Source organism: Nonomuraea sp. MTCD27 (assembly GCF_041950495.1).
GTDB lineage: Bacteria > Actinomycetota > Actinomycetes > Streptosporangiales > Streptosporangiaceae > Nonomuraea.
In genome coordinates this window covers 1-54,957 of the sequence record NZ_JBGNUW010000035.1, presented here as the reverse complement: position 1 = coordinate 54,957, position 54,957 = coordinate 1, and the positions used below count along the sequence as shown (strand labels likewise).

The window sequence follows — 54,957 nt, the reverse complement described above, 5'->3', positions numbered from 1 at the left end:
GAGCCGCCGACGCTCAAGCTGAAGGGCAAGAAGGGACAGCAGCGGCTCGATTCGGTGCTGCACGAGGCCGGCGTGTACGGCAGCCTGCTGGAGGCCGCTGAGCTGGCCGCCGCGTACGGCGGCGTCTACCTCAGGGTGGGCTGGGACACGACGATGGCTGACCATCCGGTCGTGGATGCGCTGCCGCCGGACGCCGCCGTGCCCGAGTTCCACAACGGCCGGCTCAAGGCGGTCACGTTCTGGCGGGTCGTGTACGAGGACGACCGGTCGGGCGAGGTGTGGCGGCACCTGGAGAAGCACGAGAAGGGCCGCGTCTACCACGGCTTGTACCTGGGCGATGAGGACCACCTGGGCAAGCAGATGCCGTTGGAGGATCACCCGGCGACCGAGGAGTTCGCGCCGCTGGTGGACGAGGACGGCGGGTTCGACAGCGGGTACGAGCGTGGCCTGCTGGTCGAGTACATCCCGAACATGAGGCCGCACCGCCTGATCCGGGGCACGGCGATCGGCCGCTCGGATTATGCGGGCGTTGAGCCGTTGATGGACTCGCTGGATGAGACCTGGACGAGCTGGATGCGGGACCTGCGGCTCGGTAAGGCCAGAATCATCGTGCCGGAGGTGTACCTGACAACGGCTGGCCGCGGGCAGGCCGCGTCGTGGGACCCAGACCGGGAAATTTACAGCCCGCTGGGCGGCATGCTGCCGTCTCCCCAGAACCCCGGCAGCATGATCACCCTGTCGCAGTTCTCCATCCGAGTGCAGGAGCACGCGGAGACGTCAAAGCACCTGGTGGAGCAGATCGTGCGCGGCGCCGGGTACTCCGTGCAGAGCTTCGGTGAAGCTGGCGACGGGCAGGCCCGTACCGCCACTGAGATCCACATGCAGAAGCACCGGTCGTACAGTACGCGGGGCCGGAAGATCGGCTACTGGACACCGCGCTTGGCCGGGTTGTCGGAGGCGATGCTGGCCGTCGATCACGCGGTGTTCGGCACGAAGGTTGTCGCTGAGCGCGCGGTGGTTGAGTGGCCGGACGGCGTCATGCCGGACCCGGAGTCGATGGGCCGCACCCTGGACATGCTGAACAGGGCGCAAGCCGTCAGCCTCGACACGAAGATCAGGTGGGTACACCCCGACTGGGATGACGTCCAAGTCGAAGCCGAGAAGAAGCGGCTGCGTGACGAGCTGGGGCTGAACGTGCCGGATCCGGCGACGCTGGGCGAGACGTGGATTCCTGACGCGACCGGCGAGGACTGATGGCGATCACTCCAGCCGCCGCGATCGAGGAGGGTCTGGAGCAGGCGCGGAAGGTCGCCGCCATGTACGCCGACGCTGAGATAGCCCTGCTGGAACGCATCGCCGCGCGTGTCGGCAAGGACCTCGACAACGACGACGGCGACGACTGGGCGGACAAGCGGCTCGCCGAGGTGGCCCAGCTCCGCAAGGAAGCGGAGTCGATCGTCCGTCGTCTGGAGTCGGCCGCGAAGGCTGCTGCGCAGGCGGCGGTGCTGGACACGTGGGCGGAAGGCATGGACGCCGCGGTGCGCGGTGCCGTGCTGCAGGTCCACGACCGAAAGGTCCGCAAGCGGCTGGAGCGGGTGCTGCAGGACGCGAAGAACCTCGGCGCGAGTCGGGGTATCGACGCAGGCCAGGGCGTTGCCGAGCTGGCCGCGCAGAGCATCCGCATGGTCACGTCGGTGCATGAGGGGGCGCTGCGCGCGGTGGAAGGCATCTACCGCAACGTCATCGCCGAGACGGCCAGCCGAGCGCTGATCGGCGCGGAGACCCGGCGGGAGGCCGCGCAGCGAGCGCTCGACCGATTCACGGCGGAAGGCATCAAGGGGTTCACCGACTCGGCCGATCCGCCTCGGACCTGGAGCATGGCCAGCTACACCGAGATGGCCATGCGGACGGCTGTCGCGCGAGCGGCGGTGGACGGGCACCTGTCCACGTTGCGCGATGCCGGAATCAACCTGGTCAGCGTGTCGCGGCTGCCGTACACGTGCGACCGGTGCTCCCGCTGGGAGGGCGAGGTGCTTGCCCTGTCCGGGGCGGCGGGGACGCGCGTGGAAGAGAACCCGGCCACGGGCGTGCAGGTGTTCGTGCAGGTCGCCGGGACTGTCGCGGACGCCCGGCTGGCGGGGCTGCTACACCCGAACTGCGGACACTCGCTCAACGCCTACCTGCCGGGCGTGTCGAGGCCGGCGCCCGTCGTGCAGTCGAAGACCAGCTACGAGGACTCGCAGCGGCAGCGCTACCTGGAGCGGAAGATCCGGGAGAACAAGCGCCGCGCGGCGGTCGCGCTCGACGACGACGCCCGCGCGAAGGCGAACGCCAAGACGGCCGGCTACCAGCAGCAGCTCAAGGGCCTGACGAAGGAGACAGGGCTGCGGCGCAAGAACGACCGGGAGAAGGCCGATGCTCCGCCCGCGGACCTGGGGAAGCTGACCGACAAGCAACTCGCCGACCTGGCTAGCAAGTTCGTTCACGACGAGCAGGCGTTGGCCCGGCTTGAGCAGGAGACGAAGCGTCGCGACGAGACCGCGGCCAAGGCCGAAGAAACCAGCTCGGGCGCATAGACGCGCCTTCCACGGGCCCGCCGGGCGCGGGCCCTTCCCATGTTCCGACGACACGCTCCAGGAGGGCGATCTCGTCATGCCTGAAAACACTGTGCCGACCACCGATGGAACCGGCGAAGGCCAGCCGCAGCAGGAGGAGCAGAACCCTCCGGCTGGGGCCGAGGTCACGCCGCCCGAGCCGGCGGCCGACGACACCGCCGTCAACCCCGACGCCAAGCGCGTGGACCAGCTCCCCCCGTGGGCGCAGAAGCTCATCAAGGACACCCGCACGGAGGCGGCCGACTGGCGGTCCAAGCTGAAGGACGCGCAGAAGGCCGCCGACGAGGCGACCGCCAAGCAGGGGCCGTCTCCCGAGGAGATCACCGAGAAGGTCAAGACGGACTTCGCCCAGCAGATCGCTAAGGCCTTGGGCCTGGTGTCTGAGGAGGAGAAGCCGATCGACCCGCAGAAGGTGATCGAGACGCTGACGGCCGAGCGGGACACCACGGCTAAGGAGCGCGACTCGGAGAGGGAACGGCACCGCCGCGCCCTGATCGAGCTTGCGGTCCACCGCGCCAGCCAGAAGGTCGGCGCAGACCCGGACGCCCTGCTCGACAGCAGGTCGTTCTTGAAGGCGGTCCGGGACATGGACCCGGACGCCGACGACTTCTCCACCAGCCTGGCCGAGACCATCCAGACGGCGGTGGAGAACAACCCCAAGTTCAAGGCGGCCACCCAGGCGGGGCCGCCCGCGCGCTCGGGAGGCGAGTTCACCGGCGGGCCTGGTGGGCGACCCGTGAATTCCGAGCCCTCCATCGACGAGTTCCGCGCCAGGCGTAAGAAGCGCGCCTCGTCCTAGCTGCTGATTGCGGAACCGCAATTAGCTTCCTGAAGAGGTGAAAGGCCCGAATGGCTAACACTTTTCTGACCCCCAGCATCATCGCCAAGGCGGCGCTGGCCACGCTCTACGAGACCTGTGTCATGGCGCAGCTCGTTCACCGCGACTATGAGCAGGAGTTCGTGTCCCGCGTGGGCGACACGATCTCAGTGCGGAAGCCCGCAGTGTTCCAGGCGAACGAGTTCGACCGGGCGCAGGGCATCCAGATCCAGAACGCGTCCGAGGGCAGCGTGCCGATCACGCTGAACCACTTCGCCGACGTGTCCTTTGCCGTGACGGCGGAGGAGCTCACGTTGGAGATCGAGGACTTCGGCACGCAGCTCCTCAACCCGGCGATGGAGGCGATCTCTCAGAAGATCGACCGGGACATCCTGAGCCTGCGCAACGACATCGTGCAGCGTGTGGGCGTGACCGACGCGACGGTGCCGGGCGTCCCCGGCAAGGTGATCCACGAGTACTCCGACCCGAAGACGGCAATCGACGCCAGGCGCGTGCTGAACCAGAGAAACGTCCCGGCTGCGGACCGGTACCTGGTCGTCGGCCCGGAGATCGAGGCGCTCTGGCTGTCGGACCCGCTGTTCCACCAGGCGGACACAAGGGGCGACACGGACGGTCTCCGCGAGGCTTCGCTTGGTAGGCGCGTGTTCGGTCACGATGCCTTCCAGACGCAGAACATCGTGGCCCCGCCGACCACGCCCCCGCCCGCGACCGGTGCGCCCAACACCGAGATCGGTGTGGCCTTCCACAAGACGGCCTTTGCCTTGGTCACCAGGCCCCTGGTCCTCCCGCAGGGCGCAGCTAACGCGGCCGTGGAGAGCTACAAGGGCTTCGGCGTCAGGGTGGTCATGGACTACGACATCAAGGCCAAGCAGGACGTGGTCTCAGTGGACTGCCTCTACGGCGTCAAGACTCTCGACCCCAACCGCGCCGTGCTGATCCACGGAGTCGCGGCGTGACCTGGGCCCGTTTCGGCGACGTCATCATCCCGCTCTCGTCGGTCAGCATCATGAGGATCCAGACCGCTCCCGACAGCAAGTGGTGCGTCGAGGTGAGCTTCTACCAGGGCACCTACCTGTCCAGCGTTCAGACGCCCGCCTTCGCGACGAAGCCCGAGGCCGAGCGCGTGGCCGAGCGGATCGCGCACGGCACGTACTGGGAGGGCGTGTGACGTTCGTCTACCGCAACTCCAACACCGGGCAGGTGGTCCCGCTCGAACAGCGAGACCCCTGCCTGGACATGTTGGACAACTGGCAGATCATCGGCGGGCCCGACCGCGCCGACGCGCCCGGCCCGGCTTCGGCCGGGCTGGCCCGCCCGTCCGAGCACGACAACAAGGCCGCGTGGGTCGAGTACGCGGTCGCCTGCGGCATGTCCGAGAGCGACGCCAAGTCGCTGTCGAAGGCCGCTCTTATCGAGGAATTCGGGGAGGGCGACGATGGCGAGGACTGATCTGGCCGTCCGGCCCATGCCGCGCATCGGCGTGGCGCTCGGCGTCGGCCTGGTCGTGGCCAACGTGGACGGCAACGCCTTCGACCACACCGACCGGCGCATGCTGCTGATCAAGAACAGCAACGGCGCGCCCGCGACGGTGACCGTGCAGATCCCGGCGACGGTCGAGGGCCAGGAGGTGGAGGACCTGCCGGTCACCATCCCGGCCAACGACAGCGTGCTGCTGCCGCCGTTCAGCGCGGTGTACCGGCAGGAGAACGGCAAGGTGTACATCGACTACGCGGCCCCGGCCGGCCTCACGGTCGGCGTGCTCGAACAGCCGGTGTAGCCATGGCGTACGCAACCGCTGCCGACTTCACGGCATACAGCGGCCAAGCCGCGCCCGACGACATCGACCGGCGGTTGGAGCGTGCGTCTGATCGCATCGACGAGATGCTGTTCGCCTCGATCTACCCGACCAACGACGCCGGCATGCCGACGCGGCCGGAGGACGTCGAGGCGATGAAGCGGGCGACGTGTGCGCAAGTCGCGTACACGATCGCCGTGGGCGATGAGTTCGGCGTGGCGGCAGCCTTCAAGTCCGTCAGCATCGGTTCGGTCCGGCTGGACCGCGGCGGCTCTGGAGATGCGCCGCCCGCCCGGTACTCCCCGGACGCGTCGTCGATCCTGCAGCGGGCGGGGCTGCTGCCAGGCTACATCCTCGACGGGAGCGTGTGGTGATGCTGCCCGAGTGGCTGCTGCGTCACAGGGCGATCATCGAACCGTTCCAGGGGGACGGGGCGTACGGCCCGGTGTTCGGGCCGCCTGTCGAGTCCCGCTGCCTTGTTGACGACGAGCGGCGCCTAGTGCGTGATGCGCAGGGCGCCGAGACCGTCTCCGACACCACCGTGTTCTTCCCCCCGGGCACCACCTGCCCGGAGGGCAGCAGGGTCACCGTCAACGGGCGGCAGACCACCGTCATCACGTCTTTCTCCCGCGACGGCGGCGGATTGCCGACGCCGGATCATGTTGAGGTGGTATGCCGCTGATGGCGAAGCGCACGTGGGATCCAAAGATCAGTGGCGAGGAGATCACCGCTGAGGTTCGGCGTGCGGCTGCGCGCGGCCTGCGTCTCGCGACCGAGCATGTGCTGTCGGTGTCCAACCAGCGGGTGCCGCACGACGTGGGGGACCTGGAGCGGTCTGGCGCGACTGTCGTTGACCGGGAGGACCTGGTCGGCGTCATCTCGTACGACACCCCGTACGCGCGGATTCAGCACGAGAACCTCGACTACCAGCACAAGCCCGGCCGCACGGCGAAGTTCCTGGAGCTCGCGCTTCAGGAAGAGGCCGAGACGGTCAAGCTGATGCTCGCCCGGCAACTCCAGCAGGTCTTCAAATGAGCTGGACGCGTGACCTTCTGACCGGGTTCGCGGTCCTGTTGAGCGAGGCTGGCGTGGCCACGTGGAACCCGCACGGCATCTACACCGACAGCCAGACAGCGCTCACGATCGGCGGTCTACCGGCCAAGCCGGACACCGCGATTGCGCTCGCCGTGTACGGCGTGGGCCAAGCTGGCGACGACGTTGAGCAGCCGGACTCCAGCGTGCAGATGCAGGCCCGGTTCCGCGCCAAGACGGACCCTCGGGTCGTGGACGACCTCGCGGACGGCGTGTTCGACGCGATCCACGGCCTGGCCAATTACACGCTTTCAACGGGCGTGCTCGTGCTGCTCGCGCGCCGCACGCTGATCGCCCCGCTCGGCCGCGACTCCAGCGGCCGATGGGAGCGGGCCGACTCCTTCGACCTGATGGTTCACCGGCCGTCGCCGCATCGCGACGGGTGACCTCATCTTCTCTCTGCCGATTGCGCTACCGCAATCGGCGCTTTGACGTGCCCATTTATAGGAGTGATCATGGCGCTGCGAAGCCTGCTCGCTAAGGACTGGAAGCTCGACGTCGGGACCGGTTCCGACCCGGAGAACCCGACCTGGCTCCCCGTGCGGGGCCTCACCAGCTTCCAGGAGACGACCGACGACAACACCGAGGAGGACTCGGACTTCGACGACGAGGAGGGCTGGGGCAGCTCGGTCGTGACCGGCCGGACCTGGCAGATCGAGGCCGAGGGCCGCCGCAAGCGGACCGACGCCGCGGTGTTCACCGCCGACCCGGGCCAGGAGGCGATCCGGCGGGCGGCCCGCAAGGTCGGCTTCGAGGCAAACATCAAGGTCAGGTGGTACCGCCGGGACGGCGCCCCCGACGCCTACGAGGGCGTCTGCACCGTGAGCGAGTTCGTCAAGGGCGGCAGCGTGACCGACCTGGAGCCGTTCTCGTTCACCCTGCTGGGCCAGGGCGCCCCGGTCGAGATCGAGAACCCGGTGGCCACCCCGTGACCGAATTCCAGGACCTCGACGAGTTCTTCGACGACACCCTGCGGCTGCCCGTGGGCGGAAAGACCTACGTCATTCCCGCCCCCGACGCCGAGGTCGGCCTACTGTGCCAGCGGCTCATGCACGCCAGCCTCCAGGCCGAGCAGGGCGAGACGGTGGACGACCCCAAGCTCAACGAGCTGGCCGAGGTCGTCCTGTCCGACGACGAGGAGCGCGACCTGTACCAGCGCATCCTCGGGCCGGTCTGGGACGAGCTGCGCGCCGACAAGGTGAAGTGGCCCCGCATCCAGCACGTCGGCGCGACCGCGCTGGTGTGGGTCGCAGCCGGTAAGGAAGCCGCCGCGAAGATCTGGGCCTCGGGTGGCGCGGGGGAAGCCCCGGCCCCGAACCGGGCGACCCGCCGAGCGACAGCGGCGGCGGCGACCTCGACCCGATCTCGGGGCTCCGCGACTACTACGAACCGGACGACGGCCTCTCGGTCTCGAAAGGCCGCACCGTCTCGTGGCACGACATCCTGACGCGCTGGGCGCTCGTCGAGCCGGACCTGCACGAGGTGTACGGCCTTGACCTCGGCGAACCTGGCGTGCTGCGCGCCCGCTCGTGGCGGTGGCTGCGGACGCGGGTGCACGGGCTGCTGACGTGTGACTCGCGGCTGGCCCGCGCGCTGGACCCCGGCGAGGGGCGGCATTGAGGCAGCGCGTCCTCGCGCAGCTTCCGGCCGCTGGCTTCACCCCGTTCGAGACCCACAGGAGGTGAAACCGTGGCGCTGAACGTTGGCGAACTCTTCGCGACCATTGACGTGAAGGACCGGGGCACGAGCAAGGTCAACCGGTTCATGGCCTTCATGCGTGACGCCGCGAAGAAGCTCGACATCGACGTGGGCAAGCTCGCCAAGTCGGCCGGCTCGATGGGTGCCAAGGCCACTGCTACGGCGCTCCAGATGTCCTCGATGGCGGCCACAATGGCGGCGACTGCGCAGGGCGCGGTCGGTCTGGTCGCGGCCCTGGCCCCAGCAGCGGGCATCGTCGCTGCTCTGCCGGGCGCAATCGCGCTCGGGCAGGCGGCGCTGGCTACGCTCAAGATCGCCCTGGCTGGCGTAGGAGACGCCTTCTCCGCAGCGCTGGGGGATGACCCGAAGAAGTTCGAGGAGAGCCTGCAGGGGCTCTCACCTGCGGCGCAGGCCGCCGCGCGCGAGCTGCACTCCGTCAAGCCCGCGATCGACGGGCTTCGGTCCGCCGTCCAGGACGCCTTCTTCGCGCCGCTGGCCGGGCAGATCCAGGCCGTCGCGGACGCTGTGGTTGGGCCGCTCCGGTCCGGCATGCAGGGCGTGGCCAGGGAGTTCGGTCTGGCGGGTGGCGAGGTGGCGCGGTTCGCCTCCTCGTCAGCGACGGTGTCAGCGACAACGAGCATCTTTGGCTCGCTGCGTTCGGCGGTCGCTGCCCTGCAGCCCGCGATCCAACCCGTGCTGGCCGGCTTCCGCGACATCGCCGTGGTGGGTGCGTCCTTCTCGGCCGGGCTGACCCCCGGTATCGCTTCGGCGGCCCAGAAGTTCGGAGAGTTCCTATCCACCGCAGCTAACAGCGGTAGCGCACTTAGCTGGATGCAGGGCGCGCTGGACGTCTTCAAGCAGCTCGGCCAGGTCGGCGGTGACGTGATCGGCATCGTCAAGTCGATCTTCTCGGCGATGTCCTCCGGCGGGTCCGGGGCGCTGGGAGTGGTCGGCCAGCTCCTTGATCAGCTCAACGCGTTCTTGGTGAGCGCGCAGGGCCAGCAGGCGCTCGTCGCGATCTTCACGGCGTTGTCGCAGGTCGGCAGCGCCTTGATGCCGATCTTTCGGGCGCTTGGAGGCGCGCTGGCGCAGATCGCGCCGCACATCGGCGCAATCGCGACCGCGCTGGGTCCCGGGCTGGCTGCCGCGGTCTCGGCGCTCGGGCCGGCTCTGGCCGCCCTGGGTCCTGGGTTGACCATGGTCGCGAGCATGCTCGCACAGGCGTTCGCATCACCCGAGCTGCAGTCCGGGCTGCTCATGCTCGGGCAGGGGCTCTCCGCGGCCTTGGCTGCGGTCGCCCCGCTGCTACCTGTGGTAGCGCAACTAGCGGGCATCCTGGGCCAGGTCCTCGGTATTGCGCTGAGTAATCTCTCGGCTGCGCTCGGTCCTGTTATTGCCGCCTTGTCGAGCGCCCTACAGCCCGCCCTGGCGTCCATCTCGTCTGCCTTCGCCCAGCTCGGGCCCGCCATGCAGCCCATTTATGCAGCTTTCGGGCAGATAGCGGGCGCAATCGTGCAATCCGTGCTGCCGCCGATCCTGCAATTGATCCCTTCGTTGCTGAATGGGCTAGTTCCTGCCTTTGTCGAACTGATCAATGCTGTCAATCCGCTTATTCCGCTTTTGACCGATTTGCTGGTTATGGCGATCAAGGACATCCTGCCTGCGGTCGTCCCCGTCATCCCGATCGTGACTCAACTCGGCGTCGCCTTCGTGCAGATGGGCGCCAAGGTGGCCCAGATCGTCGCGCAGATCAAGCCCGCCATCGAGGCCGGCGTCGCGATCTTCCGCTGGATGTACAACATCCTCGTCGGCAATTCGATCATCCCGGACATGGTCAACGCCATCGGCACGTGGATCGGCACGAAGTTGATCGGCTGGTTCTCCGCGCTGCCCGGCAAGATCAAAAACGCGGTGTCGTCCATAGGCCCGACCATGGCGGGCATCGCCCAGGACGTCGTGTCAGGCTTCTGGAACAAGCTCCAGTCGCTGGCCAGCGGCCTGTACAACAACGTCCGGAACTTCTTTTCCAACATCGTCAAGAGCGCCAAGGACGCCCTCGGCATCAAGTCACCGTCGAGAGTGTTTGCCCAGATCGGCGCCTTCATGATGCAGGGCATGTCGCTCGGCGTGGATAGATCCCGTGGGGTCGTCATGTCCTCCTTGAAGAAGGTGGCCACGCTCGCGACACGGACGGCGATGCCCGACATGTCGGTGCCTGGTGTGACCGTCCCGGATGGGATGGGCGGCGGACGCGCCTTGTCGCGGACGGTGGTCAACGTGACGAACCACTACCCGCAGGCCGAACCCACGAGCGTAAGCGTGAACCGCAGCCTGCAGTACGTCGGCGCGATGGGAGTGATCTGAGGTGCCGAGCTACTCACTCGACGGCGTGCCGCTGGACCACCCGGCCGGCTGCTGGCGAACCAAGAAGGGGACACAGCGCAGGCCCTTGCCCGGCGCGCGGGCCGTGAAGGTCAGCGTGCCGGGCCGGCACGGGGACATCCCAGTCGTCGGGCTCGACCTGGAGGCCACGACGTTCGGCCTGACGCTCAAGGTCACGTCGGCCACCCCTTCGGGGGCGGACGGCGGCTACGAGCAGATGGAAAGGAACCTGGAGGCGTTGAGCGCGCTCCTCGGCACGCGGCATCGGCTGATGAAGCTGCGGTACCAGGCCGGCTCGCTCGTCCGCATCGCCGACGTGACAATCACCGCCACCAGCGAACCAGAAGTCAACACCGGCGCCGCGACCGCCCGCATCACAGCCGTGGTCGAGGTGCCAGGCGTGCTCTGGCGGGACGAAGCCGAATCCACCTGGGCAGGCGCACCCAACGAGCTCGCCCAGGCCGTAACCCCGCTCGCGGGCGCGACCGGGCCGATCGTGGACGCGCTGCTGCGCTTCACCGGCCCAGCCGTGCAGCCGTCCATCGGGGACGTCGCCACGGGCGGCTGGGTGCTCCGTCCGGGCGGTCTCCTGGCGGGGGAAAGACTGCTGATCGACTGCGGCCGGATGCAGGCCGCAGTCGTCACCTCCGACACCTGGGACCTGACTGCAGGGGATGACGTGACCGGGGAGATTGACGCGATTGGTCCTGGCTCGCAGTTCAGGTGGTTGCACCTGACGCCGTCCGTCGCCGTCGCTGATCCGTTCTCCCGCGCGGTGCTGGTCTCTACCTCGGCGACGAGCACGGACGCCTCCTCCAAGGTGGAGATCAGGGCCCGCCGCGCCTACCTCTGACCGGCCCGCGCGCGGCTCTGCTCGACGGCGGCCACCAGCGGTTGCACGAGCAGATCGACGTCATCGGCGTCGAGCTCCGGCGGCCACACGGCCGGGATCATGATGCGACCGCGCGGAGTGCCATGGAGATCGATGAGGGGAATGTGAAGGGAGGCGATCAAGATTCACCGCGACATCCTTCACAGAGCTCGTCGTCTCCGATCGGCAACGCCTCGAGCGCGACTTGCATGCTTGCGGGATCCCGTATCAGGCCAGGATGCTTTGTGAGGTAGATTATCTCACGATTGGTTAAGGTGCGAAAATTAAGTACGCCGTTAAATTTGATCACTAGCATAGAGCCAACGAGACCGCATGCTGTATCTGTGTTGTCGAGGGCGGCGATCAGCTTGCTTGCTGCCTCTGCATGTACAACGTTATTGTTCGCCTGCTGTTGCTGTAAGGGGAGTTGGGCGGCTACGCGCATTGCGTCGCTAAGCTCTTGTGCGCTTTGACTCCGAGTCCAGATTCGAAAGCGCTGGAAGAATGACCCTTTCAAGGGTGGAAAATATTCGGCCTCCCCATATTCCTCTGCTAGGTCGATCATTGCTTGCTGGATTGCTAAAGGGTCACCGTCTTTGACGTACAATATCATTGGGGTGGGCATGGGGATATCGATAGCCCGAGGAAGCGAGATTTCTCTTAGTGCCTGTAAAAACTGACCCTCAATAGAGTTTTCCGGTACTGGTGTCGGTGTTGGCCTGGATGTGTCTACCGGATGGCGCGATGCTTTCTGATCACTGCGATCTAGCGCGCCGACTAGATACAGCAATACAGATACCCGTATGTGTATTTCGCGTAGTATCTCGTTTAAGCGGACGTGGTTGTTCTTGGCGTACTTGATGCCGTACTCCGCCAGCTCGCGGACGCCTTCATCGAGTGCCCGTATATGAGTAAAGGCATCTTTCTCGGGGGCACGTGAAAGGTGTAGCTCGATGTAGTCGAATTCTTCAGGTAGTGGCTCCAGGTAACGACCAATGTAGGGATCGAGGTTGTTCAGAAGCTGTCGGACGCTGGCGAGCAACTGGTGAGATGATTCCATGGTTAATCCCTGCTTGTGAAGTCTGCTGCGCATCAGGCGAAGCGCAGGAGACTCGTTGGCTGATGTATAGCTAAGCCAAATCCTTTGTTTTGGGCCGACGTAATTCCGCATTATGGCTAGGGAGTAATTCTGTGTCGATGTGCCCTGCTGTTACTTAGCGTACGCGGAGATGGCCTCCCTCGTGAGAACTAGACCGATAGGGGCCGGGTTTAGGTGAACACGGCTGAATTAGTGGCGGGCGAGGGGGCCGGTGTTCGATCTTCGGTTAGTTGTCTACGCCCCATTCGGAGATCGGCTCGGTGTTCTTCCACATCCGCTGTCGGTCGAGGCCGGCTGGCCGCTCAACGACGTGCCGTCGCTGAAGCTCAGCTACACCACCATGGCGACCGGTGCAGCCCTGCTCGACCAGCCATGTGAGATCGCTGTCGAGTGGAGCACGGACGGCTCCGTTTGGACCGAGGCGCTGAACTCGCGGTTCTTGCGCATCAAGCGCCGCGGTGACGGCTCCGACCGTACTGGGCTGGCCAGGTTCGAGCTGCCCGGCTTCGTGTGGATGCTCCGCAAGATCGTGCTCCATCCCGGCGTGACGCCGCTGGTGGACGGCAAGAGGCCGTTCCTCAGCTCGACGGCGGGGGCGATCCTGCAGACGTTCATCGCCGAGACCAAGGCCCCAGGACGCGAAGCCGTACCCGGCCTGGACTGGGACTTCTCCCCGACGAGTGACAGCGCAGGCCACGCCTGGGACAAGGTCATCAACATCTACTACCAGCCCGGCATGGACGCGCTGACAGCGCTGCAGAATCTGGCCGAGCAGGGCGTGTGCGACTTCCGCATGTCCGGCCGCACCCTCCAGGTGTTCAACCCCGACACGCTGAACGATGACCTGGCGACCGGCGCCGCCCCGGTGGACCTGCGGTATGGCCGCGACATCGCAGAGGCTCCGGACGACGGGACCTTGGAGGACCTGGCGTCATCGGTGCTGCTCGTCGGAGACAACGGACTGATCAAGACGTTCACCAACCCCGCCGCGGCGCAGCCATGGGGGCGGTGGGAGCAATACGTCGGCGCGGGCGGCGTCTCCGACGAGGGGACTGCGACGATCCTCGCGCAGTCCGCGCTCGAGCGCGCCGGCGCCGAGCGGGTGCAGCGGACGCGGGGCATCGTCTTGTACGGCGCACGCTGGTTGCCGCTGAAGGATTACCAGCCCGGTGACCGGGTGCTCGCGCCCGCGGACGGCGGGGCGCTGGAGCCGCTGCGGGTCCGGCAGGTGACGTTGGCGCGTACCTCGACAGGCGTGCTCGGCGGGTCGCTGGTGCTGCATGACCGGTTCCTTGAGCGGGACATCCGGCTGGCCAGGCGAACGGCCGGGATTGTCGGTGGTTCGGCGGCTGATGGAGGGTCAGGGGCGCAACCGAGCCCGGAAGCGCCCGAGCCGCGCACGCCGGCGGCTCCGGCCGGGCTGATCGTGAATCCGCTCCCATACATCGACGAGCATGGCCTGCCGCACGGGCAGGTGACGGTCTCGTGGGGCGCGGTCACCTCCGACGTCGGCGGGGTCGCGCTGACTGTGGGCGGCTACGAGCTGTTCATGCGGATCAACGAGACCGGCGCGCCGTGGTTCTTCGTCACCTCGACCCCGGCTGGCGACACCACGGCGACGTACTCGCCGCTCGTCATCGGCGGGTCGTACGTCTTCAAGGTCCGGGCGGTCAACCTCGGCAAGGTCGGGCCGTTCTCGCCCGACGTGGCGGTGACGATCCCTGACGACGACGAAGCGCCGCCGGTGCCGACCGTCCCGCAGCTCTCCACGCGTCTCGGCGTCGTCCGGGTCACGTGGAACGGGCTGGGCGTCGGTGCGGCGCCGATGCCGCCGGACTTCCTGCACGTCCGCGTGTGGATGCAGGACCCGCTCGCGCCTGGGTGGTCGGAGGTCGGCGTGCTGGGCGAGGCCGGGGCGATCCTCGTCCCGGGCCTGCCGTACGGTGCGGACCGGCAGTTCCGGTTCACGTCCATCGACAGGTCCGGCAACGAGTCTGCCCCGTCCGCATCGGCGACGATCGCCGCGGTGCAGCTCGTTCAGGGCGACGCCGCGAACGAGTCGATCACGACGGGCGCGTTGGCCGCGAACGCGGTCACCGCCGACAAGCTGGCGGCCGGGTCGGTCGAGGCCGAGCACATCACGGCGGGCGCGGTGGTGGCCGACGCTCTCGCCGCGGTGCTCACGTTGTCCACGCGGGTCGTCGCGGGCAGCGCGTCCGGGGCGCGAGTCGAGCTCAACAGCTCGGGCCTGGTGGCCTTCAACGGCTCCGGGCAGCAGACCGCCAGCATCTCGGCGGCAACCGGCGCCGTGTCCATCGTGGGCCAGCTCGCATCAGGAGTGACCGGTGCGCGGATCGTGGTCAACCCCGCAGGCGCGGCGGCACCGGAGATCCGGTTCATCCCCGGCAGCGGGACCAACCAGTCGCGCATCTACAGCGACGGCTCCCGCTTCACCGGGGAGGCGACGCTGGTCATGGAGTCGGGCACCAACCAGGCGAGCACCGCGATGTGCCGCCTCACCCACGCGGCCGGCTTCTGGCAGGCAGCGATCCTGAACCCGTCGAACGGTGAGCAGCGCGGCGGCGCGGTGTCGGCGGTCGAGGGGCAGGCGTCGATCGGGTGGCTGCATCCGACGCAGCAGGACCAACTCCTCGTGTTCGACCAGTCCGGGACGTTCCACCGGGGCACGTGGCTGTACGCCAACGACTCCGGCTTGATCATGCTGTCGGTGTCGGTGTCCAGGGGCGCCACCTACTACCAGGTGGCTCTCGGCTTCTCCTTCCCGACCGTGCCGAAGGTCACGTTCACGGCCGAGCAGACCACGACCATGCAACTCTTCAGCCGCACCAATAGCGACCTGTTCTTCTTCGATCCGTCCGCCGGGACTTCGCCGCCGGCGCGGACGTTCCACATCTGGGCCTGGAGGTGACGCGGTGCCGGACGAATGGCAGGTCACGGAGGTGACCGACACGGCTGACGAGTCCGGGCGGATCGAGGCGTGGGAGATCACGCTGACCCGGGCCGCCGATGGCGTCACGGTCGGGGTGTTCCTGCCGAAGGTGGCGATCGAGTCCACCGCCGTGGCGTGCGGGCTGGCCTCGACGGATGAGGCGATCGACGTGCTGATGCACCGCGCCGTCCATCCCATCTACGAGCCGAACCTGCCCGAGACGAGTCCATGGCACGTCAGCGCCGAGCAGGCACGCGCCGACGTGCTGGAGCGGGTCGAGCGGTGCAAGCGCGACCACGCGATCGTCGCGACAGCCGTACCGAAGGCTCGTACGTCGGCCGCGCGGAAGGCGGCCGACGTGCTCGACTCGCTGAGGTCGCACGTGCGGATCGATCCGGTGAAGGCCGCGACCGTGCGACTGGAGCAGCAGCGGGCGCTCCTGCAAGCGGGCGCCTGATGGAGGACCTGGTGGTGGAGCCTCTACGGATCATCGCCGTCCTGCGCCGCCGCATGGAGGAACTGCTGTACGAGAACGCCGTGCTGTCGGCGGCGGTGGACCAGCAGCGCGACGAGATAAACGAATTGAGGGGGGCCAGCGGTGCAGGTGATCATCCCAGGTGAGCCCGCGAAGTTCGCGCTACGGCTGGTAGCTCACGCGCCGAACGGCGATCGGCTGGGGGTGTTGCCGCAGCACAGCGGGTTCGAGCTGGGGACCCCACTGAACGACGTGCCCAGTCTCAAAGTGACCTATCCGACCGGCGGGCTGAACGCGGCCCTCATCGCGGGGCACTGCGAGGTTGCGGTGGAGTACGCGGCGGACGGCGGCGCGTGGGAGGAGCCGCCGAACGCGCGGTTCTTGAGGATCAAGCGGGGCGGGGACAGCACGGACCGGGCCGCGGCCAGGTCGTACGACTGTCCCGGCTGGGCGTGGCAGTTGCGGAAGGTCGTGCTGTACCCGAATAGCGCGATGGTGGACGGCAAGCGGCCGTTCAACGCCGTCAGCCCTGGGGCAATCCTGGCGACGTTCATCCAGGAGGGGAAGGCGCGGGGCGCGCTGCCCGCCCTGGCATTCGACTTCTCCACCAGCCACGACAGCGGGGGCGCCCCGTGGTCGAAGACGCTGACGTTGGCGATTGAGCCTGGCAAGGACCTGCTCGCGGTCCTGATCAACCTGGGCGAGCAGGGCGTCATCGACTGGCGGATGCAGGGCCGCGAGCTGCAGGTGTTCAACCCGGACACGGTGCTGGGCGCTGACCGGGCGTCTGGTGCGTCGCCGGTTGACCTGCGGCTTGGCCGCGACATCACCGAGGCCCCGGACACGGGCACGCTGGCGGACGCGGCGTCGGCCATCCTGATCGGCGGCGAGTCCGGCCTGTCGGTGGAGGTGACCAACCCGTCCGCGACCGCGCCGTGGGGCCGCTGGGAGACTTACCAGTCGCAGGGCGGGGTGTCTGACAGCGGTACCGCGACGCTGCTGGGCCGGAACGCGTTGGAACGGGTCGCGCGTGAGCGGGTGCAGGTCACTCGTGGCCTGATGTTCGACGCGGCGCGGTGGTTGCCGTTCGAGCACTATCAGCCGGGGGACTACCTGCTCGCGCCGGGTGACGGCGGGGCGATGCAATCGCTTCGGCTGCGGCAGATCACTCTGTCGGTGGAATCGGACGGTCAGATCGGCGGCAACGTCGTCCTCAACGATCGTTTTCTGGAGCGCGAGATCCGGCTGGCCCGCCAGTCTCAGGGCATCCTCGACGGCGGGGTGTCGTCGGGTGGTTCGGGCAGCGACCCGGCCCCGGACAGTGACGGCCGGGTACCGGCCGCCCCGCAGGGGCTGATCGTGGAGGCGTTGGCGTACCTGGACCAGCACGGCTACGCCCAGGGCCAGGCCACGGTCACGTGGGGTGCGGTGAACGCCGACGTCAACGGGGTCGCGCTGGACCCGGACGGGTACGAGGTGTACGCCCGCCGCAACGAGGCTGGCCAGTTCTGGCTCCTGGTGGGGCAGACCGCGTCCGGCGACCTGCAGACGACGGTGTCGCCGCTGGTGGTCGGCTGGGAGTACGCGTTCAAAGTGCGGGCGTTGAACAACGGCGTCAAGGGCGTGTTCTCCGACCAGTTCGTGGTGTTGATCCCGGACGACGCGACGCCGCCGCCGGTGCCTTCGACGCCTGTGGTGGCGTCGCGGCTGGGCGTGATCCATGTGGAGTGGAACGGGCTCGGCAGCGCCGGTGAGGCGATGCCGATCGACCTTGACCGCGTCCACGTGTGGATGAAGGACCCGCTTAATCCGGCCGATCAGGGCATGCGGGTGGGGTACCTGACGGGGGCTGGAACGGAGGTGATCCCGGGTCAGCCGTACAACGCTGATCGGGAAATCTGGCTGACCAGTATTGACCGGTCGGGCAACGAGTCGGCGGCCTCCACTCACGTCACAGTGGCGACGAAGCCGCTGGTGGACACGGACCTGATCGGCAACATCATCGACGGTGCCGCGCACATCATCGACGGCACGATTCCCGGCGATGCGAAGATCACCGCTGACTCCATCACCGGCCGCCTGATCCGGGCACTGGCGATCGAGGCCGACAAGATCGCCGCCAACGCCATCACGGCGGACAAGATCGCAGCGGGGTCGATTCAGGCCGGGCACGTCAGCGCCAACGCGATCACGGCTGACAAGATCGCAGCGAATGCGATCACTGCAGCGAAGATCGCCGCCGACGCGATCACTGGTAAGACGATCACCGGCAGCGTGCTCCGCACCGCGGCGACGGGGCAGCGCATCGTCATTGACCCGACGACGCTGGACATCCGGTTCTACCCGGACGGCACCAGCAACTACAGCCGGTTGTGGACCTCGGATGACGACTTCGCCGGCGAGGCCACGTTCCGCATCACCAGCGGTACCAACGGCGGGCAGACGGCGCGGACGTTCTTCACGCTGGCAGCCGGGTGGACGAAGCTGGAGGTGCTGACCCCGTCTGCCGCCTCCGCTAACGGCGGATTCCTGGAGAGCGCCGAGGACTACTCGCGGATCGGCTACGACAACGACACATCGGACAACCAGTACATGTGGTTCGACGGGTCGGGCCGGACGACGCACTACGGCAAGTGGTGGGACAGCGCGTTCGCCGTGAGCACGTGGGGCGTCCACTCCGGTAGCCGGATCGCCAGCTCTGGATGGTCCGGCATCGTGATCAACTACGGGCCGACTATGCAGGGCAACATGGGCCCGGTCGCGGTGCTGCGCGACGGCGCTATGACGTCGAACCCGAGCCTGGATCCGAACTTCTACTGGTGCATCGAGGCCAGCACCCAGACCTCGTTCACCATCTCCTGGGGCGAGGGTGGCGGCGTGCGCTCCGGCAAGGCGATCTATTGGTGGTCATTCCGACACGACGGGGAAGCATGATGGCAGAAGTCTGGAGCGTGTGGGACGCCGAGCTGGGCTACAGCCCCATACATTTCGTCAAGCAGGACGTGGCCCGTCGCAACCCGATGGGGGCCGAACCGTTGTGGGGCGTGGCCACGGTCCGGCCGGACGGCGGCCGGGTCCTGCACACCTTCCCCCACTCGACGCTGGAGTGGCGCGCGGCCGAGTACGGCATCGACCCAGAGGACCTCGACACGATCCTCGACGTGATCCTGCACGAGCCGTACCTGCCGAACGAGGATGACCCGCTGGTGCAGCTTGACCCGGCCGCCTCGAAGCTGCTCGACGAGATACGGGGGTTGCCGACGTGCTGGACGCCCGGCGTACCGGACGCCGAGCGGCTGCAGGCGCACCTCGCCAGAATCGACGCGGTCAAGCGGCACCGCGTCCAGTTCGACAACGCACCCGCTGCCGACCGTCAGGCCGCGCTCCTTTTCGTCGGTTCCGCCCGTGTCGCCCCGCCGCATCCGCTTGACCCGATCCGCGCGGCCAAGCTGGACCCGATTCGTGTGGACTCGCGGCGCATGGCGGTGAAGTGGCAGCGCCGGACCGGCCGCCAGGCGGACTTCTTCTCCAAGCCGGCGACGGCGTTCATGGGGATGCAGCCCGTGGCGGGTGGTGTGGTGTGAGTGAGGAGACGCCCAACCTGGCACTTGCATTGGCGGAGGTACGGCGACTCCTTGAGGTCGGATTTGCCCAGGTCAACGGTCAGATCGCCCTCCTTCTGCAGCAGTTGGAACAGGTGAACGATCAGCACGCGAAGTTGGCGCAGCGGGTCGAGCAGGACCGCGCCGCCGCCGAGACCCGGGATGCAGCGATGGAGGCACGCCTTGACGCCGTTGAGCGGGAGGCCGTGACGCGCACGCAGCTCGCCGACCGGACCAAGCAGATCATCGCCGTCGTCGGCCTGCTCGTGACCGTGGCTGGCGCCGTGATCGCGCTGATCCAGCTCACGCGCGGCTGACCAATCGACGACCAAGGGGGACAACTGACATGCCGTGGCTTACGCAGCTAGCCGACGTTGCCCGCAAGACGGGCTTCCCTGTGACGGAGGTGGGCGGGTGGAAGTCCCGTGGGCACGGACCGCAGCCGTCCGTGCAGGGCGTGGTGTGCCATCACACCGCCGGATGGAATGACCGTCACGTCGTCGTGAACGGTCGGCCGGGCCTGGCGGGGCCGCTCAGCCACTTCTGGCTGCAGCACACCGGCCGAATCTGGGTTGTCGCGGCCGGGCGGTGCTGGCACAACGCGCCGAGCACCAGTTCCCACCACATGAACAGCACGTCGATCGGCATCGAAGCCGAGAACGACGGCCGCACGCCGTGGCCTGACGTGCAGATCGACGCCTATGAAGCGTTGTGCGCAGAGCTGTGCCGGGAGTTCGGCTTGCCGGCCTCGCGGGTCAAGGCGCACCGGGAGGTCAACATGGCCAAGCCCGACCCCCACTCCGTCAACATGACCTCGTTCCGGTCGCGCGTCGCCGCGCTGATCAAGGATCCCGGAACCCCGATCGAGCAGGAGGAAGACGTGCCCGAGGTGATCTCTCTGGGTGCCGGAGAGGACCAGGCGGTCCCAGTCGGCGGCGAGCTGGCGGTGCGTTGGCACACCGAGTACACCGACGACCCGCCCGGCCACAGCGCGGACGGAGTCGCCGTCATGGCCAAGGCGAGCCGCTGGTGCATCGTGGACGGCCTGGTCAAGATCCGTGGCCTGAAGCCGGGCACGGAGATCGACGTGGCCTGGTCGCGGTACTCCCGCGACGGCAAGGAGTTCGAGGACGACGCCTGGCGGCTGTCCTTCCGCGCCGACATCAACGGTCGTGTCGAGTCCAGCGTGGGCGGCCAGTTCGCGCTCAACACCAAGAACCAGCTCCGTCTCCGGATCATCAATTCGACCGACGCTGCGGCGGTCGTCGAGAAGGTGTCGATGGCCAAGATCTCGATGTTCGACCGTTAATAGCGGTTCCGCTTTCGACGAAGGAGGTACCCCCGTGTCCACCCCCACCGAGCCCGCGCCGACGATCGGCCGGATAGTGCACTACAAGCTGTCCGGCCACGACGTCTCCATGATCAACCTAGAGAGCATGCAGTCGTTCGGCGGCCAGGGCGTCGTCCGATCGCCCGCCAAGCTCGGCGACGTCCTCCCAGCGATCATCACGCGCACCTTCGAGGGTGCCGGGACCGCCGTGAACCTCCAGGTGTTCCTGGACGGCAACCACTCCTACTGGGCCACGTCGCGCTCGCAGGGCACTGACCACGGCCAGTGGTCGTGGCCGGCCCGCGCCTGATCTTCATTCTTTCCCATGAATTCCCGCTGTGAGCGGGCTGTCCCGAAGGAGGGACTATGCACGCAGATCCCCAGGTCACCTACTCCAAGCCGCCCGTCGAGACCAAGGTCAAGGCGATGGGCCTGGTGTCCTACCTCGCTGGTGTCGCCGGTATGGCGGTGCTGCAGGCGGTCGCTGACGCGCCGTCGTTGATCGCCTGGCTGCCTGACTGGGTCGAGGCGATCACGCTGCCGCTGCTGCCGACCGCGCTGGCGGCCGTGGCCGGCTTCACCGCGCAGCACACCCCGCGGCCGGACCTTCCGGCTGACCAGCGATAGGTTTCGTCGCTAACGTGAGTGCCCCGCTCCTCCCTGCTGGGAGGGGCGGGGCACTCTTTGCGTTTCGGATTACTTGGTTGTCCTCGCTGTCGTTGCCATCGCTCCGTGCCGAATCTTCCGAGGAGCCGTCGAACCAGGCACACAGCCGCGCCACCCACCGCCAGCGCGGCGTGACGTGACCGGACGGCACGCAGCCGTAGAAGCCGCCATCAGGAGGAATGGGCAGATGGGGCATCTCGTTTCCTCCGCGTTGATGACTACCTCCGGGGATGATGGGCGGCCGTGGGAAGGCTCTGCAGCGGCGCCGTCCCACGGCCGCACCGCCCGGTTCGGGCCTTTGCCGGGCGGCTGCCGTGGTCGGAGGGCGGGGTTCGCAACCACGGCCGGAGAGGTCCTCCTACTTCGGAGCAGGAGCATTGACGGCCTGCGTGGGCGCGTCCAAGGCTCGGCCTACCGCCGTCTCGCTTCTCTCCACAGCCGCGAGAAGATCCGTCAGCAGCGCGTCCGGGATGGTGCCGAGCCCGAGCCCGGCAGACTGTACGGCGGAGGCGAGTGCCTGCTCCTCAGCGCCGATGAGCATCCTTCCGCATCCGTCGTGGGCGAGTATCTCGCGTGCGACGTACCCGTCTGCCGATGCGATGGCCTCGCCGATGAGGCGGGCATACACCGCGCCGACCTTTCCCGGCGCGACGAGGGAAGTGAGATCGGCGACGGCCATGCCCAAGCGGGCCTGGAAGACGTCGTGCCCGACCGTTGACCTGCCGGCGAGGTAGCGTCGGATCATCCGGTCGGTCTCCTGCTCCGCGGGCCGGTTGCCGGCGAGGTGGCACATCACTGTCAGGCAGGCCGCGACCTGCTCCTCCCACGGCTCGGTGAGTGTGCTGCTGGTCAGAACCGCGAGAGCGGCGTCGGTGTCGCCGGTGAGGCAGGCGGTCACGATCTTGACTTGGCGGCCGTCCATCAGGTGCAGGCCGATCCCTTTGTGGCGTTCGATGTGGGCGAGGGCGTCGGGCCAGCGGCCGAGGCGTACGAGAGCGCGGGTGCCTTCGGCCAGGTGGACGCGCCAGGCCCAGACGCGTAGCTCCTGATACTGTTCCGGGCTGCCGGTCAGGTCCCGGAGCGGCAGGGGCCGGCCGTCGATATCAGCCTCGGTGTTGGCGGCGATGGCGTGGTAAAGGGTGTCGAGCAGCGCCCAGGCCGCTTCGGCGTCGCCCGCGCGCAGGTGTAGGCGGGCGAGGTTGACGGCCGGTTCGAGCATGTGCCTGGCCTGACGGATAGTGAGGTGGCCGGCCTGGCGGTAGGGGTTGATCTGGCGCCAGCACACCTCTTGGGCGAGGTCGGGCAGGCCGCAGTCGCTGGCGATGAGCGCGGCGGCGTTGAGCGTCTGGGCGGCGGCGAGTAGCGGGTCGGCGGCGTGTTCGGTGTTGCGGGCGAGGCCACTGACCTCGCTGATTCGCTTGGCGAGAGGCGGGTACGGGGGGCGGGCCCGGCTGACGAGCGGCCACCAGCGGGTGAGCTGGGCGACATCGGGCGCCGTCATGGCCGGTCCCCGGCGGGAAGGAGCGCTTCGCAGGCCGCTCGGCTGAGGACGCCCTGGGTGGTCGCGGGCAGGCCGAGCCTGTTCCAGTGGAAGATCACGTGGTGGACGAAGATGTGGCGGATGCCGCGGCTGAGGTGTCCGGCGGTGGCGGCCTCGTACAGCGATTGTCCGGCGTGGCGGAAGTCGTCGGCCCACGGCGCAACGAACGCGAGCGGCCCGCCGGGGGTGACGGGGCCGAGAGGGGAGGCGACCAGGGGGCGAATCTTGTCGGCCAGCGCCTCCAGTTGGCCGGGAGGCGGGGGCTCGGGCAGGGGGCGCAGTTCGGCGACGCGGTGCCAGACGTCGCCGCGCTCGAAGCGGTCCAGGCACGTGCTCAGCATGGTGCCGAGGAGCAGCATCGACACCTCCTTGCGGCCCACGCCCGCCGCCGGTTGCCGCAGATAGGCGACGACGTGTCGGCTGTCGGCACAGAACAGGTCATGGGCGATGTCCATGCCGATTCGGCTGCCGAATGCGGCGGTTTCCGGCTCGTAGATCGCCGCGCCCCAGCGTGAGATGGCCCCGGAGGTGGCGAGGTCGTTCAGCGCGGCGTTGACCGCTGTCCTGGTGCCGGTGGTGGCGGCGCGCAGGCGTAGCCGTAGTTTCAGGCCGGGCTTCTTGCGGATGAACCACCAGGCGTCGACCAGGTCGTGAAGGCGGTCCAGATGCTGGCCGAGGGTGGCAACCGCGGCGTCGGCGCTGCCGGGGAACTTCACGTTGATCTGGTACCAGTCACCCCCGGCAGCGTGCGTTTCGAGCGCCTCGCGGCCGGCGCGCTGGTAGAGCTCGACCATCGCGGTGAGGCTCTCCGGAGGTGTGTTGATGGCGGACGCGGCCACCTTGACCGGCGTATCGGACAGGACCGCCAGCACGGCCGCGGCCAGGTCAGCGGGGGCGGTGGCGGTCAGATGATCAGTAGACATGTGTCCCATCCCGAGTGCGGGGGTGCGTTGCGGGCGGCGGTGTTCCGGGCGAGAGCCAGACCCGCGGATCCGGTGAGCAGGCTGTCGTCGGCATGCACGTCGGCTTGGTCGAGCATCGCTGCCAAGGTGGGGAGACAGGCGGCGATGTCGGGGGTGAGGGCGTCGCGGGCGGCTCGCCACGCGGTCTGGTAGACGCCAGCGACGCCGTGGCAGAGCCCGGCGCCGGTGAGATACGCGAGTTGGGCAGGGTCGCGGAGACAGGCGGCAAGGGCATGCTCGGCGAGGCGCTGTCGGGTGGTGTCGCCCAGGGCGATGGCGGCCAACTGCTGGGCGCGGGCGATGCCCACGGTGCCGTAGCACCAGGAAGGGCGGCCGGGCCCAAGCTGTCGGGTTCGGCCACACTCCAGGTCCTCGCGGGTGATCCACTGTGGCCACCACGGTCCGGTCTCGCCGTCCTGCTGCCACGCGTCGAGGCAGGCGCAGATGCGCCGGATGGCGTCGGCCTGGCCGTCCACGGCGACGTCGTCGCGGAGCGCGAGGGCGAGCAAAGCCAGGATGCCCGTGATGCCGTGCGCGGTCCCGAGGTTGGCGTGCCCGCCTGGGGTGGGGACGGTGGAGGCGGGATCATGGGCGACCCACCAGCCGGGAAGCTGCTCCGAGGTCGGGTAGGTGAGCCGTACCAGGTGGCTCAGGATCGGTTCGAGGACGCCGGCGTCGGGCATGTGGCGCAGGAGCAGGACGGCGATCCCGGTCAGGCCACGGAACAGGTCGTAGTCCGCGAACGCCGCCGCCTCACCGCATGCGGTGCGGGCGGTCACGTCGGCCAGCCGGCGTTCGGTGAGCCGGATAACGTGTGCGTCGATGACGGCGGTTGCACGGTCGTAGCGGCCCGTCCGGGTGGCGTGCAGGGTGAAGCTGATCGCCGGGGCGCCGAAGTAGAGCCCGGCGGGTTCGCCCGCGCTGATCTGCTGGCTGGTGGCGGCCTTGATCCACTCGTGCGCGCTGTGCCATGGCTGCTCCCCGGTGTGGGCGCGTTCGATGTGCAGCAGCGCGGTTCCGGCCGCGCCTGCGGCCAGCGACTGCCCCACGGGTTCGCTGCTCGGCGCGGTCATCGTTGGTCCTGTTGGGCGAGGGCCAGGCCGCGCAGGGCGGCGGCGCGGACCAGCCGGTTGGTGACGCCCTCCAGGTCAGGATCGACACCGAGGGCGCGCACGTGGTGATCGTGCAGCAGGGACCGCAGCACGGTGATGGGCGCGCGGCGGCAGCGGGAGAGCTCGGCCCTGTAGACGTTGAGCGCCGCCCGCCGTACCGTCCACGCGCGGGCCACCTCTTCCCCGCCTGGACGGTCCCGCAGAGCCCGGTAGAGGTCGGAGGGCTCGGCCAGGAGCAGGCTCGTGTCGCGGAGCGTCCGGTCCAGCTCCCCATACTCTCGGGGAAGCTGGTTGACCAGCCACCCGTACCCGGCGCCAGGGGAAGGGGCGAGCCCAGCGGCGAGATCGGCCATCGACGCCGCGGCGATCGCCTGAGCGGGTAGGCCAGAGCGGGCGGCCATGGTGATCTGGGCCAGTGCCGCAGCCGAGTCGGCGGCGGCCACCTGATACGAGGCGGCCAGGGCCGTGCCGGGACCGTAGCGGCCGGTCTGCGGCTGGTAGGCGGCCAGGCACAGACGGGCGAGGAGCCCCTGGGCTTGCAGGTGGGCGGCGAAGTCGGCCAGGTGGGCGGTTGTGGCGGTGTACTGGTCGGGGCCGGACAACTGCAGGTAGAGCCAGAGCTGCTGGAGGCTGTCGGGCCGCAGGGTGTCGCGGTGGCGGCGGAACCACCAGCGCTCCAGATCGAGGGCTTGCAGGAGGCGGGGCAGGTGGCAGGTCAGGATCTCGTCGTAGCGGGCGGGGTGGCCGTGTAACTGTGCGTGGAGCAGGTCGCCGGCGCCGGGCATCAGCATCGTGACGGGCCGTTCCAGGACGGCGGGTGGGGCAGGCCCGCGGCGGGCGGATGGGGCGGCGGTCAGGGTGGCGAGGAATTCGCAGGCGCGGCCGGTCCAGTCCCCGCGGGGGTGTTCGCGGAGTTCGACCTGTCCGGCGCGGTCGAGGCGGGTGCGCAGCAGGAGCCGGTCCAGACGGGCGTCGAGGTCGAGCGGGAGCCGGGCCTCCTGCTGGTAGAGCACGACCCAGGAGGGGACGCGCCATCGCTCCCGCCACGCGGCGAGGTGCTTGTCCCAGAGCTGGGCGGGGTCGCGCCGGGTGCCCAGGTCGGAGGCGTTGAGGATCCAGCGGGCCGGGGCCAGCACCGTGCGGCCGTAGCGCAGGCGCGGCAGGTGCGGCAGCTTGCGGGCCGCTCCCCAGTCGAACAGCCCGTAGACGGCGTGGCGGGCGCACGGCACCCCAGCGAGGAACCGGGCCAGCGGAGGGGTGTGCGTCGCCGCCTCCAGCGCGTGCAACGCCCACGGCACGATGCGGCGGCCGGTTGAGATCTGGATCAGATACGTCTGGGTCGCGTCAGCGGTCACCGCGAGGTCGTCCACGCTGATCGAGGCGGTACCGGGGGCGGGATGCTCGGCGAGGGGGATCACGGCGGGCAGGAGTTGCGGGACGCGGACGACGTTCTCGTTGTGTCGGCGCCGGGGCGGGAAGGACAGCTGCGCCGCCACCGCCTCACCGCCAGGGCCGAAGGACGCGGCCAGCAGGTCCCGCTCGTGTGGGGGCAGCAGGTGGGCGAACCGGCCGGCCATGCTGCTGCTGGTCCTTGGCGCACCGGTCACCCACAGGGTGAACGCGCCCCGGGCGACCGCGTCCGCCGATGCCGCGTCCAGGTGGAAAGGCAGCTCGGCGCGCTGTGGGACGACCATCTCGGCGGGGTCGCCGACCGTCAGCTGCTGAATCAGCGGCTCGGTCAGCGTGATCTCTGCGCGGCCGTCCACCATGGCCTGCTGGATGAGCGCCAGCAGGACGCCATCGCGGCCGCTCAAAGCCCGCGCAGGGCGGTCACGCGCCGCGCCGAGGAAGCCGGCGGGAAACCCGAGCCCTGAGTCTCCGATCAGTTCCCGCACCGGCACGAGAGCAGCCGGCCCGTACCGTGCCCGGAACGCGAGGTGGTAGTCCCGCCAGACTTCCGGCCCGAACGGGCGGGTGGTCAGGCGCAACAGCACCGACGCGGCCGCGGCGGCCTCGTCGAGGACCGTGCGCGGCAGGCTGATCCGGCCGTCCACTGCGGTGTCGGCGGCCAGCACGGTATCGGTGCCGCCGCACACGGAGATCATCCGGTCCGCGACGGTGGCCGTGTCGGCGTGCGCCAGCGGGTCTCCCGCAGGAGGGCGGGTCAGGTGATGGTGAAGGTCTTCGAGGTCGTGCAGGAGGGCCGCGATATCGGGAAGGTCGGCGCCGGCGGCGTGCAGGTGGCTGATCACGTGCGGCAGGCCATCCACAACGGTCGAGGGCGGACGCAACGCGGTGAGCAGGAACCCTTGCGCGACGAGATCGGCCAGCATGGTGGTGATCGTGCCGAGGGTGGAGGCAGGAAACGCCTCGTGGAGCTGCTCGGCCAGGCAGCCGAACGAGATCGGCGCGTTTGCCGTGTTCAGGGCGAGCTGGACGGGCCGGCTGCGGCGGATCGAGATCTCGGTCAGCGGGCCCGGCCGCCCGGCGCTGGGCCGGTCGGCGATGGCGACCCTGTCGCCGCGCACGACGCACGAGCTGTTGACCACCACCGGCAGGCGGGCCAGAAGCTCGGGATGCCTCTCCAGCCGGTCAACGAGCGTGGCGAGCCACTGCCCATCGGCGCGCATCACCACCCGGTGGTCGGAGCCGAAGCAAGGCGCCGCGGCAGGCCCGACGCGTACCGGTGTGATCCCGGCGAACAGCCCGAACGGGGTCGGGCGGCGCTGCCAGCGCACCAGATAGGACGCCACGGTCAGCGTGAGCCGCCGTAGCTGCTCGGCACTCGCCCCCTCGCGGGTGACGATGTCGAGCCGTCCGGCGAGTGACGGGCTGGCCAGGCGCAGAGCTGCCTGTACGTCGGGGCGCGCCCAGATGTGGGTCAGCCACCGCCGATCGGTCTCTGCCTGGGCGGCTGGATCGTCGTGGTGGTCGGGCATGTCCAGCCCGTCCGGGTAGGTGCTCACCCGGGCCAGTACCGGACCAGAGGGGCGGAAGAACAGCGCTGGTCTCATGATCCTCTGCCTCGGTGGTGGGGCTGCCGGCGCAGCCAAGGGCAGCGCCGACAGCGGGTCACTCCGTCGTCAGAACGGGTCGGCGACGGCGGTGGCGCAGGAGCTGTTGCACGAGGGGTTGCAGTTGTCGTCGGTGGAGCACGCCAGGATGGGCAACGGCACGCTCGCCTCGATCACGCGCATGTCGAGATCGAACTCGTCGTCGTCAGGGATGTGCGCGGCAGGGATCCCCGCGGGGGTCTCGACGGTTTGGGTGGACACGGCTTCTCCTTCACTGGGTGGGTGGGGCTACCTGGTCCCGAACAGCCACGTTGGGCCAGGAGATCGTGATCTTCGTGTGGCGCTTTTCGATGACCAGCGCCCGCCCCGGCGACCCTTCAGCGGGGGTGCCGGTCGGCCAGACGGCGACGTCAGGGCTGGGGCCGTTGCGGTAGTCGCGGTCCCATACCCGCACCTGTTCCACGATGGCCTCAGCGATCTGGGACCTGTGAGGCCCGTAACCGTGCGCGCCCATTTCGACGATGCCCTCTCCGGCCGGGCGGACCGACAGGTGAGCGAAGGAGTCGCCCTCGTCATTGACTGCGGCGAACGGGAAGCGGCGGCCACCGGGCTCGGCCGCGAGCCCCGAGTCACCGTCGCTGGCGTCCACGGCCAGGTGGCAGAAGCCGGGGAGCGCAGTCGCCATCCATAGCGCCAAGTCCGGGAACGGCTCCGACCGCTGGACGGTCACTCCGGACCAGGCCGCGGCGGGCTCACCGGCCAGCACGCCATCGAGGGCGCCGGGCTGCCGCAGGTCCCCGTCGTCGAAACGCAGCCCGACCTTCGTCCCGTTCAGCAGCCACAGGTGACCGTCGTTCGCGCCGGCGCCCTGCATCCAGACGAACCCGGAGACCGCCTGCGACACGGCGACGAGATGATCGTTCGTAGCCTCCAGGGCGAGTGACCTGCTGATCCCCTTCATCCGTAGCGGGACGACGATCCTGCCGCCGGGGGCGAGCTGCTCACGCCAGGCCGGCGGGATGTCCGGCGCCCCGACCGTGACGATGATGCGGTCGTACGGGGCGTTGTCTTTCAGGCCGTACTCGGCGTCGCCGATGGCCACCCGCACCCGCTCGTATCCGGCCGCGTCCAGGCAGGCGCGGGCCTGGCTGATCACGTCGGCGTCGATGTCCATCGTCGTCACCTGGCCGGTCGGTCCGACCACCTCGGCGAGTAGCGACGCGAAGTAGCCGCCTGAGCCGATCTCCAGGACGCGCATCCCCGGCCTGATGTCGGCCTGCACGAGCTGCACCGCCTGGGTGGCGGGCGCGGACATGGTGGAGATCAGGACGCCGTGCTCGCTGCGTTTGACCTCGACGATGTCTTGCGCGTATGCCTTCTCCAGCGTCGCCTCGGGGGCGAAGAGGTGCCGGGGAACCGTACGGAACGCGGCCTCGACCGGCACGGGGAGCGGAAAACCCCACTCCTCGCATGCGGCCGCCACGGCGGTGGTCATGGCGTCGCGTAGCGCGGTGGCGTCGTCCTGGACGTCGTTGTCGGTGGTCACAGGTTTGGATCCCCTCTTCTTGGTTGTGATGGGCAACTGGTCGATGGTGGCTGTTGGCGGGCAGTCCAGGGGTCAGGCCACGCCGTCCGCTTCTTCCACGTACGGGTCGGGCTCCAGCGGCTCCCCTCGGGTGACGTGCTCGCGGCGATGTTCGATCACCAGGGCGACGTACGTTCGGACGGCGCCGCGGTGGGTGCGGCCTCGTCCGCTCTCCTCGTAGCCGCTGTTCTCGGCCTGGCGGAGCACGAAGAACTGACCGCCCTCGGACACGAGTTCGTACGTGCCGCAGCACGAGGTGTGTCGGACCCGGAAAATGCCGCCGGACGGGGCATACGGCGTCCACTCGAACGTGTCGGCTGTCTGCGTGCTAGGTCGTCGCGAGCGGCTGGCTTGCTGGTTCATCTGCTGTCTCCGCGCTCGATTCGGGTGGTGCGGGCGATCGAGCGGTAACCATCGAACGGGCCGCGTCCGCAGGCGCGAAAAGGTGGGCAGGCAGGTAGCCGTGGGCGTACATAGCGAGGATGAGGTGGTCCATCGGCGGTGGCCTTCGCTGTGACCTGGTGTCGCGGGAGGCGCGACGGTGGTGCTCGCACCCCACGCCGGACAGGGGCTCCGGCGGGGGGTGCGAGTGGCAGGCGGCGCGGGCCAGGTGGGAATGGTTTCCGGATGGTCGGCCCGCGCCGGAGTGCACGACCGTGGAGGGGTTCGCCCCGCCGGCCGGTCGCGCCGGGACGTGGGGAGTTGCTGCCGGACCTTGCGGTGGGCAGCGTGCTGGGCCACGTCTCGCTTGGTCACCCGGCCATCTCCTGAAAGATGCCGGGGGGAATGTGGACGACCGCGGGCGGGTGCGCCGGGATGGCTTCGGCCACGGCCAGCAGCAGTTCGTGATCGACGTTGATGACTTTTCGCCACAGCTCGCGGAGGCTTTCGCCGTCGACTGGAGTGTTGACGTCCATGTCGTAGGCCGGGAACGCCCTGAACTTGCGGCTCCAGGGCTCCCACATCACCTGCCAGCGGCCGGCCCATGAATCCTGCAATTGCGCGGCCAGTCGCCGTCCTGTTTCCGGGCTCAAGGCCTCGGTCTTGTTGGTGGCCAGCTCGGGGCGATCCCTGTGCGATCGGCGTGTGGTGGCTCTACGCTTCCTCATGGGTCAGGACCTCGATTCCTGATCTAGGCCCCGGGTTCTCCTCGGTGTTCGCGCACCGGGGCCGGGGCCGCCTTTTTGCGTGGGCATCGAAAGGAGCAGCCTTCAGGAGTAGCGTTGCCAATACCGGGGGTCATGGGCTAGGGATTGGCTGTCCGCAGAGCGTCCGCAGAATTTGCGGACAGCGGCGGACTTGGCAGGGAGCGCCATATGGGTGTAGAGACGTTCGGCGAGGCACTTCGGCGCCTACGTGGACGAATGTCCCTCCGGGAAGTAGCTGCCCTGACCAATATCGGTAAGACACACATTTCCGATCTTGAGAACGGGCGACGCAAGCCAACCTTGCCAGTCGTAACCGTGCTCGATGAGAAGCTTGGGGCAAATGGCACGCTGGTGGCCCTTGTATCACCCCCGCCAAGCCAGTCTCCGGCGCTGGTATCGCCTGATGAGGAGTGGGAGGAGGTGAGCGAGTTGCTACGTCGTTCCTTCTTGAAGCGCGGCCTGGCCGCCGTCACCTTGCCCGCCATCGGCCTGGAGGAGCTGAAACACATCGCGGCCGCGATCAGCGATGCTCGCCGATACGCCGACAAGGAAGTGGTCGCCCATCTGCAGTGTCAACTTGATGACTGTGCCGCTAATGACCGGGCCCGCGGCCCGAGGCAAAGCATTCCGATAGCTCTTGGCTTGGTCGCAGCCGTCGAAGATATGGCTAAAGAAGCGAAAACGGACATGCGGCGTCCATTGCTGCAAGTCGGGGCGCGCACAGCCGAATTTGTCGGATGGCTGTATCGCGACATCGCGATGCCCGACCTGGCCAACTATTGGCGCGACCGCGCGATGGAATGGGCTCAAGCGACCAGTAACTTCCCCATGCAAGGCTATGTGCTGTTGAAAAAGAGCCAAGCGGCTTGGGATGACCGCGATGCGCTTCGGATGCTTACCCTTGCGGAGGCAGCCCAGCAGGAACCGTGGCATCTGCCGCCCCATGTGCAAGCGGAGGCGGTTCAGCAGGAGGCGCGAGGATACGCCATGACCAGCGGCGACATGGCGATCATCGAGGCAAAGCTTGACCGGGCTCGCGGTCTGCTCATAGAGCACGAGGAGGCAACGGGAATCGCTGCCCACTACAACGAGGCGTTGTTCGGGCTCCAGGTCGCCATTTGCTATTGCGAGGCAGGCCAGGTTGAGCGGGCGATGGAGCTCTACGAGCAGTGGCTGTCGCCGGAATCCTTCTCACGGAGGGATTACGGCTACTTCCTGTCGCTCAAGGGCGGAGCATTCGTCGCAATGGAACGGCCGGACAGCGCGGCAATGAACGGCCTTGAGGCGTTGGCGTTGGCGCGCGAGACGAACTCGGCCCGAACGCATCAGGAGATCTTGAGGTTGGTTGGGAGGCTGCGACCCTGGCAACAGCGGGACAGCGTGCGCGAGCTACGCCACGCTGTCCTTGCTTAGCCAGCCGGCCAAGGTACGAATGGTGTCGGCCTGCCACTGCTGGGTCTGCGGGTCGGCGTACTGTGGATCATCGTGAACTGCGATGCCGTGTTGAGCGCCCTCGATCTCAAGGAGACGGGCGTCGCCTCCGAACTTGGCCACGGCGTCTCGTGAGGACTGCACTGGGATGAACGTGTCGCCAGTGCCGTGCACGATCAGTGTCGGTGCCGTGACGTTGCCCAGTTCCGTGTGCGGCTGGAGGTAGAACACCTCATTGAGCAGCGCGCGCCCGAGCTTGAACGACGGCGAGTGCGACAGGAAGCCCTGCGTGGCGAGCTCGCTTCCGGCTTCGGCGTCTATCTGGTCGTCGTGCCAGTACGGCTTGTCGTCCACGAAGCGTCTCTTGTAGTTGAGCAGGGGGTTGATCAGCACCAGCCGCCGGACTGCGTCCGAGTAGCGCGAGGCGTACAGGGCTGTGATGCCGCCACCGAAGCTGGCGCCGATGACGTTTACCTGCTCGCTCCCTAGCTCGGCGCAGATGCACTGCGCTGCCGCTCGGATGTCGTTGACGACTCCAGCGAGCGTGAGGTCTTCTTGCCGTCCTTCGCTCTCGCCGTGGGCGCGGAAGTCGAAGCGGAGCGAGGGAAGGTCGGCGTCGGCCAGACCGAGCGCGAGGCGGGTGAAGAAGCCGCCCTCCTCGCGGGTGACCCCGCCACCGTGCACCAGCACGGTCGCCGACGTGCCTTGCTGCGCTTCGGGGGTGACCAGGGTGCCGCGAAGAGTGAGTCCGTCGAGCGAAGTGAAGGCGATCTCACGAGCGATTGATGTCACCTACAGCAGAATACGGACGGCGTTCGCCGTGTGAAGACCGCACACGTTTCAAGGTGAGGTGATCGGCAGTCGCTGATCCACGATGTGGACTCGCTGCGGGTTGATGAGACGGCGCAGCAGATGAACGGGCTGGCCGGTGTGGTCGTAGATGATGCGGGTGAGGGCGAGCAGGGGACTGCCGCGGCTGACCCGGAACACCGACGCTTCCTTCGATGTGGCTGGGCGGATGCGGGTGTGCAGGTCCACGACGCCGGATGATCGTTCGACGTCGTACGCGTCGGCTTCGTGCCGCTCCTTTGACACGTACGACCGGTCGAGGCATACGAGCTGGCCGTCGATGTCGCCGTGCAGTTCCCAGGTGACAACGGGCGAGTCAGCTTCGAGTTGCAGGCATTGCGCGACGTCCTGGGTCGCTGCCTCGTCGCGGGGGCGGTGCGCAGTCAGATGGCCGGTGGTGCCGGCCCGGCGGCACGCCGCCGCCCATGCGGTTGGTTCGTCGCGCCGCTCGATCGCCATGGGGATCTCGATGGCTACGGTCGGCCGCTGGACGATCATGCCTTTGTTGGCGACGCGCCAGATCAGCCCTTCCTCCTTGAGCTCCCGCATGACGCGGGTGATGACGTTCGGGCTGACGTCGTAAGCCTGAATCAGGGCTTCGGTGTTGGGGAGGGGTTCGCCCGCCGGGTGAGTGCCGTCGAGAATCTTGGTCCGGAGGTCGTCGAGGACCTGCAGATACCGCACGACGGGCACGGGCGGGTCCTCCTCCGTTGGACTGTTCTGGCTGGCGTTGATCGTATTACGGGCAGTGCGCACCCGTCTCACCTGCGGGCTTGACAGTGATCGTCGAGTGATGCAGCATAGCTATCACTACGCTGTTTATCGCTAAACACAGCGTAGCAGAGTGCGAAAAAGCGGCCCTCCGCTCCACCGGAAAGCCGCTCACCACAAGCCCTTGCGGGCCCGCGCCCGGAACTCCACTTCCAGACGGGGCCCTAGTCACCAGGTCTCTCACCCCTCGTGAAAGGAACCGAGACCCGATGGTTAGCCACATCGTGGCATCGCCGTACGGCGTTGTCACATTCGACGCAACCCCCGACCTCGACGCGGTCCTCCTTACCCGCGACGCCAAGTGCCGCGAGCCCGGCACCGACCCCGACGACTGGTACCCCCTCGACCCCAGCCAGGCCGATGACCTCGAGTACGCGCAGCAGCTTTGCTCCGGTTGTCCCTTCACCGGCCTGGCCGGCGAGTGCGTGAACCGCGCGCGGACGATGCCGTTCGACAACTGGGGCATCATCGGCGGCACCACCCCGACGCAGCGACGCCGCCTGAGCATCGGCTTCTACGAGGTGGCGGCGTGAGACTGCTCGCCCCGAACCCGAACCGCGAACACGCGCGGCTTGAGGCGGAGCGCATCCGCATCCAGCAGGAGGAACTGCGCGAAGCGGCCCGGCGCAAGCGTGAGATCGAGGAGGCCGAGCACCGCGCTGCCCTCTCCGAGCGGGCGGGCGAGCTGGCAGAGCAGGAGCAGACCCGGATCGTCGCCGAGGCCGAAGCCGAGGCCGAGCGCACTCGCGCGAAGTGGCGGAAGCGACGCGCGGTCTGGGCCGAGCGGACGCGGACGGCTGGCCGTCTGGCTGTCATGAGCACCACGAACCTCGGCGTCAACCTGGTCGCGGTCTCGGGCCAGGCGATGTCGTTCATGCAGCGCGGTCTCCCGCCGCTGTGGGCCATCCTCGCGGCCGGGATCGTCGAGTCGGTTGCCGTGTACGTGTCCTGGCACGCGCACGTCGCGCTCCGGGAGGGCGACGCAGCCTGGGCGACCCGCATGTGGTCCTACGCGATCGGCGCGGGCGCGGGCTACCTGTCGTACACGCACGTGCAGGACTACCCCGAGCTGTTCGCGGCGTGCTCGCTCGCCTCGCCGTGGCTGTGGTCGATGCACTCGCGGCACCTGCACCGCCAGGACCTCCGCGAGGCGGGGTTGATCGATCCGAGAGCGCCCAAGTTCTCGGCGTTGCGCTGGCTGCTGCACACCAAGGAGACCTTCGCCGCCTTCAAGTGGGCGATCAGCGAAGGCGTACAGAGTCCGCACATCGCGGTCGAGGTGGTTCGGTCCCGCCGCGCCGTTCGGAAGACGTGGCGGACCGTGGACCACGCGCAGACGGCGGTCGTCGCGGCGCAGCGGACGCAGTTGGAGCTCGCGCTGACGCAACTCGCCGCCCTGTCCGAGGAGTTGCACGGTGTGGACCCGGACGCGTTGGCGGCCAAGCAGACGATCGCACGGTTCGTGAATCGGGTCGGCGGCGGGATGTTCCCGATGTACCGGCCGCTGGCCGCCGGCGAGCTTCGTCCGGCGGACGAGAAGCGGACTGACGGCGCGGACGGAGCGCAGTCGGACAGCGGCCGGACGGCGGACGAACCGGTGCGGCATGCACGGTGGCGGGACCGGCTCACGCGCAGACGGACAGCGGACGAGCACGCCACGAACCGGCGGACGGACGAGGAGACGAGCCCGGCGGACGAAGGCCAGACGGACGGCGGAACGACGGCGGACGACGGGCCCGAGCAGAAGCGGACGAAGGACGCGGACGCCAAGCCTCGTTCGCGCGGACGGTCCGGCAAGAAGCGGACGGACGGGCGTCGTCCGGCCGCACGGACGAGCGGCGGACGAGCGGCGCGGACGGGCGGACGGGCCGCGGGTCCGGACGACGTTGCGGACGTGCTGCCGCTCGGACGGACGATCGCCGCGCAGCATCAGCGGGCCGGCGTACGGCTGACGCGCGACCGCCTCGCGGCCGGGGTCAAGGCGGCCGGACAGTCGATCAGCAACGAGCGCGCCAGCGTGCTGCTGAGGGTGTTGCAGACGGACGGCTCGTCCGCGCAGACGGAGCAGACGGCGGACGGCGGACCGTCCGGCGCAGATGAAACGGACGAGAACGGTTCGTCCGCCGACGACAAGGGGGCGAACTGATGACGACCAGCCGGACCGACCAGGCGACCGAGTGGTCCTGCTACGTGCCGATGTGGGACGAGGCCACCGAGGAGTTTCACAACGGGTGGCTGACTTACCGGACGGACGACCCGTGGTTCGTCCGCCTGGAGATCGAGGACTGGCCCGCCCCGGTGGTCGCGCCCCGCGCCGTCTTGCTGGACGGCCTGGACGAGCGGGCCGAGTGCCTGTCGAAGCCGGACCGCACCGCGTTGAAGGCCCAGCCATCCTCAGACGGCAAGCACGTGCTGCTCGGAATCACGCAGGGAGACCTCCTGCTGGGTGTATTCCGTGCCTCTGCCGACGTCCTCGCCCGGCACGTGACCGGCTTCTACAAGCTGGTGCCGACCAGCGAGGCGATGGCGCGGATCGACTGGGACGCCGTGATCGCCAACCTGCTGACCGTGTGACTGACCGTGACCAACCGCCAGGCGGTGTTCACCGCCGACCAGGACCAGAGACCGCCGCCGCGGGGCGACCCAACGCGCGCAGGTGTACGTGCGCGCACGTGCGCGAGAGCGTACCACGACCCCGCCAGCCGTAACCGTCCGTGACGTTCGGGAGGAGTCACGTGCCCACTAAGCGCCAGGCCCGCAAGGCCCGCTTCCACGCCCGCATCGCGGGCACGCCGACCGCCAAGGAGGCGTTCCACGAGGCCATCCGCTACCTCACGGCTGAACTCGCCGACATGCACAACACCGACGAGGCCGAGGGCGATCGGCTCTACACGCACTACGCCGCCGAATTGCGGCGCAGCGGCGACGACGTCAACCGCCAGAGGAGGTGACCATGCGCAGCATCCGCTCCCCGTACCCCGCAGCCCACCAGCAGCCGGATGAGCAGCCCGACACGACGACCAAGGAGACCCAGCCCGCCACCGACGTGGACGAGCAGGTCGCCCCAGTCGTGCCCCTGCGTGAGGACCAGCCTCAGGTCCCCGCCAAGCCCGCCGTGCCGAAGCTGGACCAGCTCGTCGAGTTTGTGCAGGGTCCGCTGTCGGACTGGATCGCCCGCGAACGGCCCTCCTACATGCCTTCGCCCATCACGTTCGTCCGGGAGCGGTGGTCGCCGCCGTGGCTGCCGGGCGACGCCGGTCTCGTGCTGTGGGCCTGGCGGGTGCTGCTGCTGGCCCGTGGGCTGCTCTACACCGCGTTCTACATCCCCGCCATGACGATCTTCCTCCCCGAGCTGACCACGGCCGCGATCGTCGCCTACCTCATCCTGCACTTCTTCGCCTGAAAGGACCCCTCACCATGGACAACCTCCTCGTCGGACTCGGCGGCGTGACCGCCCTGATGCTCGCGTTCGGCATCGTCTTCACGTGGAAGAAAACCGCGCCGAAGTTCACCGCCTGGTGGATGCTCGTCGCCGGCTTCGGCCTGATCGGCACGTTCTTCGAGGCCATCGTCCGCACGGTCACCGGCCGCCTCCACCCCGTCGTCCCGGCGATCCTGCTGGGCGTCTGCGTGGCCATCTGGCTCGCGGACGTGTGGGGCAAGTCGAACAAGGTCGGCCGGGCCACCGCGATCGTCGCCCCCGCCATCCCCACGCTCCTGGTCGTCAGCGCCATCACGGTCTTCGGCATCAACACCGCCGACCTCGGCCGCGACGCCAAGAAGGCGTGGCAGGACACCATGACCGCCAACGTTGAAGGAGGCCGCAAGTGATCAGCATCATGCTGCTGCTGGCCCTGTCCGGAGTCATCACCGTCGCGCTGGTCAAGCGCCCCGACGCCCGCGCCGCCACCATGGGCGGCCTCCGGGCCGGCGCGGCGCAGGCCGACCTCGAGTTTCGGCGCGGCTTCACGGCTGCGCGCACCCACTACGACCAGGCCCAGAGGTACCTCACCCGCCCGACCGCATCCGGCGCCCCGCCGGGACCGCGCAACCTCCGCTGGTGGACCTCCCTTGCCTTCGGGGTCGTCGGCGGCACCACCGCGGCGGTCGCGGGCGGCACGTACGGATTGCTCAAGGTCCTCGGCGGTGCCGTACGCATCAGCCGCCAGGCCGCCCAGGGTGCTCGCCAGGCATACCGCGACTACCAGGCCACCCGCGAGATCGAAGAAGCCGAAGTGGTTGAGGAGACCGAGGAGGAAGCCCCGCAGACCGAGGAGGAAGCCCCCGAGGAGACGCCCGAGCTGTCGGCCGCCGCCGACCAACCGCCCGCTGACAAGCCCGTCATCGACCTGACCATGTACGACACCACCGAAGGGACCACCGTGAACGCCGAATTCACCAGTTTCGCCCAGCTCAAGCACGACCACGACACCGCCAACACCGACATGACCCAGGTCGCCGCCGCCATCGACGGCCAGGTGGCCGGCCTACTGCAGAAGAACATGGGCCGAGGCGAGCTCATCACGGCGATGATGGCCGCGCACGAGACCGCCAAGCAGCTCGCCGACCAGCACCAGCGGATCGCCGACCTCGCCGCCGCCCAGTCCAACGTGGCCGATGCTCACGCGGCGGTCGGTGGCGTGAACAACGTGGCCGACAAGGAGGCGTACGCGGAGGGCTGACGCCCCACCGTACGCCAGCACCACCCACGCGAAGGGAGCTCCCGTTGTCCAAGGTCAGCAAGCAGAAGCCGACCGATGAGGTCGCCCGTACTGTGCGGCGGGTCGCCTTCCGCCAGCGGTACCGAATGGTGATGGCGGCTCCGTTCGCCTGGTTAATTGCGCTACCGCTGTCAGCGGGGCTCTACCTGCTGCCGGTGCACCCGGCCGTGGCCGTTCTCATCGCGGCGGCCACGGTCGTGGTCCCGGTCCGCAAGGCAGTCCAGGCCCGCCAGAACGTCGCCGCTGCGGTGTTCGGCGCGGCCTGGCTCATCGCCACCGCGCCGATCGGCCCGACTGGGCTGGTGGTCGAGGTCGGGGTGGCCGGCTGGCTGACGTTCGCGCTGCTGCACTGGCGGCGTCACCGCCGCCTGCCGCTGCCCGGCCGTACGGAGGCGTTCGAGGAGCAGCCGCAGATCACCGTCGAGCAGGTTGAGATCGACCCTGAGGTGGCGCGAATCATCGCGCGGTTCAACGAGCGCCTGGCCGCCAAGGGCAAGGCGCTGGACGGCATGACCCTGACGACGCCGAAGCGGATCGACGCCGGGTACCGGGCGGAGATCCGGGCGGTACCCGGGGAGAAGGAGACGAAGGACATCATGCAGGCGGCCGGGAAGGTCGCCTCGGCGTTCCAGACGACGACGCAGCTCGCCGTGTTGGAGGAGGTGTCGTACGGCGACAACAGCCGGGCGATGTTCACCCTTCTGCAGGGCGACACGCTGGCTGAGGTGCGCCGGTTCGAGGACGTCCAGCCTCGCATCGGCAAGGACGGCCGCGCGCACATCGGCTACTTCTACGATCTCGCCCCGGCCCATTGGGCGTTCTTCACGAAGTCGGGCGGCATGCGGCACGGCATCATCGTCGGCGACTCCGAGGCGGGCAAGTCCCGGTCGGTGGAGACGCTCCTCGGCCTGGCACACCTGTCCGACAAGCTAGCGACGGTCCTGCTCGACCCACAGGGCGGCTCCATGCCGGACTGGAACGACCACACCCACCGCTGCGCCCTCGGCGAGGACGACTGCGCGGACGAGCTGGGCCTGTGGCACTGGGTGATGCGCCGCCGCGTGCACCACCTCGCGCGGATCCCGTGGGTGGACGAGGACGGCGACGAGCGGATCGGCAAGACCCACCTCGTGCCCGGTGACCCCGACGCGGGCGGTATGACCGGCATCTTCTTCGTGCTGGAGGAGGCGCCGGAGCTGCTGCAGCACGACGTGCACGGCAAGAAGGCCGTGACCATGCTGGCATCCGGTGCGAAGACCTGGCGGAAGGGCGGTGGCGGCATCGTCCTGGTCGCGCAGGACCCGAACATGACCGAGCTGGGCGGGTCGGTGACCTTGAGGGCTCAGCTCCGCAAGAACGCGTGCGCCCTGCGGACGCAGACGCCCGGCGCGGCCTACCAGATGGGCCTCCCTCACGACCCATCGCTGCTCCCGGCGACGTTCAAGAACGGGTCGCTGACGCAGGGCTTGGCCTACCTGAGCGGTATCGATCGACGGGCTGCGCTTATGCGGTGGCTGTACACCCAGAAGCCGAAGTACATCGCCCGGCAGCCCGCGGCCGGCCGGATCGATGACCTGACGATGGGCTGGATCGAGGAGTACGCCAGTGCGAAGAAGGACGGGCGGGAGCCGCGCGCGGGCAAGCGGGCGGCTGTGGAGGAGCCGCGTGCGACGCCGGGCGATGTGAAGGCCGCGATCATCGACGCGCTCGCCGACGCGGAGGGCCTGGCGCTGGAGCTCGGGGAGCTGCTGCACCACGTGCTCAAGCGGCGGGTGACGGCACCGCCGAGTGAGATCCACGCGCAGCTCAAGCGTCTCGTGACGGACGGGCGGGTGTGGCCGGTCAGCAAGGACGGGGTGGAGGCTTTCGCCTTGCCTGAGGAGATTCTGGAGCGTCTGGAGGTCCGATGAGGGTGTTGGCTCGGGTCGAGTTGGTAGCGGCGTGGCTGGCGGTCATGTGGGCGGCCGCGCCGCTGACGCAGGTGGCCAGTGCGGGCCTGGCGGTGACGGTGCCGCTCGTTGTCGTGGCGGCCGGCGCGGCACTCGAGGAACTGGAGCGGTACGGGGCGGGCGTGGTCGGCCTCGTGTTGACGGCCGCCGCGGTATGGATGCTGGCGGCTGCTACCTGGGGTGTGGTCGGCGGTACTGCGCTGCTGGTTTCTGCTCTTGGGGTACTCGCGGCCAGCTCTCCCCACAGATGACGCACCTGAGTTATATGACGCGTCTGACGCGTCATATACTCAATGGCAAGCAACGCGAAAGAACGGCAGATGACCGCTGAGGTTGAGAGTCGGCGGCGGCCTGGTGGAGGGAGAGCGGTGGCAGAGAAGCACCTGACCCCGGACGACCTTGCGGAGCGGGTCGGAGTGCCCGTAGGGACCGTGTATCACTGGAACTCGCGCGGTGGCGGGCCGCGCTTTATGAAGATCGGCAAGTATGTGCGGTACAAGATCGCCGACGTGACAGCCTGGGAGGAGTCGCTCTACGCGGAGCCGGTCGGCTGAACGAGGCTGGGCCACGGTCCCGGATCACTCTGTGTGATCCGGGACCTTTGCGTTGAGAGGGTGTCTGGCGGCCGGTTCCCCGCGCCCAGTTCTGCCTCAGTTCTGATTGAGGGTGGCTAGCGATGGCAACTGACCACAAACGACGACAAGCGTCTGCCCAGGTAGAAGGCACTTTTCGAGACTCGCCGCAGGTGGGCTCTCAGCAGCGCCTAGAACACCCAGATCTATGAAGGTACGAACCAGATCCAGAGAATGGTCATGGCCCGGCAGCTTCTCAAGTAGCGGTTGACCTGCTGAATCTCTGGGAAGCGAAGATGATCGGGCGACACCTGGTGTCGCCCGATGATCTTCAGTTCTGTCTCAGTTCTGCCCGGCCGCCAGTTGCGGACGACGCATACGCCGGTCGATCGCCTCGCGTGCCCGCTGGTGCGAGCTGGTCTGCATGTGAGCGTAGACACGCAGAGTGAACGCGGGATCGGAATGGCCCAGATACTCGGCCAGTTCGTTGATCGCGACACCGGCCGGAAGCGTCACTGAGGCGTAGTAGTGCCTGAGCTGGTGCGTGCCCTCCTTGCGCGTCGTGATGTACCGGCGGCGGCCTCGCCCGTCCTTCGTCGGCTCAGGGATGACGCCAGCCCTCACAAGAGCCGGCTTCCAGACGGTCTCGTCGTAGTTCCGCTGCCGGACGTGAAGATCGTCGGTGTCCCAGCGGAACAGGATGTTGTGCGTGCGGGCCTTGCCGCTCAGCTTCTCCCAAGGCAGTGTGTACGGCTTGGGTTTGTACCTCTTGATGTGCGACTGCAGGTATTGGGCCACCCACTCAGGCATGGGGACATCGCGCTCCTGATCGTTCTTCGGTAACGCGAACACGAACGAGCTGCCCAGCTTCTTGATTTGCCGCCGGATGTGGATGACGCGCTCCTCGAAGTCGAGGTCTTCCAGGGCGAGACCGAACCATTCGCCCGACCGCATTCCGCACCCGCAGCCGAGGATGGGCATGGCACGTAGGTGCTCGGGGTGAGAGTCGATGATGGACCAGACCACATCATCGGCCCATGCGATGATCTTTTCGTCATTCTGCTTGGGGGCCTTCACGATCTCGGACTTGGCTGGATTCCGCTTGATCTTCTCGTCAGCCAAGGCCAGGTCGAAGATGCCCTGGAGGACCAGGAGGACGCCCTTCACCGTGGACGTCTCGAACCGCCCGGAAAGCTCGGTCAGATACTCCTGAATCTCTGACGGCCGAACCGAGCCCACTTTCCGCTTACCGAACCTCGGCTCAACGTGCAGCCGGTACAGCCCTTCATAGCGGATCACGCTCGCAGGATCCGCGCCTGCCCGTGAGCCGATCCACCGCTGGCCATACGAGCCGAACAGCACGCGGCCGGCCTGGGGATCGACGTACTCGTTGCGAGCGACGTCCTCCTCCATCTTCCGGGCGTACTTCTTGGCGGCGTCCTTAACGCGGCGCGTTTCCGTCTTCTCCCTGCCGTCCGGGCCGATCCAGACTGCTTGCCACCGGTTCGCCTCCGGGTTGCCGCCGTTGTCGGGATGTTTCGCGGTCTTCTTCCGTATGGGCTTGCCATCAGGTCCTTTGACCGTCGTGAACCACAGGTCTCTGACGCGGGCCATCGTGCTTCTCCTGAGCGGTTGTGGCGGTGCGTGTCGCGTAGATCCGTCTGGGCGTTTCGCCTGGTACCGGGCATGCAGGCTCGTGGCGATCACCGCTACGGGAATCCGTGTGACGCGCATGATGATCTTCGTAGACGCGTCTCGTGCAAGCGCACGTGTCGCGCTATGGTGTTTCTGACGCGTCTGACACGTCGAATCACGCTGTTTGTATCACACGATTTCGCCCGGACCCGGGCGAACGCCCGTATCCGAGAGTTCGCCCCTCAGGAGCCACCCACGGCAGACAACGAGAAAGGCGCCCCCCGCAGAGCGGAGAGCGCCTAACCGCATCACCAGTGACACCGCACCCCTGACCGGCTCCAAGGTTGGTCGCCCAGGCGAGCCGATCGGGTTGGTGCCCCTAAATGCTTGGAGCCGAAGATATCACCTCGCCAAGCGTTCCCCCCGGCGCGCCCGCACCTTGCGCGGCCGCCGCAGTCGAACGCCTGTCAACCCTCGCTGATCCCCTCCCGCGCGGCGGTCCTGTCCGCTGTCCCCGAGGGCATGCGGCGCACGCCTTCTCAGCAGGCGTTCCTCCGCGCCGTCAAGGAGCACCCCGACGCACTCGCGTTGAAGTGCCATGCCTACCGAAACCTCACCGAAGTGGCGGGCAAACTCGCCGACTGGGCCGACTGGACCACGTTGACCACCCGCCCGACCGAGCAGCGCATCGCTGGTGACCTCGATCTGGCGCTGTCCACCGTGAAGCGCTGGATCCGGTGGCTGCGCGAGCGCGGTTTCCTCGGCGTCGTCGAGGAGGGCACCACTAACCGCTACCGCAGAGGCAACCAGTGCGGGCTCACCGACGACGGCTTGGGGAACAGGGCGGCTGTCTGGGTCCTGTGCGTCCCGGCTCCCGAGTTGGACGACCGCGACATGCGGACCGACAAAACGACAACTGAACCCCCTTCCTTGACTCTCTCTAAGAGAGTCAAGGAAGGTCCTACGCACGCGCGCGAGGAAAGATCACCTACGCGCCGCCGGAACCGAATCTCCACGACGAACGAGACCGCCGCCACGCCGGGGACCCGCAAGCACGCGCTCCAGATCGCCCACAAGATCTACGACACGAGCACCACGCTGCGGCGGCTGTCCCCTTGGTACATTCGGCACCTGACCAGGGTGTTCGTCGCTGCCGGGTGGACCGCCGCCGACGTGCTGCACGCCCTCGACCACCAGCCGGACGGCGCGGCCTGGACCTACACCTGGACCAGCCGCGACCAGATCCGCAACGTCCCCGGATGGGTGCGGTTCCGGCTGTCGGCGTGGCTGGATGAGCACGGCCGGCCCCTGCCCGGCAAGTCGCAGCAACTCGCGGCCGCAGCCGCCGAACTCCGCGCCGAGCAGGCGGTCCTGCGCGAGCAGTTCGAGGAGATGAGAGCTCGTCGCGTCGGTGGGCCGATTGAGCTGCCGCCGAGGCTGAGCAGAGCGGAAGCTCTCACGGGTCCCCTCGTGGCCGAGCTGGGCGGCTCGTCCGGTCCGGGCGCGGCCTACCGGGCGGCGCGCGCGGCGTTGGACGCGAAGAGGCTACAGCGTGAGACCGAGCGTCTTCGGTGGCTGGCGTCATGAGCGACGAGTACGCCGAGAGAGCGCAGGAGGCGAGAGAGTTGCTGGCGCGGTCGTCGCCAGCGGCTGCTCGGGCGATGCGGGCCCGTGAGCGGGAGGCTGCGCGGCCGCGTCGGGCGGTGGATGAGGGGCGGTGGGCCTGGATCGACTGGCAGGTGCAGCAGTCGATCGAGGCGCAGTCGCGGCTCGTCGAGGCCTCACCGCCGGAGGTTGAGGAGGAGGTGGCGGACGAGGAGGCGGAGCGGCGCCGGGTGTCGCTGACCCGGGCGCGGATGCGAGCCCGCGCCTACCGACAAGGCGACAAAAGCTGATCTACGCAGCGAAGTCGGAGGGTATCGGTTCATGGACGTCCCCAGGTGCGTCTGTACGCGCGTCAGATCGACGGAGACGCGCTTTCAGTGCATGTCTGGTACATCTGACGCGTCACACGCTTAGAGTCACTCAGAGTGCGTCTGACGCGTTAATCGAATCGTTGTCAAAAGTCCGATCGCTGCACCCCTATATGTCTAGGTCACCCTCTTATATGTGTTAGCGTCGAAGACGTAACACCCTGAAACGCCGCTCCTGACCAGCCAAAACGCCGAATGAAACGCCTCAACCGGCACCACCGCCCGGCTGGACAGGCCCGACAAGATGTGCTGATAGCGGCACCGCAATCAACGAAGCTCCGGCCCCGCGACCGCCATGGTCGCGGGGCCGCGGCATGTCACGAGGAAACGACATGGACACGATGACTACCCGGACCCATACCGAACTGCTCGCCGCAGTGAAGGGAATCCGTAACGCGGGCGGCACCACCAGCCAGATGCTCGCCACCATCGCGCGGATGCTGACCGACCCGGCCACCCCCGAGCAGTTCGAGGACATCCTGTACGCCGTCACCCGGACGGCCGCCCACCACTTCGCGTACGAGCGGGACACCGGCCCCAAGTCGTACCCGGACGACGCCACGTACGACGACCTCACCCCCGAAGGCCAGATGGTCGTCATCCGGCGCGTCATCATGGAGTTCGGCGTGCGAGTCCAGCCGTCCGAAACGGCCGCCACCCTGGCCAGCAAGACGGACACCACCACTCGTTACCTGGCCATCGCGATCGACGAGTCCGACACCATCGAGCTCGGCCTCGACGGCGCGCCCCTCCCCGCGCACCACCTGGTAGCCATCGCCGAAGCCGAGGAAGAGGCCGAGGGTGGCGAGACGACGCTGTTCCCCCTGCCCAAGATCGTCGCCATCCTAGACTCCGGTGTCCCCCTCGACAGCGACGTCCCCGCGCTGGGCGACCTGCTCGACTTTCACGGCTGGAAGCTGATCGGCGAGCCCGGCAGTTACCCCGACAACACTGAGCACGAGGTCGCCCCAACTGACCCGCAGACGACGCCTCCCGGCATCGAGTACCACGCCGGCCGCCCGATGCCGTACTACCTCGACGGCCGGAAGAAGCTCGACGAGCGCGGCTCGCTGCTCGACGCGATGCTCATCGCAACATTCACCGCCGCCCAGGCCACCGACCCCACCACGTATGGCCTCGACCACGTCGGCATCGAGCTGCTGCTAATCGGCGCCTCTCGCGCCGCTGTGGACGACCGCCTGGACGCCGAGCAGGTCCTCCGGGGCAACGCCGGTCTCGACTGCAAGCGGCGCCTGTTCATGGTCGCGTGCGCGGCGATCGACAAGGCGCTCGACACGATCCGCGAGCGCGCCACCTGCCGCACCTGCGACGGCCCCGCCGTCTCCCGCACAACGGATGGCGAGCCCGTCTGCGCCAACACCTGCCACTGAGCCAGCACGAAAGGACCACGAACATGCGTGACCTGATCGACCTGCCCGAGGGCTGGGAGTGGAGCGTCTACGGCGACACCCCTGTCTGCCCGGACGGCTACGAGATCGAGGTGGACGGCACCTGCCCGGACGGACACGTCTCGCCCCTGCTCGACATGGGCCTCATCTGACCACGCCACCCGAACGGAACATCATGGACACCACCACCCGCGGCATCGCCGAAGACCTGCTGCTCGTCCTGCGCCGCCTCAACCAGGCCGATGACCAGAAGCTCGCCCGCGACCCCGGCCCGTACGGGCACGCCCGGCGCGCCCTCGTCTCCATCCTGAAGACCGCCGACTGGGGCCCCGCCCACGCCGACGAGGCGATCCTGCACGCGATGCAGGAAGGCTCGACGCTGTTCGACGCCATGCTGGCCACGCGAGCCGGTGAATGCGGTACCGCAATGAACGGCCCCACCTCGACGGATGCCGCCCCCACGGAGATCAGCGACGAGCTGGCGCACCAGATCGCCGACACGATCGGCGAGCACTTCCACGGCGACCGCAACTACTGGCCGCAGGTCATGGACGCCGACTGGGACGACGGCAGCGGCCGCGTCATCGTCTGGGAGCACGGCGAGTCCGACTGGACGTTCCTGGCCTGCCACGGTGGCCGGCCGGACTGCTCGCCGGTGGAGTACGAGCCGGTTCCGCTGCCTGCGGGCGTGTGGGTCGAGCCGGTCAACCACTTCGCGCTGCGCGTCCTGCCCCGCGAGTAGGCCCGAGAACGGCGATGGCCGGACCCGCCACAGGCCCGGCCATCCCAACACCACAGAAAGCTCCAGCCCCTCATCGCCACAACGAGGACCTGGCGCCCTCAGCGTAACGCACCCGCCCGGCCGAGCCAGACCCCCACAAAAGGGGAGCATCCGTGAACTACGCCGCCACCGACAGCCACCACGACGACGCCGAGCACGAGCCGCAAAGCATCACTGACGTCTTCCCCGTCGAGATCCGAGACCAGTGCGGCGACTGCCCGGCGCGATGGGACGCGCCCCCGGAGCAGCACCACGTTGCCTGCTCCATCAACTGGAACTAGCCGATCACTCCCGCCCTGCGGCCCGCCGGCCCGGGGCGGGCCCTGCGCTGCCCACGAGAGGACCAACACCATGCCCATGCAGCCCAACCGCAGCGCCTTCGGAATCATCAAGCGGCTCCGCGATGACGGGTTCACCGTGAACATCCCCGACGAGCCCTACCGCCGCATCTACCAGCTCCGGCTCAGCCGCGGCCTGTACTTCGGCACGCTCGACGTCTCCGCCGACAAGGGCCGCGCTCTGCGGATCTCCCTCACCTGGCAGCCGAACCTCACCACCCGAAAGCGCACCGGCGCCACCCACATCATCGGCCTCCTCAACACCCTGCCCGAGCAGGGCTGGAACGACTGAAAGGAACTCCCATGCCCCTCATGTACGTGCCGGGCGTTGCCCGCGTCTTCTACGACAGCATCCAGAACTGCCGCCACACCCAGGCTGACTACGTGGCCGTGCTCGACGGCTCGTGGGCGCTGGCAGTCGCAGTGTGTGACGGAGCGGGCGACGACTCCGACGCGGCCGACGCCGCCCAGATCAGCGCACAGATCGCCGCGGCGGTCACCGGCTCGACCAACAGCGGCGTCCAGGGCCTTCACGCGGCCCGCACCTACCTGCAGCAGCGCAACGAGGACGCCCCGCCTGGACAGGAGGGCATCACCACGGCGGTGGTCGCTGCGATCACACCCGGCGGGCTGGACATGGCCTGGGTTGGCGACTCTCCCGCGTGGGCGGTGCGTCTGGACGGCACGGTCGTCCCCCTGACTGTGCCCTCCTGCCACCCCTGTGGGACGCCGTGCAACGTCGAGGAGAAGCACGAGACCGGGGGCACCTGGCCGCACCGCCTGCTCACCAACACCGACGACTACGCCCGCATCATCCTCGCGTCGGACGGCCTGACCGCACACCTGCCCCTCGCAGGGCGGGCCGACCACATGAACGCGATGCTCGGCAACCTGACGCGCATGGCCACGCCGGAACTGGACGGCGAGTACGTCGCGGCGCAACTGCTCGACATGGCCCGGCAGGGCCGAGGCCGGGACAACACGACGGTCGCCGTCATCGATCTCTTGGCGCACGAGGGCGAACCGGCGTGACGAGCACTCTGATCGGGCTGCTGCTCGCCGCGAATCCGGCGTGGGTCACCCGCGTGCAGCTCCAGACTACTGACGACGGCGACTGCTTTGACCTGCGGCGCCTGACGGCCGCGCTGACCCTCGGCGACGGCGACAACGACACCGAGATCTCCGAGGTGGAGGAGTACCCAGCCGCCCGCCTCATCGTCGGTCGGCTTGCACACCCCGGCGACCGGCCGCGCAATGAGCTCGCCGCGGTGTTGCTCAACCACTACTTCCCGCCCGCCGCCAACCGGTGGTGGCTCGACATCCGCGGCGGCGTCATCATCACCGGCCTCTGCCGCTGTGGCGCCCCCGCTGACCTTCCCAACCCCGTCTACGACACGGCACGCACCGTGTCCGCACTGAGAGGAACCCGATGAGCAGGAGAATCAGGCCCGCCCTCAACCCGAACACCAGCCACAGCGTGATCACCACGAAGGCGCGGGTGTGCGGATGGACCATCGAGCCCGGCTCGACCGACGACGACGGCACGACCGAGCTGATCCTGACGCGCGACGACTGGAAGATCGTCGTGGCGTTCCAGGGGAGCACCGCGCTGGCCGCCGCCCTGCAGTACCCCGGGCGGTCGGAGCCCTCGGAGGTGATCGGCAGCGAGCAGTTGGCCCGCTTCCTGCGTGGCAACCGGGAGCAGATGGGGGCGTTCCGCATCGACCAGCGGGTCATCGTCGGCGGCCAGGCCGGGACGGTGAAGGACATCCGGCCCGACGACGAGACGAAGGTCCGGCTCATCGTCCGCTACGACAGCGGCGCCACGGGCAGTCCGCTGACCACGCACGTCCGCGCAGAGGACGAGGTGGCGGTGTGACCTCGCCCGTCGCACCCGTCAAGACCGAGGACGTCGTCAAGGGCCGGGACGGCTCGTACGTCGTGCTGCGCGTCCGCGAGAACGGCGGCCTCATCAAGGCATGGCACTCGGCCACCAACACCATCTGGCACCTGGAGGTGAAGGATGGAGTCTGGGCCCGGATCTGAACTGGCCATCCCGTCCCGGGCGGCCGAGCCCGACACGTTCGCGCTCGAAGGTGTCCTGCTCGACCCGGACGAGCCGAACGCCCTGGTTCGCGACGGCGTGATGGTCTGCCCGTACCCCGACTGTGAGGCGGCCGACCAGATCGTCGAGTTGGACGTCGCCACCCGCAGCAACCGACTGGAGATCGTCGCGCCTGGCGAAATCGCGGCGGGCACCGGCGACGGCACGTACGTCAACGACGGCTTCGAGTGCGAGGTGTGCAGCCGCCGGGTGAGCCTGCCGGTGGGCTACGAGGTCGTCTCCTGGTGCTGACCATTTCACGCTGGCCCTGCCGTTCGGTGGGGCCAGTGCGCTAACAGCGATACCGCAATTGACCAACTGAACAGGGAGAACGCCACCATGGCGACCGCCACGAAGAAGACCCGTAAGCGCCGCGGCGTCACGCAGGCGCAGAAGGACCGCAGCGCCGCCAACCGCACCGCAGCGCGGGAAGCGCTGCACGCCTACGCCGTGCTGTGCCTGAACGACCCGGCCGAGCTGGAGCAGTTCCGGGCGAGCGCGGCGAGCATCGGCTGGAAGCTCGACCCCGCCAGCGACGAGGCCGGCTACTCGCTGCAGAACGCGCTGCTCCTGGCCGCGCAGCGCCGCCCGCTGACCCACTGCGGCGGCTTCGACTACTGGCTGAGCCAGGGCCGCGTCGTGGCCGAGGGGGAGACGTCCCTCGGCACGTTCCGCCACATCGGCCGGAAGAAGACCGACGAGGAGAAGACCAAGGAGAAGGCGCTGGCCGAGGACGGCTGGCAGTCCACCGGGCGCAAGGCCCGCTACTACGTGAAGAAGGGCACGTTCGACGTCTCCCAGACGGTGCCGCGCGAGCAGTGCCCGCACTGCGGCACCGCTCCGACCGGCGAGGACGACCGCACCACGCAGTGCCCGCCGGTCTGCGCCGTGCTCGCGCCTCGGCCCGGTTCCAAGCCGCCCCGCGTGATCGTCGTCGAGCTGTTGCAGGCTCAACTCCTCGACGGCGACGAGGCCGAGGGCGGCGAGGAATGAACGTCGACCCGGCGACGAAGGGCGGCCGCCGTCAGCTCGCCCGCAACGCTCGCGGCTACGGCTACTACGACGTGCCGGCCGGCCCCGACCAGGGGCGACAGTTCCAGGTCGTCTGCCCGCTGTGCCGCGAGCGGGTCAGCGCCGCGTGGGAGAGCGGCAAGACCCGCATCGCCCTGCTCGACGCGGCGATAGACGCCCACCTGCTCCACGACTGCGAGCACGGCCCCCAGCAGTAACCACCCCCGCGCAGGGCGGCGGGTGGCTGCTCTGCGCCTCTCCATGAATGAGGCACCTTTGATCACGATCACGCACAACCACGAGGATGGCACCCTCGTGGAAGGCACCGTCAAGGGCGACGGAGCCTGGGAGATCCTGCGCAAGCACGGCTTCCACTTCTTCCCATCCATCAAGATGATCGGGATCCGCCAGTCCCGGGACCAGGTGGCCAAGCGGTGGAAGATCAACGGCGCGGCCGAGGCGCTGCGCGCCGCCGGGTTCGAGGTCGAAGTCACCATCGACGACACCCCGCGCGACCGCAAGCAGGTCCTCGCCGACCAGGCTGACCGGCTGGACGACCGGCGCGACGCGCTCGCCGCGAAGGCGCAGCGTCACGCTGGCAACGCGGCTGCGGCTGCCGATCGGGCCAACGAGATCTCTGAGCGGTTCGCGGGCGGGCAGCCCATCCTCATGGGGCACCACTCCGAGCGGGGAGCGCGGCGCGACCAGAAGCGCATGGACTCCGCAATGCGTAAGAGCGTCGAGGAGGACCGGACTGCTCAGGAGGCTGCCCGCCAAGCCAACGCGGTCGGCAGTCAGGCCGCGTACTCCGCTCGGCCGCGCGTCACCGCCCGCCGGATCAAGCGTCTGGAGGCGGACCTGCGGCGGGTGCAGCGCGGCCTCGACGGCTACACGCGAACGTTCCGCAAGCACGACGGCACGCCGTACTACATCGACGAGCATCCGCCCGCGACCGGCGAGTACCGCGAACAGCTCCTCGCGCAGAAGGAGCACATTGAGAACCAGCTCGCCTACGACCGGCAGCAGCTCGCCGCCGCCACCGGCGGCGGCGAGTTCGTCGAGTGGGGCAAGCACAACATCCACGAAGGCGACCGCGTATGGGCCTGGGGGTACAACGGGCTCGCCCTCAAGACCAACCCCACCACGGTCAAGCTCGACCTCCGGGACCACTGGCAGCCGAAGGTCAAGTACACCGACGTCCTGAAGGTCGAGTGCCCGCACGGCGACGAGCCCGCGGTCATCGCGCCCAGGGAACCCGCGCGCGCCCGGCCGGCGGCGCCGAAGGTGGACGTGCCGAAGCTCGACACGGACAAGCTCAAGGCCGCAGCGAACGTGGCCGACAGCGTGCGCGTCGGCCGGGGCCGAGAAGCATTCGTGTCCCCGCCCGCCGTGGTGGACAAGCTCATGGACCTGGCCGACATCTGGCCCGGCATGGCGGTCCTGGAACCCTCAGCGGGCACCGGGAACATCGCGCTGGCGGCCGTCGATCGGGGCGCTGTCGTGGACTGCGTCGAGATCGATTACAACCTCGCGACCGTCCTGACCAGCCGCGTCCCAGGCGCGAATGCCACCTCTGTCCGTGACTTCCTGGACGTCGATCCGACCGAGCGCAACGGCTATGACCGGATCGTGATGAACCCGCCGTTCTCCGGCGGCAAGGACATCGCGCACGCCCTGCACGCGCTCGGCTTCCTCAAGCCAGGTGGTCGTCTCGTCGCGGTGATGGCCGCCGGGGTGCTCCACCAGAAGTTCGCGGCGGCCGAACGGTTCCGTTCCCTGGTGGAGGAGCGCGGTGGCTGGTTCGAGGAACTGCCCGAGGGCTCATTCGCCCCCGCGACCGGCGTCAACACGGTCGTCGTAGTCATTCCCGCCGAGTAGTAGCCGCCGACCGTGCGTGCCCCCGTCCGGAGCGAGGGCGGGGCCTCCCCAGAGACCCGAAAAGATCATTTCCTCGCGTGGTCGGGAGGCGTGCGCAAATAGATTTGGCTTCGTCAGGATCCGTGCATGACCACGCATTCGTCGATCCATCGGGCGAGGACGCTCAGGGTGGCGAGGTATTCGAGGGCCATCTGCTCACTCCAGTCGGGTCCGTGTTCGTGTGCCGCGTGGTTGCGGATGCCAGCGAAGCACCCTTCAGCGAACGGTCGAAGGGCGCGGTTGCGACTCTTGGCAGTGAGGTCGGTTGGGCTGCCAGGAAACCGCAGGTAAACCTGTCCGGGCTTGGGCTTGTCTGTGAATACTTGATTCATCAGGTCGACATCGAAAATGTCCGTGCGTCCGACCTTGGTCTGTGTGTGGGCATTAATGGCGTTAGCTGCAACGTCCACTGCTTTTCGGTAGTGCTTGCTTTCCCAGAACGTTCGAGCTGCATCCCAGACCCAAGGGTGGAACTGGTCAGCGCTCACAGTCGGAGCCTCGGGGGCGAGATTGGCTGCCCACTCGTCCATGTCGCTGAGAATGCCCAACCCACGATTGACCAGGTTGCGGGCTGAGGACTCGCCGGCCCAGTCGTCAAGGTTGATTTGCTCGGCGAGTCTGGGATCGAGAGCGCCCAAGATCTGCTTGATCGTTGGCTCGGCTCTGTGGAGTTCCTGACGGAGTTTGTCGTCGCCGAAGACTTCGCCTGCGCGGCGTGTCCCCAGGTAACGCACGACGAGCTTGTCAAACTCTTCGAGGCGTTGACGCATCCACTGCCGATTCATGGCAGAACCCTATATCGACCCGCGTGCCCGCTCGCGCAATTTCCGAGCTGAGAACGGAGTCTTGAGCACCGCGACGAGGTGCCGTACGAGGGCGCGCGGCCAGACCCACTGGTCGCTCGGACTGCTCGTCAAGGGTCACGCGCCGACGTGCTCGCCCACCTCGACCGGGCCGCGTACCTGCTCGGCCGCGAGGTCGAGACGGACGGCCGCCACCAAGTGTGGCTGCGCACTCGGAACCTCCAATACCCGTGCGTCGAGTACATGCTGACCGCCGCACCCGCGCTGGCGAACGACAAGACCTATCGCTCCTTCGAGACGGCATGGCTGGCCGGGCTCAACGGGCCCGCCCCAGCTCTCGCTCTCGTTCTAACCCCTCGCTATTCGCGAAAGGCAACACCACAGATGAACCGCCACTCTGCAGTACCCCCTGCCCCAAATCACTCGGCGATGGCGCACGACAAGGCGCCTGAGGTTGTGACGACAGGCTACGAAGCGCACACCGCTGAGCACGGCGCCGTATGGCGGCGCTGGCCGACGCTCTGGTCCCCAAGCTACTTCGTGCCGGTGATGACGGTCTCCGGCCGGACCATCTGGCAGCAGCAGCCCCCGAAGTTGATGCGGCTCCTGCCGCCCGAGCTGGAGGCCCTGCTGCACACGGAGGGCGAGTTGGCCAAGGCGGTCAGGCGACTCCGCGCCGACAAGGCCGCCGCTGAGGAGTCGTCCTTCAGGGAGTCCGGGTGCTGAACCGGCTCTTCCCCGACGACATCGACGTTGTCGAGATGTTCGCGGGCGGCGGCGGATCAGGGACCGGGATCGCCGCCGTTCCCGGCACAAAGATCAAGTTCGCTGCCAACCACGCCAAGCCCGCGAAGTGGACGTACGTCGAGAACCACCCCGACGTGAACTTCTGGCTCGGCGACGTTCAGGCGGCCGACGCCATCGAGAAGTTCCCGTACGCCAGCTTCTTCTGGGCCTCGCCGGCTTGCCCGGCGTTCTCCACGGCCTCGGGCGAGACGAGGTACTTCGACAAGGAAAACCAGATGGCCCTCTGGGCCGACGACCTGGACAACCTGACCGAGCACCAGAAGACCCGCATCCGGTCTCGGGCGCTGATGGAGGAGGTCGTCACCTACCTGCGCCACTGCCAGGAGAAGCACGGCAAGCCGGTGCTGGGGTTCGGCGTCGAGAACGTCGTCCAGGCCCGTTTGTGGGCGCACTGGGACCGGTGGATCCGGGAGCTGCGGAAGCTCGGTTACATCATCCAGATCCACGCCGTGAACGCCGCGCACGTGCAGGGCCGGACCACGCTGCCGTCCCCGCAGTCCCGTGACCGGATGCTCATCTCCGGCATCCACGAGTCCGTGGGCCGTACGCCGAACTACCGCAAGTGGTTCGACCCGTACGCCTTCTGCCCCCGCCACGGCGGCTGGGTGCAGGCCGTCCGGGCGTGGAAAAAGCGCGGCGCGGACATGGGCGTCTACGGCATCAAGAACGGCCAGTACGTGTGGGTATGCCCCGAGGTGGCCTGCCAGGGTCAGCTCATTGAACCGCCGGTGCTCCCGGCCGCGTACACGATCGACTGGTCTGACCTCGGCACCCCGATCGGCAGCAGGAAGAAGACGAAGAAGAAGCCCGAGGGCCTGGCGCCGAAGACGATCGCGCGTATCCGTGCGGGAGTCGAGGAACACTGGATCAAGCCGTTCATCACCCCTGCGGGCGGCACTTGGAACGACGGGCCGCGGGGAGTGGACGAGCCGATACCCGCGCTCACCACTCGGGAGGCGAACGCGCTCGTCGTGCCGTGCGAAGGCCGCGACGGGAAGGTAGCGCGGCCGGCCAGCTTGCCGAAGCGGACCAGCACTACCCGGAACGAGGACGGCATCGCCTTCCCGCCGGACGCGCAACCAGGCGTATTCCCCGCGTTCCTGTCGCTGATG

At 68.3% G+C, this 54,957-nt stretch carries 66 protein-coding genes (1 of these 66 only partly in view); 53 read left to right on the top strand and 13 right to left on the bottom strand.

Annotation, left to right across the window (positions count from 1 at the left end; genetic code table 11):
• The 16 genes from ACBJ59_RS56995 to ACBJ59_RS56920 all read left to right on the top strand — a co-directional run.
• A protein-coding gene (locus ACBJ59_RS56995; RefSeq protein ID WP_375118349.1) for a phage portal protein crosses the window boundary here: on the top strand, positions 1-1,254 show its 3' portion. 321 nt of this gene lie to the left of the window's left edge; the window shows 1,254 of its 1,575 coding nt (coding positions 322-1,575); the start codon falls outside the window, past its left edge; its stop codon occupies positions 1,252-1,254.
• Positions 1,254-2,576 (top strand): phage minor capsid protein, encoded by a 1,323-nt coding sequence (locus tag ACBJ59_RS56990; RefSeq protein WP_375118348.1) that lies wholly within the window; start codon positions 1,254-1,256, stop codon positions 2,574-2,576. Before ACBJ59_RS56995 ends, ACBJ59_RS56990 begins: the two co-directional genes overlap by 1 nt.
• 76 nt (positions 2,577-2,652) lie before the next feature.
• The gene (locus tag ACBJ59_RS56985; protein WP_375118347.1) at positions 2,653-3,414 is read left to right on the top strand and encodes a hypothetical protein; all 762 of its coding nucleotides are present in this window, start codon (positions 2,653-2,655) and stop codon (positions 3,412-3,414) included.
• A gap of 50 nt (positions 3,415-3,464) precedes the next feature.
• A complete protein-coding gene (locus tag ACBJ59_RS56980) occupies positions 3,465-4,409 on the top strand; it encodes a P22 phage major capsid protein family protein (protein WP_375118346.1) in 945 nt (314 codons plus the stop codon).
• On the top strand, positions 4,406-4,621 hold the full coding sequence (locus ACBJ59_RS56975; protein WP_375118345.1) for a hypothetical protein: 216 nt from the start codon (positions 4,406-4,408) through the stop codon (positions 4,619-4,621). The genes ACBJ59_RS56980 and ACBJ59_RS56975 overlap by 4 nt, the downstream gene beginning before the upstream one ends.
• Positions 4,618-4,902 carry a hypothetical protein gene (locus ACBJ59_RS56970; protein WP_375118344.1) on the top strand — a complete coding sequence of 95 codons (285 nt, stop codon included), beginning with the start codon at positions 4,618-4,620 and terminating at the stop codon, positions 4,900-4,902. The genes ACBJ59_RS56975 and ACBJ59_RS56970 overlap by 4 nt, the downstream gene beginning before the upstream one ends.
• Complete coding sequence (locus tag ACBJ59_RS56965; protein WP_375118343.1) at positions 4,889-5,230, top strand: hypothetical protein; 342 nt, start codon at positions 4,889-4,891, stop codon at positions 5,228-5,230. The genes ACBJ59_RS56970 and ACBJ59_RS56965 overlap by 14 nt, the downstream gene beginning before the upstream one ends.
• A 2-nt stretch (positions 5,231-5,232) precedes the next feature.
• Positions 5,233-5,622 carry a hypothetical protein gene (locus ACBJ59_RS56960; RefSeq protein WP_375118342.1) on the top strand — a complete coding sequence of 130 codons (390 nt, stop codon included), beginning with the start codon at positions 5,233-5,235 and terminating at the stop codon, positions 5,620-5,622.
• On the top strand, positions 5,619-5,930 hold the full coding sequence (locus ACBJ59_RS56955) for a hypothetical protein (protein WP_375118341.1): 312 nt from the start codon (positions 5,619-5,621) through the stop codon (positions 5,928-5,930). The genes ACBJ59_RS56960 and ACBJ59_RS56955 overlap by 4 nt, the downstream gene beginning before the upstream one ends.
• Complete coding sequence (locus tag ACBJ59_RS56950; RefSeq protein WP_375118340.1) at positions 5,930-6,283, top strand: hypothetical protein; 354 nt, start codon at positions 5,930-5,932, stop codon at positions 6,281-6,283. Before ACBJ59_RS56955 ends, ACBJ59_RS56950 begins: the two co-directional genes overlap by 1 nt.
• On the top strand, positions 6,280-6,726 hold the full coding sequence (locus ACBJ59_RS56945; RefSeq protein ID WP_375118339.1) for a minor capsid protein: 447 nt from the start codon (positions 6,280-6,282) through the stop codon (positions 6,724-6,726). Before ACBJ59_RS56950 ends, ACBJ59_RS56945 begins: the two co-directional genes overlap by 4 nt.
• Positions 6,727-6,795: 69 nt before the next feature.
• Positions 6,796-7,272 carry a phage tail tube protein gene (locus tag ACBJ59_RS56940; protein ID WP_375118338.1) on the top strand — a complete coding sequence of 159 codons (477 nt, stop codon included), beginning with the start codon at positions 6,796-6,798 and terminating at the stop codon, positions 7,270-7,272.
• Positions 7,269-7,787: a hypothetical protein gene (locus ACBJ59_RS56935; RefSeq protein ID WP_375118337.1), complete on the top strand. Its 519-nt coding sequence runs from the start codon at positions 7,269-7,271 to the stop codon at positions 7,785-7,787. Before ACBJ59_RS56940 ends, ACBJ59_RS56935 begins: the two co-directional genes overlap by 4 nt.
• A gap of 35 nt (positions 7,788-7,822) precedes the next feature.
• On the top strand, positions 7,823-7,960 hold the full coding sequence (locus ACBJ59_RS56930) for a hypothetical protein (protein WP_375118336.1): 138 nt from the start codon (positions 7,823-7,825) through the stop codon (positions 7,958-7,960).
• 69 nt (positions 7,961-8,029) lie between these two features.
• Positions 8,030-10,402 (top strand): hypothetical protein, encoded by a 2,373-nt coding sequence (locus ACBJ59_RS56925; RefSeq protein WP_375118335.1) that lies wholly within the window; start codon positions 8,030-8,032, stop codon positions 10,400-10,402.
• A gap of 1 nt (position 10,403) precedes the next feature.
• Positions 10,404-11,273 (top strand): hypothetical protein, encoded by an 870-nt coding sequence (locus ACBJ59_RS56920; RefSeq protein WP_375118334.1) that lies wholly within the window; start codon positions 10,404-10,406, stop codon positions 11,271-11,273.
• A 157-nt stretch (positions 11,274-11,430) separates the two neighbouring features.
• Here ACBJ59_RS56920 and ACBJ59_RS56915 read toward each other — a convergent pair whose 3' ends face one another.
• Positions 11,431-12,384: a hypothetical protein gene (locus ACBJ59_RS56915; RefSeq protein WP_375118333.1), complete on the bottom strand. Its 954-nt coding sequence runs from the start codon at positions 12,382-12,384 to the stop codon at positions 11,431-11,433.
• 217 nt (positions 12,385-12,601) lie between these two features.
• Between ACBJ59_RS56915 and ACBJ59_RS56910 the strand changes: the two genes are divergently transcribed.
• Genes ACBJ59_RS56910 through ACBJ59_RS56870 form a run of 9 tightly spaced genes read left to right on the top strand, consistent with a single transcriptional unit; the run spans position 12,602 to position 21,374 of the window.
• On the top strand, positions 12,602-15,319 hold the full coding sequence (locus ACBJ59_RS56910) for a hypothetical protein (protein ID WP_375118332.1): 2,718 nt from the start codon (positions 12,602-12,604) through the stop codon (positions 15,317-15,319).
• 4 nt (positions 15,320-15,323) lie between these two features.
• On the top strand, positions 15,324-15,797 hold the full coding sequence (locus ACBJ59_RS56905) for a hypothetical protein (protein ID WP_375118331.1): 474 nt from the start codon (positions 15,324-15,326) through the stop codon (positions 15,795-15,797).
• A complete protein-coding gene (locus ACBJ59_RS56900; protein ID WP_375118330.1) occupies positions 15,797-15,961 on the top strand; it encodes a hypothetical protein in 165 nt (54 codons plus the stop codon). Before ACBJ59_RS56905 ends, ACBJ59_RS56900 begins: the two co-directional genes overlap by 1 nt.
• A complete protein-coding gene (locus ACBJ59_RS56895) occupies positions 15,939-18,749 on the top strand; it encodes a hypothetical protein (RefSeq protein WP_375118329.1) in 2,811 nt (936 codons plus the stop codon). The genes ACBJ59_RS56900 and ACBJ59_RS56895 overlap by 23 nt, the downstream gene beginning before the upstream one ends.
• Positions 18,746-19,399: a hypothetical protein gene (locus ACBJ59_RS56890; RefSeq protein ID WP_375118328.1), complete on the top strand. Its 654-nt coding sequence runs from the start codon at positions 18,746-18,748 to the stop codon at positions 19,397-19,399. Before ACBJ59_RS56895 ends, ACBJ59_RS56890 begins: the two co-directional genes overlap by 4 nt.
• Positions 19,396-19,734, top strand: a complete 339-nt coding sequence (locus ACBJ59_RS56885) for a hypothetical protein (protein WP_375118327.1) — start codon at positions 19,396-19,398, stop codon at positions 19,732-19,734. The genes ACBJ59_RS56890 and ACBJ59_RS56885 overlap by 4 nt, the downstream gene beginning before the upstream one ends.
• Positions 19,735-19,763: 29 nt before the next feature.
• A complete protein-coding gene (locus ACBJ59_RS56880) occupies positions 19,764-20,726 on the top strand; it encodes an N-acetylmuramoyl-L-alanine amidase (RefSeq protein ID WP_375118326.1) in 963 nt (320 codons plus the stop codon).
• Positions 20,727-20,760: 34 nt separating this feature from the next.
• On the top strand, positions 20,761-21,057 hold the full coding sequence (locus ACBJ59_RS56875; RefSeq protein WP_375118325.1) for a hypothetical protein: 297 nt from the start codon (positions 20,761-20,763) through the stop codon (positions 21,055-21,057).
• A gap of 56 nt (positions 21,058-21,113) precedes the next feature.
• Positions 21,114-21,374, top strand: a complete 261-nt coding sequence (locus tag ACBJ59_RS56870) for a hypothetical protein (protein WP_375118324.1) — start codon at positions 21,114-21,116, stop codon at positions 21,372-21,374.
• A 397-nt stretch (positions 21,375-21,771) separates the two neighbouring features.
• On the opposite strand, the gene ACBJ59_RS56865 is transcribed toward ACBJ59_RS56870, so the two are convergent.
• The 8 genes from ACBJ59_RS56865 to ACBJ59_RS56830 form a co-directional block, all read right to left on the bottom strand.
• Positions 21,772-22,914 (bottom strand): hypothetical protein, encoded by a 1,143-nt coding sequence (locus ACBJ59_RS56865; RefSeq protein ID WP_375118323.1) that lies wholly within the window; start codon positions 22,912-22,914, stop codon positions 21,772-21,774.
• Complete coding sequence (locus ACBJ59_RS56860) at positions 22,911-23,876, bottom strand: thiopeptide-type bacteriocin biosynthesis protein (RefSeq protein WP_375118321.1); 966 nt, start codon at positions 23,874-23,876, stop codon at positions 22,911-22,913. Before ACBJ59_RS56860 ends, ACBJ59_RS56865 begins: the two co-directional genes overlap by 4 nt.
• The gene (locus ACBJ59_RS56855; RefSeq protein WP_375118320.1) at positions 23,858-24,988 is read right to left on the bottom strand and encodes a lanthionine synthetase C family protein; all 1,131 of its coding nucleotides are present in this window, start codon (positions 24,986-24,988) and stop codon (positions 23,858-23,860) included. The genes ACBJ59_RS56860 and ACBJ59_RS56855 overlap by 19 nt, the downstream gene beginning before the upstream one ends.
• Positions 24,985-28,041: a lantibiotic dehydratase gene (locus tag ACBJ59_RS56850; protein WP_375118319.1), complete on the bottom strand. Its 3,057-nt coding sequence runs from the start codon at positions 28,039-28,041 to the stop codon at positions 24,985-24,987. Before ACBJ59_RS56850 ends, ACBJ59_RS56855 begins: the two co-directional genes overlap by 4 nt.
• Before the next feature lie 69 nt (positions 28,042-28,110).
• Positions 28,111-28,302 carry an FxLD family lanthipeptide gene (locus ACBJ59_RS56845; protein WP_375118318.1) on the bottom strand — a complete coding sequence of 64 codons (192 nt, stop codon included), beginning with the start codon at positions 28,300-28,302 and terminating at the stop codon, positions 28,111-28,113.
• Between the two features lie 10 nt (positions 28,303-28,312).
• The gene (gene fxlM, locus ACBJ59_RS56840) at positions 28,313-29,587 is read right to left on the bottom strand and encodes a methyltransferase, FxLD system (protein ID WP_375118317.1); all 1,275 of its coding nucleotides are present in this window, start codon (positions 29,585-29,587) and stop codon (positions 28,313-28,315) included.
• 72 nt (positions 29,588-29,659) lie between these two features.
• Complete coding sequence (locus ACBJ59_RS56835) at positions 29,660-29,857, bottom strand: hypothetical protein (RefSeq protein ID WP_375118316.1); 198 nt, start codon at positions 29,855-29,857, stop codon at positions 29,660-29,662.
• Positions 29,858-30,378: 521 nt separating this feature from the next.
• Positions 30,379-30,735, bottom strand: a complete 357-nt coding sequence (locus ACBJ59_RS56830; RefSeq protein ID WP_375118315.1) for a hypothetical protein — start codon at positions 30,733-30,735, stop codon at positions 30,379-30,381.
• A 207-nt stretch (positions 30,736-30,942) separates the two neighbouring features.
• On the opposite strand from ACBJ59_RS56830, the gene ACBJ59_RS56825 reads away from it, so the two are divergent.
• Positions 30,943-32,187, top strand: a complete 1,245-nt coding sequence (locus ACBJ59_RS56825) for a helix-turn-helix domain-containing protein (protein ID WP_375118314.1) — start codon at positions 30,943-30,945, stop codon at positions 32,185-32,187.
• Here ACBJ59_RS56825 and ACBJ59_RS56820 read toward each other — a convergent pair.
• Together ACBJ59_RS56820 and ACBJ59_RS56815 are read right to left on the bottom strand one after the other, a co-directional pair.
• On the bottom strand, positions 32,164-32,997 hold the full coding sequence (locus tag ACBJ59_RS56820) for an alpha/beta hydrolase (RefSeq protein ID WP_375118313.1): 834 nt from the start codon (positions 32,995-32,997) through the stop codon (positions 32,164-32,166). The genes ACBJ59_RS56825 and ACBJ59_RS56820 overlap by 24 nt on opposite strands.
• 48 nt (positions 32,998-33,045) lie before the next feature.
• Positions 33,046-33,810, bottom strand: a complete 765-nt coding sequence (locus ACBJ59_RS56815; RefSeq protein WP_375118312.1) for a GntR family transcriptional regulator — start codon at positions 33,808-33,810, stop codon at positions 33,046-33,048.
• Positions 33,811-34,034: 224 nt separating this feature from the next.
• Here ACBJ59_RS56815 and ACBJ59_RS56810 point away from each other — a divergent pair, with 224 nt between their 5' ends.
• The 10 genes from ACBJ59_RS56810 (at position 34,035) to ACBJ59_RS56765 (ending at position 41,049) form a co-directional block, all read left to right on the top strand.
• A complete protein-coding gene (locus tag ACBJ59_RS56810) occupies positions 34,035-34,358 on the top strand; it encodes a WhiB family transcriptional regulator (RefSeq protein ID WP_375118311.1) in 324 nt (107 codons plus the stop codon).
• Positions 34,355-35,971, top strand: coding sequence for a hypothetical protein (locus ACBJ59_RS56805; RefSeq protein WP_375118310.1), 1,617 nt, complete (start codon positions 34,355-34,357; stop codon positions 35,969-35,971). The genes ACBJ59_RS56810 and ACBJ59_RS56805 overlap by 4 nt, the downstream gene beginning before the upstream one ends.
• On the top strand, positions 35,971-36,399 hold the full coding sequence (locus ACBJ59_RS56800; protein WP_375118309.1) for a hypothetical protein: 429 nt from the start codon (positions 35,971-35,973) through the stop codon (positions 36,397-36,399). The genes ACBJ59_RS56805 and ACBJ59_RS56800 overlap by 1 nt, the downstream gene beginning before the upstream one ends.
• A gap of 161 nt (positions 36,400-36,560) precedes the next feature.
• The gene (locus tag ACBJ59_RS56795) at positions 36,561-36,776 is read left to right on the top strand and encodes a hypothetical protein (protein ID WP_375118308.1); all 216 of its coding nucleotides are present in this window, start codon (positions 36,561-36,563) and stop codon (positions 36,774-36,776) included.
• 2 nt (positions 36,777-36,778) lie between these two features.
• Positions 36,779-37,228 carry a hypothetical protein gene (locus tag ACBJ59_RS56790; RefSeq protein WP_375118307.1) on the top strand — a complete coding sequence of 150 codons (450 nt, stop codon included), beginning with the start codon at positions 36,779-36,781 and terminating at the stop codon, positions 37,226-37,228.
• Between the two features lie 14 nt (positions 37,229-37,242).
• Positions 37,243-37,656, top strand: coding sequence for a hypothetical protein (locus ACBJ59_RS56785; RefSeq protein ID WP_375118306.1), 414 nt, complete (start codon positions 37,243-37,245; stop codon positions 37,654-37,656).
• Positions 37,653-38,507: a hypothetical protein gene (locus ACBJ59_RS56780; protein ID WP_375118305.1), complete on the top strand. Its 855-nt coding sequence runs from the start codon at positions 37,653-37,655 to the stop codon at positions 38,505-38,507. Before ACBJ59_RS56785 ends, ACBJ59_RS56780 begins: the two co-directional genes overlap by 4 nt.
• 44 nt (positions 38,508-38,551) lie before the next feature.
• The gene (locus ACBJ59_RS56775; protein ID WP_375118304.1) at positions 38,552-40,456 is read left to right on the top strand and encodes a hypothetical protein; all 1,905 of its coding nucleotides are present in this window, start codon (positions 38,552-38,554) and stop codon (positions 40,454-40,456) included.
• Entirely contained in the window at positions 40,453-40,746 is a 294-nt protein-coding gene (locus ACBJ59_RS56770) for a hypothetical protein (protein ID WP_375118303.1), read from the top strand. Before ACBJ59_RS56775 ends, ACBJ59_RS56770 begins: the two co-directional genes overlap by 4 nt.
• Before the next feature lie 117 nt (positions 40,747-40,863).
• Positions 40,864-41,049, top strand: a complete 186-nt coding sequence (locus tag ACBJ59_RS56765; RefSeq protein WP_375118302.1) for a helix-turn-helix transcriptional regulator — start codon at positions 40,864-40,866, stop codon at positions 41,047-41,049.
• A gap of 360 nt (positions 41,050-41,409) precedes the next feature.
• Here ACBJ59_RS56765 and ACBJ59_RS56760 read toward each other — a convergent pair whose 3' ends face one another.
• Entirely contained in the window at positions 41,410-42,681 is a 1,272-nt protein-coding gene (locus tag ACBJ59_RS56760) for a tyrosine-type recombinase/integrase (protein WP_375118301.1), read from the bottom strand.
• A 543-nt stretch (positions 42,682-43,224) separates the two neighbouring features.
• On the opposite strand from ACBJ59_RS56760, the gene ACBJ59_RS56755 reads away from it, so the two are divergent.
• From ACBJ59_RS56755 to ACBJ59_RS56685, 15 genes are all read left to right on the top strand, one after another.
• Positions 43,225-44,289: a hypothetical protein gene (locus tag ACBJ59_RS56755; RefSeq protein ID WP_375118300.1), complete on the top strand. Its 1,065-nt coding sequence runs from the start codon at positions 43,225-43,227 to the stop codon at positions 44,287-44,289.
• Entirely contained in the window at positions 44,286-44,597 is a 312-nt protein-coding gene (locus ACBJ59_RS56750) for a hypothetical protein (RefSeq protein ID WP_375118299.1), read from the top strand. The genes ACBJ59_RS56755 and ACBJ59_RS56750 overlap by 4 nt, the downstream gene beginning before the upstream one ends.
• A 410-nt stretch (positions 44,598-45,007) precedes the next feature.
• Positions 45,008-46,066, top strand: coding sequence for a hypothetical protein (locus ACBJ59_RS56745; protein ID WP_375118298.1), 1,059 nt, complete (start codon positions 45,008-45,010; stop codon positions 46,064-46,066).
• Positions 46,067-46,089: 23 nt separating this feature from the next.
• A complete protein-coding gene (locus ACBJ59_RS56740; protein WP_375118297.1) occupies positions 46,090-46,236 on the top strand; it encodes a hypothetical protein in 147 nt (48 codons plus the stop codon).
• A gap of 23 nt (positions 46,237-46,259) precedes the next feature.
• Positions 46,260-46,826, top strand: a complete 567-nt coding sequence (locus ACBJ59_RS56735) for a hypothetical protein (protein WP_375118296.1) — start codon at positions 46,260-46,262, stop codon at positions 46,824-46,826.
• Positions 46,827-46,978: 152 nt separating this feature from the next.
• Positions 46,979-47,146: a hypothetical protein gene (locus ACBJ59_RS56730; RefSeq protein WP_375118295.1), complete on the top strand. Its 168-nt coding sequence runs from the start codon at positions 46,979-46,981 to the stop codon at positions 47,144-47,146.
• Positions 47,147-47,216: 70 nt separating this feature from the next.
• A complete protein-coding gene (locus ACBJ59_RS56725) occupies positions 47,217-47,495 on the top strand; it encodes a hypothetical protein (protein WP_375118294.1) in 279 nt (92 codons plus the stop codon).
• Between the two features lie 11 nt (positions 47,496-47,506).
• The gene (locus ACBJ59_RS56720; RefSeq protein ID WP_375118293.1) at positions 47,507-48,235 is read left to right on the top strand and encodes a protein phosphatase 2C domain-containing protein; all 729 of its coding nucleotides are present in this window, start codon (positions 47,507-47,509) and stop codon (positions 48,233-48,235) included.
• A complete protein-coding gene (locus tag ACBJ59_RS56715; protein WP_375118292.1) occupies positions 48,232-48,636 on the top strand; it encodes a hypothetical protein in 405 nt (134 codons plus the stop codon). The genes ACBJ59_RS56720 and ACBJ59_RS56715 overlap by 4 nt, the downstream gene beginning before the upstream one ends.
• A complete protein-coding gene (locus tag ACBJ59_RS56710) occupies positions 48,633-49,082 on the top strand; it encodes a hypothetical protein (RefSeq protein WP_375118291.1) in 450 nt (149 codons plus the stop codon). Before ACBJ59_RS56715 ends, ACBJ59_RS56710 begins: the two co-directional genes overlap by 4 nt.
• Positions 49,079-49,249 (top strand): hypothetical protein, encoded by a 171-nt coding sequence (locus ACBJ59_RS56705; RefSeq protein ID WP_375118290.1) that lies wholly within the window; start codon positions 49,079-49,081, stop codon positions 49,247-49,249. Before ACBJ59_RS56710 ends, ACBJ59_RS56705 begins: the two co-directional genes overlap by 4 nt.
• On the top strand, positions 49,227-49,559 hold the full coding sequence (locus ACBJ59_RS56700) for a hypothetical protein (RefSeq protein ID WP_375118289.1): 333 nt from the start codon (positions 49,227-49,229) through the stop codon (positions 49,557-49,559). Before ACBJ59_RS56705 ends, ACBJ59_RS56700 begins: the two co-directional genes overlap by 23 nt.
• A gap of 87 nt (positions 49,560-49,646) precedes the next feature.
• Positions 49,647-50,300: a hypothetical protein gene (locus tag ACBJ59_RS56695; RefSeq protein ID WP_375118288.1), complete on the top strand. Its 654-nt coding sequence runs from the start codon at positions 49,647-49,649 to the stop codon at positions 50,298-50,300.
• Positions 50,297-50,536, top strand: a complete 240-nt coding sequence (locus ACBJ59_RS56690) for a hypothetical protein (RefSeq protein ID WP_375118287.1) — start codon at positions 50,297-50,299, stop codon at positions 50,534-50,536. Before ACBJ59_RS56695 ends, ACBJ59_RS56690 begins: the two co-directional genes overlap by 4 nt.
• Before the next feature lie 58 nt (positions 50,537-50,594).
• Positions 50,595-52,196 (top strand): DUF3560 domain-containing protein, encoded by a 1,602-nt coding sequence (locus tag ACBJ59_RS56685; protein WP_375118286.1) that lies wholly within the window; start codon positions 50,595-50,597, stop codon positions 52,194-52,196.
• Positions 52,197-52,309: 113 nt separating this feature from the next.
• Here the strand turns inward: ACBJ59_RS56685 and ACBJ59_RS56680 are convergent, their stop codons facing one another.
• Positions 52,310-53,020 (bottom strand): TIGR02391 family protein, encoded by a 711-nt coding sequence (locus tag ACBJ59_RS56680; protein ID WP_375118285.1) that lies wholly within the window; start codon positions 53,018-53,020, stop codon positions 52,310-52,312.
• A gap of 474 nt (positions 53,021-53,494) precedes the next feature.
• Between ACBJ59_RS56680 and ACBJ59_RS56675 the strand changes: the two genes are divergently transcribed.
• Together ACBJ59_RS56675 and ACBJ59_RS56670 are read left to right on the top strand one after the other, a co-directional pair.
• On the top strand, positions 53,495-53,764 hold the full coding sequence (locus ACBJ59_RS56675; RefSeq protein ID WP_375118284.1) for a hypothetical protein: 270 nt from the start codon (positions 53,495-53,497) through the stop codon (positions 53,762-53,764).
• Positions 53,758-54,957: DNA cytosine methyltransferase (locus tag ACBJ59_RS56670; protein WP_375118283.1), on the top strand; the 1,200-nt coding region annotated here is incomplete at its 3' end. The genes ACBJ59_RS56675 and ACBJ59_RS56670, both read left to right, overlap by 7 nt.

Coding starts and splice junctions, on each gene's coding strand:
- ACBJ59_RS56990 (WP_375118348.1), top strand. CDS start 1,254: ATGGCGATCACTCCAGCCGCCGCGATCGAGGAGGGTCTGGAGCAGGCG.
- ACBJ59_RS56985 (WP_375118347.1), top strand. CDS start 2,653: ATGCCTGAAAACACTGTGCCGACCACCGATGGAACCGGCGAAGGCCAG.
- ACBJ59_RS56980 (WP_375118346.1), top strand. CDS start 3,465: ATGGCTAACACTTTTCTGACCCCCAGCATCATCGCCAAGGCGGCGCTG.
- ACBJ59_RS56965 (WP_375118343.1), top strand. CDS start 4,889: ATGGCGAGGACTGATCTGGCCGTCCGGCCCATGCCGCGCATCGGCGTG.
- ACBJ59_RS56960 (WP_375118342.1), top strand. CDS start 5,233: ATGGCGTACGCAACCGCTGCCGACTTCACGGCATACAGCGGCCAAGCC.
- ACBJ59_RS56950 (WP_375118340.1), top strand. CDS start 5,930: ATGGCGAAGCGCACGTGGGATCCAAAGATCAGTGGCGAGGAGATCACC.
- ACBJ59_RS56945 (WP_375118339.1), top strand. CDS start 6,280: ATGAGCTGGACGCGTGACCTTCTGACCGGGTTCGCGGTCCTGTTGAGC.
- ACBJ59_RS56940 (WP_375118338.1), top strand. CDS start 6,796: ATGGCGCTGCGAAGCCTGCTCGCTAAGGACTGGAAGCTCGACGTCGGG.
- ACBJ59_RS56915 (WP_375118333.1), bottom strand. CDS start 12,384: ATGCGCAGCAGACTTCACAAGCAGGGATTAACCATGGAATCATCTCAC.
- ACBJ59_RS56900 (WP_375118330.1), top strand. CDS start 15,797: ATGGAGGACCTGGTGGTGGAGCCTCTACGGATCATCGCCGTCCTGCGC.
- ACBJ59_RS56890 (WP_375118328.1), top strand. CDS start 18,746: ATGATGGCAGAAGTCTGGAGCGTGTGGGACGCCGAGCTGGGCTACAGC.
- ACBJ59_RS56880 (WP_375118326.1), top strand. CDS start 19,764: ATGCCGTGGCTTACGCAGCTAGCCGACGTTGCCCGCAAGACGGGCTTC.
- ACBJ59_RS56870 (WP_375118324.1), top strand. CDS start 21,114: ATGCACGCAGATCCCCAGGTCACCTACTCCAAGCCGCCCGTCGAGACC.
- ACBJ59_RS56865 (WP_375118323.1), bottom strand. CDS start 22,914: ATGACGGCGCCCGATGTCGCCCAGCTCACCCGCTGGTGGCCGCTCGTC.
- ACBJ59_RS56860 (WP_375118321.1), bottom strand. CDS start 23,876: ATGTCTACTGATCATCTGACCGCCACCGCCCCCGCTGACCTGGCCGCG.
- ACBJ59_RS56855 (WP_375118320.1), bottom strand. CDS start 24,988: ATGACCGCGCCGAGCAGCGAACCCGTGGGGCAGTCGCTGGCCGCAGGC.
- ACBJ59_RS56850 (WP_375118319.1), bottom strand. CDS start 28,041: ATGAGACCAGCGCTGTTCTTCCGCCCCTCTGGTCCGGTACTGGCCCGG.
- ACBJ59_RS56830 (WP_375118315.1), bottom strand. CDS start 30,735: ATGAGGAAGCGTAGAGCCACCACACGCCGATCGCACAGGGATCGCCCC.
- ACBJ59_RS56825 (WP_375118314.1), top strand. CDS start 30,943: ATGGGTGTAGAGACGTTCGGCGAGGCACTTCGGCGCCTACGTGGACGA.
- ACBJ59_RS56810 (WP_375118311.1), top strand. CDS start 34,035: ATGGTTAGCCACATCGTGGCATCGCCGTACGGCGTTGTCACATTCGAC.
- ACBJ59_RS56800 (WP_375118309.1), top strand. CDS start 35,971: ATGACGACCAGCCGGACCGACCAGGCGACCGAGTGGTCCTGCTACGTG.
- ACBJ59_RS56790 (WP_375118307.1), top strand. CDS start 36,779: ATGCGCAGCATCCGCTCCCCGTACCCCGCAGCCCACCAGCAGCCGGAT.
- ACBJ59_RS56785 (WP_375118306.1), top strand. CDS start 37,243: ATGGACAACCTCCTCGTCGGACTCGGCGGCGTGACCGCCCTGATGCTC.
- ACBJ59_RS56770 (WP_375118303.1), top strand. CDS start 40,453: ATGAGGGTGTTGGCTCGGGTCGAGTTGGTAGCGGCGTGGCTGGCGGTC.
- ACBJ59_RS56760 (WP_375118301.1), bottom strand. CDS start 42,681: ATGGCCCGCGTCAGAGACCTGTGGTTCACGACGGTCAAAGGACCTGAT.
- ACBJ59_RS56755 (WP_375118300.1), top strand. CDS start 43,225: ATGCGGCGCACGCCTTCTCAGCAGGCGTTCCTCCGCGCCGTCAAGGAG.
- ACBJ59_RS56750 (WP_375118299.1), top strand. CDS start 44,286: ATGAGCGACGAGTACGCCGAGAGAGCGCAGGAGGCGAGAGAGTTGCTG.
- ACBJ59_RS56745 (WP_375118298.1), top strand. CDS start 45,008: ATGGACACGATGACTACCCGGACCCATACCGAACTGCTCGCCGCAGTG.
- ACBJ59_RS56740 (WP_375118297.1), top strand. CDS start 46,090: ATGCGTGACCTGATCGACCTGCCCGAGGGCTGGGAGTGGAGCGTCTAC.
- ACBJ59_RS56735 (WP_375118296.1), top strand. CDS start 46,260: ATGGACACCACCACCCGCGGCATCGCCGAAGACCTGCTGCTCGTCCTG.
- ACBJ59_RS56725 (WP_375118294.1), top strand. CDS start 47,217: ATGCCCATGCAGCCCAACCGCAGCGCCTTCGGAATCATCAAGCGGCTC.
- ACBJ59_RS56720 (WP_375118293.1), top strand. CDS start 47,507: ATGCCCCTCATGTACGTGCCGGGCGTTGCCCGCGTCTTCTACGACAGC.
- ACBJ59_RS56710 (WP_375118291.1), top strand. CDS start 48,633: ATGAGCAGGAGAATCAGGCCCGCCCTCAACCCGAACACCAGCCACAGC.
- ACBJ59_RS56700 (WP_375118289.1), top strand. CDS start 49,227: ATGGAGTCTGGGCCCGGATCTGAACTGGCCATCCCGTCCCGGGCGGCC.
- ACBJ59_RS56695 (WP_375118288.1), top strand. CDS start 49,647: ATGGCGACCGCCACGAAGAAGACCCGTAAGCGCCGCGGCGTCACGCAG.
- ACBJ59_RS56690 (WP_375118287.1), top strand. CDS start 50,297: ATGAACGTCGACCCGGCGACGAAGGGCGGCCGCCGTCAGCTCGCCCGC.
- ACBJ59_RS56680 (WP_375118285.1), bottom strand. CDS start 53,020: ATGAATCGGCAGTGGATGCGTCAACGCCTCGAAGAGTTTGACAAGCTC.